Here is a 57671-nt window from a genome sequence, read left to right on the forward strand (position 1 = left end):
GGATGGCCGCACCTGCATCAACTTTGCCAGCTACAACTACTTGGGTTACTCCGGCGACCCCCGTGTGGTGCAAGCCGCTAGCGAGGCAGCCGCTCATTACGGGACATCCGTCTCGGCGAGCCGCGTCGTCTCTGGGGAACGCCCTATCCACGGCGAGCTCGAACGCGCCATTGCCAGCGCTTACGCCGTTGAAGACGCCGTCGCGTTCGTCAGCGGCCACGCGACCAACGTCTCCACGTTGGGCTATCTGCTCGGCCCAAAAGACCTCATCCTACACGACGAGTACATCCACAATAGCTCGTTGGTGGGCGCGCAGCTCTCGGGGGCCAAACGCATGTCGTTTAGCCACAACGACCCCGACGCTTTGGAGGCATTGCTTGTCCAGCACCGCCATCAGTTCGAGCGCGTCCTGGTCGTGATCGAAGGGCTTTACAGCATGGACGGCGACATCCCCGACCTGCCGCGCTTCATTGCCCTCAAACAGCGCCATCAAGCCTGGCTCATGGTGGATGAAGCCCACTCCTTCGGCGTGATGGGCAAAACCGGCTTGGGCCTGCGGGAACACTTTGCCATCGACCCCACCGATGTCGATATCTGGATGGGCACCATGAGCAAAACGCTCTCCGGCTGCGGTGGCTACATTGCGGGTAGCATCGCGTTAGTCGAGACGCTGCGCTACTTCGCACCGGGCTTTTTGTACAGCGTCGGTATGCCCGCCCAAGTGGCCGCCCCTTCGCTCAAAGTGCTGGAGCTGATGCCCCAAGAACCCGAGCGCGTCGCCAAACTGCAGGCCATCTCTCGCTACTTCCTCGAGCAAGCCCAAGCCCGAGGCATGGATACCGGCCACAGCATCGGCTCCGCCGTGGTTCCCGTCATCGTTGGCAGCTCGCCACTGGCAGCGCACCTCTCCAACGCACTGCTCGCGCGAGACATCAACGTACAGCCCATCCTGTACCCCGCCGTGCCGGAAAAAAGCGCCCGCCTGCGCTTCTTCCTCTCCTGCGAACACACCCAAGCGCACATCGACGAGACGCTAGAGGTACTGGAGAAGCTGTTAGCCGAAGGAATGTGAGTGGTGGTGAATGTGAATGTGAGTGGTGAGTGGTGAGTGGTGAGTGGTGAGTGGTGAGAGGTGAATGGTGAATGGTGAGCCAGCACCGTAGCGCGGCGTAACGAAAGAGCGAGAGCAACGAGCGATAGAGGCACCCGCAGGGGCGGCGATAGCCGCCTGGAAGGTGGCACGTTAACCTGAAGAACCACCTGGGCAATAGGAAGGTAGTAACATGGCAGTAGAAGTAACAGAGACCAGCACTGCCCACTGGTACGTCATTCAATGCAAAGGCAGCGAATCCTTCCGCGCCGCCGAACACCTCGTCAATCAAGGCTATGAGGTGTTCCACCCGGTCCTCGATGTCAAACGCAAACGGCAAGGCAAGCTCACTACCGTCACCGAGCCGCTATTTCCCTACTATTTGTTCATCCGTTTAGACCAGGTCGTCAGCAACTGGCGGCCCATCCGCTCTACGCGTGGCGTCTTGCGCCTGCTCACCTTTGGCAACACGCCCATCGCCGTACCCGACGCCCTCGTCGACACCCTGCGTGCCCAACCCCATCGCCAAGAAGGCAGCCACAGTTACTTCACTGCGGGCGAAAAAGTCACCATCACCGACGGCCCCTTCAAAGATCTAGAAGCCATCTTCACCCGCTGCAAAGGCGAAGAACGCGCCATCGTATTGCTCAACGTTCTCCAACGCCCACAACACGTAGAACTACCGGTTGAAAGCTTGGAAAAGCGGTGACAAGCGACGCGAAATGAATACTGATTTCCGGAATAACGTCTATGCAAGGCTAGCGGGCGGTCGCAAAATAGCGCTGCACCATCTTTCGATACCAAAAAAGCCGTAAAATGTTGATCACACCCAGCACGAAAGGCACGGCATAAATAATGAAGATCCACTCCTGAGCTTGGGGCATTAAACGCACGATGCTAAACACGAGCAATACGAGTAAAAACACCACCATGTTGAACATCAATGACAACCGCTCGTAGCCGCAAAAATTAATCAACACCGACTCAATCACACCAAGTTGCCCGCTGGCCACGTTAAACGCAAACGCCGCCACGAAAAACAGCACCAGCCCCTCATTATTTACCGCGCCTGAAAAATAAAAATACGCGATGATCGTTAGCGATAACGCAGGCACCAAAACAGCCACCAAGGTATAGATTTTTTTACGAAGCGGCACCACCACCGAACGCGCATAATCCCGCACCATGACCATCTTGGAAAGCGCAGCGGCACTATTATTGATCAACCCCCTGGGCAGAGCCGACATTGCGCTAAAGACCGCCACGCAGAGCGAGGCCACGATAGCCACGTCACTACCACCGAGCGCGATAAATAGAGAGGGCAAAATAAAACCGACGCCGCTACTGGCCGCGTTGGAAAAACCCACGACCAAACTCGACACCAAGTCACTGGGCGACAGAAAAGCGACATGACGATAAAAATGAGGGTCGCTCTCGCTGGCAATCAATACACCTACGAATGTTACGAAAGCGAAGGCGTATGAGAGGGACAACACGTTCAACAACTGCCCCGCATCGAGCCGCCCCACCATGACGTATAACGCCAGCATCATGAGAATAAAAAGAAGCCCAATCACGCCATCATAAAAAAACAGCGTCCAAAACTGCCGTTTAAAAACGAGATAATTGCGAAAAACCTGATACAGAGACGTCATCAAAATCAGACAGAACACTTCCCACCCATGTGGAACGGGAACGGCCAACGACGCGACAAGCAGCGCGACTGCTGACACACCCCCACCGACCACCACACACGATGCCCCATAGCGCAGCAGTATCGCCAAGCGCTCATCCTCGGCCATACGCTTCATTAAGATCGTCGCAAAACCAACCCCTGACACCATGACGAAAAAGGCCGCCAGGGTGTACTGAGTAGAAAAAAACACCATGCTGTCTGGGGCAAGAAAGAATCCCGCAATCCCCAACACAAAAATACGAAAGCCACCAGGAACGGCAGCCGTAATAAAAGGCAACAGCCTTTCCAATGAACGACGAAGGGTCATGAACCGTCGTCCTTTCTAGACTGAAGCTGACGAACACATCCTCTTATCACTCGCGCAATCGAAAAGAGTTTTCGCCTCGCTGGTGTTTGGCGCTCACCTTCTAGTGAGCTGTCAAGTTTGATGAAATCCTCCCACACCAATAACGGTCTTACTTCTTGGACCTTAACGCCCTTCGTTTCAAAATAAGGCCAGTCATCCAGCACACACCGGATCGCTGTCGTAGCCGCTAACAATTTAGCCGCGCCCGCTGGAGTCACGACATACCCTACTGCTCCGGAGGGCCATGTTTTAAAACCTCTGCCAAGTTTAAAGGGCCCCATGGGCGTCCAACGCTTTAACGGCTCAAGAAAGTGGTATAGCGTTTTCCGGCGGTGATCTTTTTTAGAGTGACCTAGCAACACCACGTCGAACCGAGCGGAGACACCGTTCAGGCGGTCTAAGAATTGACAAAGCTCCTCTTCAATGAGCGCATCGTCTTCAAAAATGACACCTGGCTTTCCAGCCTCCACCACCTGCTGCCAGATTCTTCGATGGCTTAAAAAACAGCTCACTTCGCCTTGAGTAAGCATCCGGCCATACCGCGCTTGAATAGCCTCACGTTCGATGGGCAGATCGGCATGCTCGATCCTTTCCAGGACCGTGGCATCGATGTACTCAAACGAGATATCAAGCCGAGACAGTTGACGCTCAATAGAGGCCATCCTTGTCTCATCTCTCATGGTCAGTACAAAAACGCCAAACGGCTCAATGCTCACACGTCTGCTCCTTGAATCAATAGGGCTCGTTAAGGTGGGGGAAAAGTGGCTCATATTGTCCCCTAACCTACGCCAGCCTGGCTACTCAGCATTGGCATTGCGGCTTTAAAGATGCATCGTCTTCTCGACGACGGTAGGCTATGGGTATTCATTACTGCAAGGAAGCAGCCATGGCGACCTACCGACGAGCTCACCTACCCGGCGGCACCTACTTTTTCACCGTAGTAACGTATGGCCGCCAGCCGCTGTTATCGGATCGCTTGAACATAGACGCCCTCGGTCGAGCTTTTCGTCGAGTGCGCGACGAACGTCCCTTTCTCATGGATGCGTTCGTTCTTCTACCGGACCACCTGCACTGTCTCTGGACCCTCCCCGAAGGCGATGCGGATTACTCCTACCGATGGAGAGACGTCAAAAAATATGCCTCTCAAGAATTCTTGCTTCCCCCCGGTAGCCAACATGCTTGGCAGCGTGGATTTTGGGAGCACGTCATCCGCGATGAGAACGATTGGCAGCGCCACATTGATTACATCCATTACAACCCAGTGAAGCACGGCTGGGCCCACGCCCCTCGCAAATGGCAGTGGTCCAGCTTCCACCGATGCGTCAAGAAGGGATGGTACGAGCCAGACTGGGGCACGCAAGACATCCCGGACGTCGCCGATATGGACTGGGAGTAGAATACCTGACCCTCCTACCGGAGTGCTTCGCGGGTGCGCTCCGCTTGCGCCGCTCTACGAATAACCCCACACAACAAAGGAGGGGTTCAAGGTCTGGTCAGGGTTGGCGTAGCTAAGCGGCTGCCCTTCCAGGGTCTCTATTCGACCACCTGCATAACGCACGACGGCATGGGCGGCAGCGGTATCCCAGAGACTAGTGGGGCCTAACCGTGGGTACACATCGGCTTTACCTTCTGCAATCAGACAACTTTTCAGCGAGCTTCCCATGGGCTGAATCTCATAAGCGCCCAGCGTCTCCAACCAAGCGGACAAGGCAGGGCTTGCATGGGAGCGGCTGCCCAGTACCCGCCATGCGCTTCCTGGTGAAGGTTTGCCGGTCACTTGAATCACATGGCGCTGTCCATCAGCGTCGATTCTAAAAGCCCCCATACCGTCTGCGGCGATATAAGCCACCCCCAGCGCAGGCGCCGTGACGACCCCCAAAATAGGCGCACCGTGTTCAATCAGCGCAATATTCACCGTAAACTCATCATTTCGCTTGATGAACTCTTTGGTGCCATCCAGCGGGTCGACCAGCCAATAGCAGCCCTCTTTCCCCACGCCTGAAAAGCCCTCTATATCTTCTTCCGACAAGATCGGCAGCGTCGTCGACAGCGCCTCCAAGCCGCGCCGTATCACTTGATGCGCCGCTCGATCCGCCTCTGTGAGCGGGCTGTTATCTTCTTTAATCGTGACATCAAACTCACGAGCATACACGGCCATAATGGCGCGATCAGCGTCCTTGGCAATGGCCAACACCTGTTCGAGTAATTCCCGCATACTCCCCCCAGATAGTAAAAAACCGCCCATAGGACGGTTTTCAAACATTCATCATTCAACAGCTCGTCAAACGTCGTAGCCCGCTTCCCGGGCGAGCGTGGTGTTGGCTTGCAGCCAGCCTTCGATGTGTCCGCAATCGAAGGTGCGGCCATGCATACGGAACGCCTGCACGGTTTGACCTTCCTGCATCAAGCGGTCGATGGCATCGGTTAGCTGGATTTCATTACCCGCACCCGGTGGCTGATCGCGCAGCAGCTCCATGATGCGGTACGGCAGCACATAGCGGCCAATGACAGAAAGTCGCGACGGCGCGTCTTCCGGTTTGGGCTTTTCCACCACCCCACGCATGGTGGCGCTCTCCCCCGCGGCTGGCTCATCGCAGTCGACAATGCCGTAACGATAAACGTCTTCTTGCGGCACCGCTTCTACCATGATCTGCGACGCATCGGAGGCTTCCCAGCGCTCGACCATGCTGCCCAAGTCACACACGCTGCTGCCTACCTGGGGTTTGACCAGTACGTCCGGCAGAATCACCGCAAAGGGCTCGTCTTTGTCTAACAAGTGAGAAGCGCAGAAAATAGCATGACCCAGCCCTTTTGCGTTGGGCTGACGCACGCTGGTCACTTTCAGCTTTTTAGGCGAAATGGCCGAAAGGGTTTCCAGCAGCGCATCTTTACCCTTGCTAGCTAGCGAATGCTCGAGTTCAAAATGCGCATCGAAGTGGTCTTCAATGGCCGATTTTCCGGCACGCGTGACCAAAATGATTTCGTTGATACCCGCCGCCAGCGCTTCTTCCACTACGTGCTGGATAAGGGGGCGATCCACCACCGGCACCATCTCTTTAGGAATCGCCTTGCTGATCGGCAGCAGGCGGGTACCGAATCCAGCCACCGGAATAATCGCTTTGCGTACTTGAGTCATCATTAACGTCCTTTTATTGAGCGTGCCTTCCACGAGAAGTCATAAACATCGAACCACGCCAAACGATATGCAATAGACATGCCGAACAATATAGCAGGAACGCCTCTACCGGAGCGAGCCTGGTACCACCTTCGGCACTCCTACTGGAGTGCTTCGCGGGTGCGCTATCGCTTACCACGCGCTACGAGTGTCTGCACCGCCCCGTAGCGCGGCGTAACGACTGAGCGAGAGCAACGAGCGAAGGAGGCACCCGCGAAGGCGGCGATAGCCGCCTGGATAAGGCCACCGTGAAGGATCACACCTCAGTACCAAAATCCGGCACTCCTGACGGAGTGCGTCGCGGGTGCGCTCCGTTTACCACACGCTACTTGAATGACTTACCCTTTCAACACGCCAGATAACAGCGAGGTGGCACTTTCAATCAGCTCGTCGAGATGCTGCGGCCCTTTGAAGCTTTCCGCGTACACTTTGTAGAGCGATTCCGTGCCGCTGGGGCGGGCGGCGAACCAACCGTTTTCGGTGGTGACTTTCAAACCACCGATGGCGGCTTGGTTACCCGGGGCTTTGACCAAAACGGCGGTGATGGGGTCGCCTGCCAAGGTGGTGTCGGTGATGCTATCGGCGGTGAGGTTTTTAAACGCGGCTTTCTCTTCTGCGCTGCAGGCGGTATCGACCCGTTTATAGAACGGCTCGCCAAAGAGTTCGGTGAGGGTTTGGTAATACTCACTGGGCGTTTTGCCAGTAACGGCCATAATCTCAGCAGCCAGCAAACACAGCACGATGCCGTCTTTATCGGTGGACCACGCCTCGCCTGCTTGGGTGAGCAGGCTTGCGCCAGCGCTCTCTTCACCCCCAAAGGCTAACCAGCCTTCGTGCAAGCCATCCACGAACCACTTGAAACCGACCGGCACTTCAAACAGCTCACGGTTGTGAGAAGTCACGACACGATCAATCATCGAAGAAGAGACCAGCGTTTTACCGATTTTCAGCGAATCGCGCCATTGGGGGCGATGGCTGATCAGGTAATCCACACACACCGCCAGGAAGTGGTTCGGGTTCATCAACCCGTTGGCATCGACAATGCCGTGACGGTCGGCGTCCGGGTCGTTGCCAAAGGCGATATCGAAGCGGTCTTTGATCTTGATCAGGTTCGCCATGGCATCCGCACTAGAGCAATCCATACGGATCTTGCCGTCGTGATCGGGCGGCATGAACCCGAAGCTGGCATCAATGGTGGTGTTCACGACGTCCAGGTGCAGGCCGAAATGCTCACCAACCGCCTGCCACACGGGCAGCGCCGTGCCGCCCATCGGGTCTGCGCCCAGCCTTAGGTTGGCGTTCTGGATGGCGGCCATGTCCACCACGCTGCCTAAATGGGCCACGTAATGTGCGGTGTAGTCATACTCCTGGGCGTGGGCTAGCGCCTCTTCCAACGATACCAACGTAATGTCACTTAACTGACGCAGCAGGTACGCATTGGCACGCAGCTCGATCCACTGCGTCGCTTCGGTATCGGCAGGGCCACCGTGATAAGGGTTGTACTTGATACCGCCATCTTCCGGCGGGTTATGGCTAGGGGTGATGATCAAACCATCGGCTTTTGCCGCAGGCATGGCATGGCGCTGCTGCGCGTTGTGCTGCAAAATCGCATGGCTGACCAACGGGGTTGCCGTGTAACCGTGGCCTTTTTCCACCATCACCGGCACTTTATTGGCTGCCAGCACCCGCAGTGCACACTCCCAGGCGGGGCGTGAAAGCGCATGGGTGTCCACACCTAAAAACAGCGGCCCTTGGTAATCTTCCGCTTGGCGGTAATCCACCACTGCTTGGGTAATGGCGATAATGTGCGCCTCGTTGAACGTGCGCTGGGTAGCTCGGCCTCGGTGTCCCGAGGTGCCAAAGGCCACCCGCTCGCTCGCAATGCTGGCATCCGGTGTCTGATCAAAAAATGCCGCTACGATGGCTTCCATGTGCATCTCCTTGCTAAATTCGCCACACGCACTGCGATTCCCGCCGCGCACACTATAAATATGACGATGATAGTAATAAGCAAAACGCCAAGGCTAGCATACCCTTAGCGTAAAGTTGCCCAATAAAAACTCAACGCTGCCAGTGTAAAACTATCTTCTAACTTGCCCTGCGCTAACTCACGTGGCAAAGCCTTTATGGGTATTTTTACAATGCGCTCTGCTTCTCGATCCCGCCTATGTGGTGGGTGATTAGAAGGCAATTTCGCCAAATAAATATCGATACAGGAAGTCAGTATGGCCGTATTAGGGCGTACTTTTCCCAGCCTGGTAAGCTGCGCTGGCGCTGCGAGTAGCCCCGTTTCCTCACGCAGTTCTCGCAGCGCGCACTGCTGCGATGTTTCGTGAGCTTCACCGTAGCCACGCGGAATTTCCCACGTGACTGCCCCCTGTTGGGCGGGTCTGCGCATCTCCAGCAGCCACACCATGTCACCCACTAGCGGCAGCACCGCCGCTCCGGCCTGCGCCCCCGGCTCATCGACATAGTGATAGGCACCCTCTCGCACCACGCGAAACCAAGGGTTCTGATACTCGATATGCTTATCTGAGGAGTGTGTAGGCACTATTTCAACTCCACGCCCATAAAGCGCGTTAGTTTAGGGTAAAGGCCAAACCAGTTGCGCCGCTCACACCAGGAAACCCCATGCGCCTTGGCTTTCTCTTCTGCGTACTCCAAGGCTTTATCGGCCAAAATGCTCGCCAGCTCTTCGCTGCCCAAGGTAGAGATAAAGTTAAACAGATCATAGCCTGCTTTCAGCGTGGCCAACTCTTCCCGTCGGCTACCAATTGAAATACCCGTATCCAACAGCCACAGCGGCAAACGAGAAAGCACCTGGATGCGATCCATCACGAACGCCTCCCCTTCCCCCACGAACAGGCCGTTGTAGCTCGCATCTACGACTTCCAAGCGGAACTGATCACGCTGAAGAGCGGGTATCTCCAACGCGCCAAGCGCCGAATACCAATCAGAACGCGACCCTAGCGGCTTGCCGCTTTGTTCGACCAGCGCCAGCGTTCGTTGGTGAACGCTGCGCTGCTGTTCCGCCTCTACAGCAACCTCCGTGGTGGAAGTAGCAGCCCCAGCTAACCGCAAGCGTATCTGCTCGCTCAATGCCCCGGGTTTCTTCTCGAGCGACACGATAGAGGGCTGATAGCAGGTTAAAACATCGCTGGCTGTTTCTAACTGCTTTTTGAGCTGGCTAGCCTGCACAGCCGTCAGCTCGGCCTTACGCACGCCGCCCAACTGAGACACCACATAGTTGGCGTCCAAGTGCTCAAAATAGTCGACCAGGGAAAAGCCATTCTCCAGGCCGAAGCCGCGAATCATCAGCTTGCTCTCGTTGTGCTCATCGCGCTTGAACCAACGCTGAACATGCTTGGATGCCAGTAACGAAATAATCGCCGGGTTATCGATCAGTAAATTTGGCGAAAGCACCACGCCATCCGCAAATAGCACGCCTGCCATAAAACGAGCGCGCACGTCATCTGGGCTTAACTGGCGCACGGAGTCGCAATTAGCCAGAAACAGCTTCTCTTTTAGAATCATCGACCTGTTACCTAGCCACAACAAAGTGCCACAAAAAAGCCAGCCGAAAGGCTGGCTGGCTTGAACTACTCACGGCCGGATTACGCCAGCGCTGCGGCGATTTTCTCCGCGCAAGACGTCGCCTGCTCGGCATCCACTGCTTCAACCATCACACGAATCAGCGGCTCGGTGCCTGATTTACGCAACAGCACACGGCCACTATCGCCAAGCTCCGTTTCTACGTTGGCGACTGCCGCTTTCACCTGCTCGCTTTCTAGAGGGTCGATGCCTTCTACGGCGATGTAGCGAACGTTAATCAACGTTTGCGGCAGCTTGTGCATGCCCTGCTTTGCCACAAACAGCGTTGCCTCTTGCTGCAATAAGCAGGTGAGTACGCGCAGTGAGGCAATGATGGCATCGCCTGTGGAGGCGTGGTCTAGGCTCAGTAAGTGGCCAGACCCCTCGCCGCCCAAGCGCCAGCCGGTGGCCTTGAGTTGCTCCATCACGTAGCGGTCGCCTACTTTGGCACGCTTAAAGGGCACCTCCATGGCTGCCAGTGCTTGCTCCAGGCCCAGATTGCTCATTTGAGTACCGACGACACCGCCGGTATAACCCGATGCCTTGGCATCTTTCGCCAGCAGGAACAGCAGCTCATCGCCATCGACCACCGACCCGGTATGATCCACCATCATCAGGCGGTCGGCATCGCCATCCAGCGCAATCCCCAGGTCGGCTTCATGCTGCAGCACGGCCGCCCGTAGGCTTTCCATCGCCGTGGCACCGCAGCCCGCGTTGATGTTCACGCCGTTGGGCTGGTCGTGAATACTCACCACGGTGGCCCCCAGCTCGCGGTACACGGCCGGGGCCACTTTATAGGCAGCGCCGTTGGCGCTATCCACCACTACTTTCAGGCCGCTCAAGCTCAAGTGGCCGGGCAGGTTGGCTTTACAGTATTCGATATAACGCCCAGCGGCATCGTCCACTCGGCGGGCTTTACCCAACAGCTCCGAACTCACACACGTCATGCCGCCTTCGATGGCGGTGTGCAGCAAACGTTCGATCTCTTGCTCTTGTACATCAGTCAGTTTAAAACCACCCTGACCAAAAATCTTGATGCCGTTATCGTGAAACGGGTTATGCGAGGCACTGATCACCACCCCGGCATCCGCACGGAAGGTGGAGGTTAAATACGACACCGCCGGAGTAGGCAACGGCCCAACCAACGCCACGTTCACGCCTGCCGCTGAAAAGCCCGCCTCTAACGCCGACTCCAGCATATAGCCACTGGCACGGGTATCTTTACCGATGATGACCTCTTTAATGCCTTCTGCGCCCAGCACCTGCCCAGCGGCCCAGCCCAGCTTCATGGCAAAATCAGGGGTCATGGGGAATTCACCCACTAACCCGCGAACCCCATCGGTACCAAAATACTTTCGCATTCTCCAAACCCACCAAACGTATTATGTTAATGGCTGGCGAGCGCCTTAACGCGCTTCACCTAGCAATGTGTTGATATCCGCCTCAGGCACCGCAATTGCATCGGGTGCCGGAAACGCCCGCTGACCGCTTATCGGTGCCAAGCAGAGTGGCTCACCGTTGCGTAACCGTTGAAGGTGCCACTCGCTCCAGCTTTCCCAGTAGGCCAGCCGTGCTGGGGAGACCGCATTTTCTTGATGCCCGGTATCTTTAGCGGTCATCAATGAATCGTCTCGGTGCGCGCCAAACGCAAGCGGTTCAATCAAGCGTTTTACGGCACTCTTACCAAAATACAACTTCATGCGTGCCAAGAACTCACTGTCTGCCCCGGTACGCACCAAGTCCCAACTGCCCATGCGCTCAATCACCGCACGACGAAACAGTGGCGAAGACGGGTTCAAGCGCGTAAACGGTGCTGCCTGGCGTACAAAAAACGTCCCTTCATCACTTAAGCGAACCCACTGAGACGTGGTCGCCATGATGGATGGATGTTTCAGCATGGGAGCCAGTTGGCGGCTAATTTTTTCAGGGTGCGACCAGTCATCCGAATCATGGCAGGTAATGAACTCGCCATGCGCCTGCTGGTAGCCGTAGGTTTTAGCAACGTACGTGCCCGCGTTTTTCGGCAACTGATAACACCGAACCCGCGCATCTTTTTTAGCGCACTCCAAGAGCTGCTCAAAGGTGTTATCAGGGCTAGCGTCATCCACCACGATGATTTCGAGGTGACGGTGCTGCTGAGCCAATAGCGAATCAATCGCACGAACGGCACGCTCTCCCGAGCAGTATGTCGTCATCAGCACACTGACCAGCGGCCCTTGGCTGGCAGGCGCGCTCTCATTATCTGCGTGGGCGGGCTTATCCAACGCTGCAAGATTCATGACGCCCAACGGGGCGTGCTCATCAACGGGCCTAACAGCGGCGAGCCCGTGGCGGGCCAAAAATTGATTGATGAAGTCGCACTGTTGAAGCGCCGTGGTGGCAGTAAGGTTACTTTCCACCAGCAATGCTTCAGGATTGGGGGTGTTAGCCGCCTGCTGGTAAGCCTGTAGCCTCTGCTTAGCTAAGGGATAATCCCCCAACCGCATGGCTAAGCCTACGGGTAGAAAAGACGAAGCAGGTAGCACCGCTTCATGGCAGAGCCGTTCCGCCAAGGGGGGCGAAAAGGCAGCGATGGCTTGAATGAACGCAGGCACACGGGCGCCTAGTTGGCCACTTTTCAACAGTGAACGCGCCACTGCCTCGGCTTCCTGAGCTTCCCCCAGAGCCGTTAACGAGGCCGCTCTAGCGAACTGAGCATTCACGTTATCTGGGAAGGCAGGCTGGTTCACCACTGTTTGGTACATTCCCAAGCGATAGTAAGACCACACCCCCGCCGCTGATTGTGCGAATGATGAACCACCCGACGCCAAGGCCAGCGCGTGCTGCCCCACCCACTGGCGCAGCCGTGCTTTTCCTGCCTTAAACACCTGCATCCTTACTCCTGCATTACCACCTACCTGACTAGCTTACGGGCTGATCAGGTAATGAAAAATCAAAGGTGAGCGCATGGCTGTTAGACTCCTGCGACTGCCCCAACGGTACACCCGCAGAGTGTTCCAACTGCTTCACCTGACGCTTTAAGCGGTCATTCTCTTCCAGCAACTGGCTCAGCTGCTCGGCCATTTCGCCACGCTCTACCGCATAGTGTTCCACCAGCGCTCGCAAACGTGCTTCCAGGCTCGCGATTGTTTCCTGTGCATCCGACATGGTGCCCCCACTCAGGTGTTATTTGTTATATCGCTCCCTGCACAACGATGCGGCAAAATCACTGCCCCAGGCGGTTCACTCCTGAACATTCGCCTACAAAAAAGGGCCTTAAGGCCCCTGCGTGGTCATCTTATCAGAAGTTAACTCCCGCGCCCCAATGGCACCGCCAACGCATTGATTCCCAGGCGCGCTCCGCTTACCACACGCTACAGGTGCATGCACTGACCCCGTAGCGCGGCGTAACGAAAGAGCTAGAGTAACGAGCGAAGGAGGCACCCGCGAGGGCGGCGAACAGCCGCCTGGATGAAGCCACCGTGCGCCATTTCACCTTCGCGCTACCATCGGCACTCCTACCGGAGTGCTTCGCGGGTGCGCTCCGCTTACCACGCGCTACAAGTGCATGCACTGAACCCCGTAGCGCGGCGTAACGAATCTTGCGAGGCACGAGCAAATGAGGCACCCGCGTGGGCGGCGCTTAGCCGCCCCGACGCAGCCACCCAAACCGCCTCACTCCACCGTCACACTCTTCGCCAAATTACGCGGCTTATCAACATCGGTGCCTTTCACCAACGCCACATGGTAAGAGAGCAACTGAAGCGCTACCACGTGTAACACCGGTGAAAGCAACCCGTAATGCTCAGGCATCAACAGTACGTTCACACCGTCAGACGACTTCACCGCACTGCCACCATCGGCAAATACATAAAGCTGCCCGCCACGGGCACTCACTTCCTGCATGTTGGCTTTCAGCTTTTCCAACATTTCATCATTGGGCGCTACCACCACCACAGGCATTTCGGAATCGACCAGAGCCAGCGGGCCATGTTTCAGCTCACCTGCTGGGTAGGCTTCCGCATGAATGTAAGAGATCTCTTTGAGCTTCAGCGCGCCTTCCAAAGCAATGGGGTAATGCCGACCACGGCCCAAAAACAGCGCATGGTGCTTATTGGCAAAATGCTGTGACCACGCCTCGATGCTGGGCTCTAATGCCAGCACTTTATCCACGGCAATGGGCAAGTGACGAAGCTCGTCTAAATACGCTTTTTCAGCGTCATCACTCAAGCGCTGGTTCGCCTTGGCAAGCAGCAGCGTGAGTAAGAACAGCGCACTAAGCTGAGTGGTAAACGCTTTGGTAGAGGCCACACCAATTTCCGGGCCAGCGCGGGTAATAAAGCGCAGCGCGGTTTCACGCACAATGGCTGATTCCGGAACGTTACAGATCGCCAGGGTGAAGGTATGCCCCTGTGCCTTAGCATGGTGCAGCGCCGCCAGGGTATCCGCGGTTTCACCGGACTGAGAAATCACCACGACCAACTGCGTTGGGTTAGGCACGCTATGGCGATAGCGGTACTCGCTGGCAATTTCTACGTTGCAAGGAATGCCCGCCACTTGCTCAATCCAGTACTTCGCCGTCATGCCTGCGTAGCTAGAGGTACCACACGCTAGAATCAGTACCGAATCTACCTGCTGAAAAATCTCAGCGGCTTCCGCACCAAAAATGCCGGGCTGCAACTGCCCTGCCCCGCTAATCATTTCCAGCGTGTTACTCAGCGCCTGGGGCTGCTCGAAGATTTCCTTCTGCATGTAGTGGCTATAATCGCCAAGCTCAACCGCGTTGGCGTTCAAGCTAGACGTGACTATGGCACGCTCGACCATCTGGCCAACACCATCGACCACTACCACCGCATCGCGGCTCAAACGGGCTACATCGCCATTTTCCAGATACATCATGCGCTTGGTAACGGAGAGCAGCGCAGAGGCATCAGATGCCGCATAGTAGCCATCTTCCGCCACGCCCAGCATTAACGGGGAGCCTTCACGGGCAACCACCAGGCAGTCCGGCTCTTCCTCACTAATGACGGCTAACGCAAACGCCCCCTTCAGGTGGGCAACAGCACACTGCACGGCAGAAAACAGGTTTTCGGCAGGTTCGCCTATTTGGCCCTTAAAACAGGCTTGAATCAGGTGAGCAATGGTTTCGGTATCGGTGTCCGAGGTGAACACATACCCCAGGCCTTGAAGCCGCTCACGGAGAGACTCGTAGTTTTCGATAATGCCGTTATGCACTACCGCTAAACCAGAGGAGATGTGCGGGTGAGCATTACGCTCGGCAGGAACGCCATGAGTAGCCCAGCGCGTGTGGGCGATACCCACATGCCCGTTAATACCCGCTTCCGCCACTTTGCTGGCTAGCTCCGCCACACGCCCTTTGGCACGGGCGCGCTGCAACCCATTATTGAGTACCGCCAAGCCTGCCGAATCGTAGCCGCGATACTCCAGGGTAGACAGCCCTGCGAGTAGAAATTCGGTGCTTTCCTTTGCGCTAATCGCGCCAACAATGCCGCACATAGTATTTCCGTTAATTCAGAATGAATTTTTTAAAGAACAGCTCTTAGTAAACAACTATATGCATTTGCATAGATGCACCAAGTGCTAATTAAGCTCGTGACAGAATACCGAGGCCCTTTTCAAGAGGGTAGTATTCCAAATTAAACCCATAATCATCAGCCCAACGCTGGCAGATATCTTTTTCTTCTTGACGGACGGTGTCATCCATCCACACCTGCGCTCCAGGATTTAACCTTTCAAAAAGCGCAGGCAATGCAGGGTAGCGAGCGAACTCACAAGTGCCGCCTGGAGGGCCATCGACAAGCAATAAGTCGATACCCTCTATAGCTTTCAATAAGCGTTCGGGATACCAGAAAGGTGGCTTTTCCGCATCAGATGGGCAAAGGTGATGCTTATTCCAAGCTTCCAGTTCTCCAACACGTAAATCTACCCAAGGTTGCAAATTTTCTGCAATTAACGTGTCAAGCGTTTGCTTGCCGTAATGACTGCTATGCTCAATAGAAAACAGTTGACCAAAACCATTCTGACGAAGAGCATCAGCCGTCACTAAAGTGGAGGAACCACTACCAAACTCAACCACTACTTTGGGCTGGCTTGCCATAACATGAGTGTGAAGCTTTAGAAGGAAATCGGGAGAGGTAGCCCAGCCGCGTAGCGGTGGCAGTTGGCCTTGAATTGACAACCGCCGCTGTAACCAGGAGAGACTTTCTAATTGAGCATAGAGACGGTTCTGCACAATTAATAAATCTTTGGTGTTTTTTGCTGAACTATCCTTTGTTGCCTGCAGAAGTGTTTTTTCCATCTTTTCAAGCTTATTTTCAAGCATCGTCTAGCCTTCTTAAGTGCCTATTCAAAATTAATCGCGCACTCAGTTCCATAGCCATCAAGCAGCCGGTGTACCTCAGTACACAGGTGCTCAAACGGTAAGCGCTCCACCAACCCCACCTGTTGCGGCCTGAGTTAGACCGGTAGCGTGTCTTTCCAGCGCCAGGGCAGCAGCGTGCCGTGGTCGTCATCTTCGCCGAGAGTTGGCAGGGTCTCGAACACGAACTGCAGGTACTCGTAGGGCGAGAGGCCGTTGGCCTTGGCCGTCTCCCCTGTGTGTCAACCTGAATCCATACACCGGCTCTGTGAGTTAAGCTCAATATCAGAGCCCGAGGTTCAGGAGCCCGTATCATGCCAAAACCACCAACCGAGCTGCCCGATCATCAGGTCACGCCGAACCCCAAGCTGGAGAAGCGCACGCGTCGTCAGTTCTCGACCGAGTATAAGCTGCGCATCCTCGCGGAAGCCCCTGAGTGTTTCAGACGCTCAGAGGCGAATTGATCAGCGGTTCCCTAACCAAACCGGCCACCTTCATAAACAGCCTCTATGTGAATCAATTATTTTAAGGAAATGAATTTGCTTAAAACATCACCAAAAATATCTTTTAAAAAAACCTTAACTGCATTGACTCCCTGCCCCCCTCCACCTTTAACCTTAAATTTAAATTCATCTTGATACCAACACACATGCATCCGCTCATTATTTCTATAAAGATAAATCGCACATTTAAAATTTTCGTTGGCCATGAAATTATCAGGCAATACAACATTTATAGTTAAGTCCTCTCGACCCTCATTGAAGTATAAACTAGGGTTAAAATCTTTAAACTCACTATCAACAGAAATTAAAGGAATGAAATCATCATGAGAATCAAAGGATAAATTATATGCAATCTCTCGAACTGACTTAGTACTATCTGCAACTTGCATAATTATATCTTTGATAACCTCTTTAGGAGGGGGTGTATGTCCTTTTCCCCAATCACCTATATGCAAAGCAGCATTATCATCCAAATAGAATGAGGTTCGAGATATTCTTTCAATCTCCCTGTTTTTAAGAAAAGGTTTAAGATGACTCTGAACATGCCAATCATCTTTATTCTGCAAATAAAGCAACTCGATATTATAAGAAATATTTAAACCTAAAATAGAATGTAGAATTTTTCTTTCCCTTAAAATCTCTACAGCCTTATGTTTTATGAGATCTTCTTTTGGTTTGGTGTCAATAAAAGAAACCCAGTCATTATCGAAAGCAACTTTCATATAGTTTGAGACAAATCTACTGGAATAATTCTCAATGGATGTTTGAGGGTTCCAAACTATTGCTGTTGCTTTAGAAGTCAAAATACATGATTGCACTAGTACAGAAAAGCCACCACCAGAGCCTCCAATTAGAACTAATTTAAATCCAAGAAGATTTGCCACATAATCTAACAACCTAGCAATTTTATAAGGGACGAGACTATCGTCTTTATTGCCCGCATACCAAGAAAGTGTAAGCGAATCATCCAAAGAAATAGTTGGATCTGCAATTGATATAAAAGGATGGCCAAGTTTTTCAGCAATACCCATCCCTGTAAAATAAGGAGGCAATGTATTATTTCTGTTTGTTATAGCACCTTGAAAGAAAACCAAGCAGACATCACTTTTAATTTTATCAAATCCATTTAATAGAAAGTCTATAGTTACTTTTCCACTCGAAATCCTATAAATACCATTTTTAAAATCACTTAAACAACAAAAGTCATCAATAGAAATCTCATCATAAACATCGGTATTCCATTGGCTATAGCTATTCAAATTGACTAATCCTGAATGCATGCATGATACCTCAGTCAAATAATTGAAATATCTTTTTTAACAGAATTTACAAAACTTTCTAGAGAGTATTTCTTTAATAAACCAATACCTGAGCTTGATAGAGCTTTGAATTTCTCTTCATTGTTCGAAACCTCATGAATAAAATCAGTTATCTCAGAGAGCTGGTCAAACATAATCGAATTATGATATATATATTCACAACCTGCCCACTTTTTTATTAAACCAACTCCACCTGAAGCAAAGCCGTCAGCCACAGCAAGATGAAAGCTTTCAAATCCAGGCAATTCTTGCATAGACTCACTTAGGGAAAGTACAAATCCAACACGATCATCTGCTAAGGACTTCTTTAAATCACAATGCCCTTTAAATTCAATAAAATCACTTAGTTTATTAGATTCAATGTAATCTTCACACTTATCAAAATAAGCCATTTCATCTCGATTACGCACGAGCCACGCAAGCTCTTTTGGCCGCCTACTATAAACAAGAAACTTATACCTTTTGTCTTTCTTTCTAAGTTCTTTCAGGAGCTCCAGTCCAATATGAAAGTTCTTGCGCGATGGAAGAATTCCAATCATAGCCAAATTAAATAGACGATCCGGGTGCCACTCTTTTTTATAAGCATCAACATCAATATAGTTAGATATCAGTCTTACTTTTTTTCTAGGTATATTAGGAAATCTCTCCAATAGCCTTTCAAAAAACAAAGCCGAAACGGTAATCACCATATCAACTTTTGAAAAATCAATATCATCAGCATAACTGGTTGCAAGCTCTTGGCGGTGAACCCTGAATATCAATTTTTGGTGATTATATTTATGCTTAGAATACCAAAGACTATTTCCTAACATCCATTCACACCAAATTATTTCTGCCCACTCTAACAGCTCTTTACTTCTTTTTTCATTATGGGCAGTATGGCTTTCCCATTTGTCGTAACGAATATTAAAGTGCTCAGAAAGAGCAGTCTCAGCCGGTATGATGAACTTTAGATCATGCCCAGCGATTAACAGCCTTGGCCTACAAAGATTTTTAAACTCTTTGAAGTCCTCTTTTAAAGCGCTGACAACAATCTCTTTAAACCTTTCGCTCAGATTGTAACTATTTATAACGGCTTCGTGCTCTTTCAAAAAGGATGAAAGCCTAGAAAAAGTTTCATTTTTTATGTCATTTTTATTTTTATGTATCAGCGACTTTAATGACGTTGATAAACCAACGAACAAACGACTTTTCGAATAATCAACACCAACCTCTTTGAGCTTTGCTTGTGCATATGACCATACATTTATGTGATCATTAAGATCTTTGTCACCGTAAGCCTGGGTAGAAGACAATACAAAAGAAGGCATTTTGTTGTATATAAAAGTATCATGAGGTAGATATTCTATATTTTCAGCCTTTGACAGCACATCTACTAAGAATATTGTATCCTCACCCATTTTGATGCTTTCATTCCATTGAATCTCATGTTTTTGGAGAAGATTTCTTTTTATTAGCTGTGTTACTGTAGTGCTTTGCTTAGATATTATTTTTTCAACGCGCTGTTTTTTAGTAAGCTTGGGGGCCCACCCCCCTATTTCATTCATTACTTTCTTATTAGCACCATCATTAACAACCAGGTTACCGCGCACAATGCATGCGTCACAGTCTTCTGCATGCTGATAATGAACTTTGATGGTGTCAGCAAGTATTTCGTCATCGCAATCAAGATAAAAAACATACTTACCCTTAGCTAACTTAACCCCTTCGTTTCTCGGCTTCGATGGCGATCCGCTGTTGTTTTGCAGCTGCGTCACCGACCAGTTCTTTACTGTCTCGCACTCAGCCTTAAGCATTTCATAGGTGCCATCGGTGGATTTATCATCCACAAATATCACTTCGTAGTCATCGCTAGGGAAGTCTATCGAGCGCAAAGATGCTAAACAGCGCCCTATTTTCGAGTAGGCATTAAAGCATGGAACAATTATCGATACGGCAATCATCATCAAACCTCAAACTTGGAACGCTTTGGCTGAACCACTATTGATTTCTTTCATAATGGCAAGGAAGTCAGTTGCGTGGCCTAGAAAAACATCGCTGTTACTCACACTGCCCAGTGAGTAAGCACTCCCTTGCTGAGGTGTAAGCGGTATGTTGATTGCATATGCCAAATGAGAACTTGCCTTCTTGATCCATGCGCTAGATGGAAGCTGCTCAGCAGTCCCATAGACAAAGTACTTTGTCTCGATGGGCTGGTACCTTCCCGACAATGCATAGTGCTTAATATGGTGCATGCAGGTAACAGTGATGCCAACTCTATTGTATTTTTTGTAGAACTCCCTCACCTGCAGTGGATCGACACTCTCTGCAACCAACAATAGAAGCTGATTGTCATCATTACTGGCATAGTGATTCTGGTAATGATCAATGGCCCTGCTTGCATCTTCATCACTGGCTACTCTACATACAAACGTGAGGCCCTTATTGTCTTGTCGCCATGGTGCGCCTATCTTCGTCAGGATTTCTTGCCAACGATTTGTATAGGTATGCTTCTCAAGCACCAGCTGGAGACTTCGCTCCTTGAGCTCTTCTATCTCTTGGCTCGAAAGTGACTTCAGCCTGCCGGCGTCTCTATCTGCAAAAACAACCAGATCCCCGAACATCTTGTCTACCCCCTTAGAATAGTTGCTAATCACTAAGGTGTTAGAAGACATTAGCTCAAAGACTCTTCTAGCAAACATTGTTGCTGAGTTTGTTACCGTATTGAAATTCAGCCCAAGTTGGCTTGACCGGTAAACATCCGGCATCTGTTGATGTGGCAGACCTGGACGGATAAATTTCTTGTATTTTTCAGGCCACTCGTGGAGTGGGTCACCTGAGCCGTGATACCGGTCGTACACCTCTAATTCATATCCGCTCTCAAGTAACGCATCCATGATGCGCTTCATCACGGCAGAACGCTCTTCATGATTCGCATACCAACTACCTGCAAACACTACTTTGTTGGTGCGGGGCTTTGCAGCTATGGGATTAAAGAGCCTCGGGTTTGTTGCAAATGGCAGTGCGAAGACATTCTTGACGCCGTACTCTTGCCTGTAAAGCTCGCAGCACTCCTCAGCCGTTGTAAACACATAGTCAAACTCTTTCGCGGTTGCGATAAAGTCATGCACACGGTCCGTGAAGTGCGTCGGGTCTTCTTTATTCCAAAAAACGGTTGGAATTCCTTCCTGGCGACAATGATCGAGGATACTGAGAAGGACTGTGCGGTTTTCATTCTTCCAGTTAATACTCGTATACACCTTGCCTTGCCAAGGCCTTCTTTTGGAGTCTACCCCTGACCAAGCCGACTCACAGAAAAAGATATCGGGTTTATGCTCTGCAAACAGCTGTTTCCAATTTGACGGTTCAATGACAATCGCTTGGAACTCATCTTTAAAGCTGTTGTAGCTAAACTCATCAGCAATGAAGGCCACTTTATACTGAGATGCAAGCTTGCTTGGCAGCTGCTTTTTGGGCGGTATCGTTACCACGGGAGGATTTTCTTCAAAATAGTGAGCCTTTTCACGAACTCTTTCGGCACAGATTTTCCAGGTTCTGTTGCCAATCACCCATTGGCGGGCATGTTTGCCCATCTGCTGACGGATAGACGCATCAGTCAACAGGCTCGCTAGCTTGCCTGCTAGACTGTCAATATTTCCCTTCTCGTAGACAAGACCAGTTTTGCCATCCTGTACCATCTCTGCAAGCGCACCGACAGATGATACTACCAGCGCTTTTTCCATCGCCATCGCTTCCAATGGCTTCAAGGGGGAGACCAACTCCGTAACAGGCAGCGGCTTCCTTGTGAAAGGGGCAATATCGATTAAGGAGTAATAGTCACTCACTTGATCATGGGGGATTCGTCCCGGCATGATCAGCCAGTCTTTGAACCCGTAACTCGCTGCTATAGACTCTATCTCAGAAGCGCAAGGCCCTTTTCCGACACGATTTGAAGGCTCAGAGCCTACCAGCAAGGTTCTGAATACCACCCCTTCACGGTAAAGCTTACCGCAGGCATGCATTAAGTCGTCTAGGCCTTCATAAGCGTTGAACGTACCTATGTAGCCAATCACTGGAACATCGTCGGGGATATTGAGCTGGCGTAGCAGTGGCTTGTTCTTTGGGTTATTTTTCGGATCAAATGTTGCTGGATCACATGAATTAGGCAGTAAGGATATTTGCTCACTTGGTAAGCCTCTATCCACTAGCGCTTGTTGCATCGCCTTTGTCAATGTGAATACGTGATCTGAATGCCGTGCTAGCAGTGTCTCCAGATGCCGTGTTAAATGATAGTTGGAGGTTTGTACGGCTGAAGGATCACGCGACTCGTGCGTCACTTCCCAGAAACCGCGAATTTCGTATATGAAAGGAATGCCTAAACGTCGAGCAGCCAAATAGGCCGGCATCGCGTTTTTAAAATCAGAGGCTGCCATGACACAGGAGGGTTTGATTTCTATGAGCTTTTTTTCAAGCTCATGAGCGGCTTTGGCGATGTAGTTGTGCGTTCCCTTCCACCCTTTTGGCTCACGCAGGCGCTGGTATTCAACACCCTCAATCGTTTCTTTTCCTGGTAAGGTTTGGTCCTTATATTCCTTAATAAAGCTCCATGGGAAGCCTGGCCGACTGATACACACTACTTCCGCACCCGTAGCACCTATTGCTTTCGCAAGGCCATGTGCTCGTGTTGCGTACCCCTCCGACTGATAGGGCAAGCTATGGTTTAATATATAGCAAAGCTTACCCTTGCTCTTTTTAACAGCGCTTTTAATAACGGGCTTCTCTATCTCGCCAATTATTTTGGAAAAGTCGCTTCGCAGAAAGTGCTGGATGGAGGGACGCTTTGTTATCGTGATTGAGTTTTTTAAGCCAACGTCAGCAACGTGCCACTTGCTGAACGTAACCTCTATTTTAGACACACCCTTTGGCTTGATAAACGAAAATGCAGACCTGGATTCAGCATTGGCTTTTTCGGGCTTGAAGTAAAAATACCAGCAGCCTAGATATTCTGACCAGCTTAAATTATTGAGGCCTGGCTTTTCTATAGCTTTTCCTTTTTCATCTAGGAAGCTAACTTTTACAATGCCTGCATTTTTCTCTATTAGCGCCTCGTCGTTAACTCGACAGAACAACTCAACATCTAGATCTTCTGCATCATCAATCCAAGAGTCGATAGTCACTGTGAAGGATTTTTCTTTTAGCGACAACAAGCCGTTTTTGTCTTCAGAGCTATCAACTAAAAGCGTTGCCTTTATGCTGCTTTCAGCTGGAACATAAGCATCGCTACGCTTCGTTATGCTGGCACTTTCCTTGACTAAAGGTGAATGATTTTTTAGCACACTTGGTTGAGACGCATTCTGGCCCGCAGCACTCCCCTCCCCCCGCAGCACCTTCACCATCGGCTCGGTATGCTTGGCGAACAATAGTTCGGCCGTGGGCTTCGGTGCAGGCAACTTCAGTGACCTCTGAAGGGCTGCAGCCAGGCTTGCAGCACTGCCAGCTTCGAAGCTCAGCACGCCTTCAAAATGGTCGGCATACTCGGCCAGCGGTGCCACATCCGAGACCACCAGCCGCTTGCCGTAAGCCAAAGCCTCGGCGGCCTTCATGGGCGGCACCAGCTGACACACCGCCAGGGGTTTGCGGGGGATCACCACGGCATCCAGCAGCGCGTAGTAGTCCGCGACCTGCTCATGCGGCACCCGCCCGACCTGAATCAGCCAGGGTGGGATTTTGTTGAAGCCGGTATCGGCTATGTGGGCAGCTGAAGCCCCGCTCTTGTTTCTCAGGGTCAGGGGCTGGCTGTCACCGACCAGTAGCAGCTTGAGTTTTTCGCCCTTTTGTACCAGTTCGGTGCAGGCTTCGAACAGCACATCCAGACCTTCATAGGGGCTGAAACTACCTACGTAGCCCACGACATGTTCACCCTCTTTGATGCCTAACTGCTTTTTCAGCGCGGGGTTGGCAGGTACCACCTTGGGCAACTGGCTGACGCCATTGGGTACCAGCTTGATGCTTTCACGCTTTACGCCCCGTTTGATCAGTTCATCTTGCATGGGTGCATTGAGTGTAAAGGTCGCACGCCCCTGCTTTGCCACGAAGGTATCGCGTTCTGCATCTATTTGACTGGTTTTGCTGCCTTCGTACGCTGGGTCGTGGGCTGCCTTCGACAACTCCCAGAAACCACGTACTTCATTGTAGAACGGTAAGCCCAGGCGTTTGGCCGCTACCCAGGCAGGCAAGCCAACGATCCAGTTGGACGCTGCCAGCACTACCTCGGGTCGGTAGACGCTAAACAACGTCATGAAATGCTGCACGCTGGCTTCGAGATGTACGCGCTCATGGGTAGGGGCGACATCGTCAGGCCAACGGCTATGAATATAGCGTACGCCTTGAATCGTCACTTCAGGGAGTACAGGTTGGGTATTCTGCTTCAATTCCCACGGTCTTCCCGGCCGCACAAAACAGAGTGTTTCCAGCCCATGCTGATTGAGGGCCTTGGCGACACCTTGTGTGCGAATCGCATAGCCATTACTGGCATAACTTTGACCATGACTGACCACGTACGCTACTCGCCCTTTGATAGGCAAGCTGAGGGCGTGGCTGGTTTGATCCGCTAGATGTGTGGCGTATTTGAGAAGCTCGTCCATGGGTTTCCGTGAGAGGTGAATGGTGAATGGTGAGTGGTGGTTTGGGCTGCGGAACGCTTTGCTGTTACCACTCACTTGGTTTAGCGACAGTTATGGGTGAATATTTAACCTAGCAGACCCACAGCGTCGATGACGGTTTCCTTACCGCTGACCGCCTTCTTCTGTGCAATGAACGGTTTGTGCTTCACTAACACACAGACCACATCGGCTTGGGCCATGGTTTCATCGAAGGTCGCCAGTGTTACGTTATCGCCTTCTAGGCCTTTGGGCAGTGTTTCAATATTGGGTTCCACCACTTGTAGTTTGCAGCCCAGCTTGCCAATTTCTTTGGCAATACCCAGGGCGGGGCTTTCACGCAGGTCATCAATATCCGGTTTAAAGGCAACCCCCAAGCAAGCCACGGTCAAATCGCTACGCTTGGCATCCGGGTGCTGCTGGTGGTAGTACTCCAGCGCTTCTTTCACACGGCCTAACACCCACTGCGGTTTGGCATCGTTCACTTCGCGCGCTGCGCGAATGATTTTGGCCTGTTCTGGGCAGGCATCGACGATGAACCAAGGGTCTACAGCAATACAGTGACCACCTACGCCCGCACCGGGGGTCAGGATATTCACTCGTGGGTGACGGTTTGCTAAAGCAATCAGTTCCCACACATTGATATCTAGCTCGTGGCAGATGGTGGAAAGCTCATTTGCGAAAGCAATATTGACATCGCGGAAGCTATTTTCGGTTAGCTTGGCCATCTCGGCAGTGCGAGCAGTGGTAGCAACACACTCACCTTCCACCACGATTTGATAGAGCGCGCAGGCAGCTTCAGCACATTTCGGGGTCATACCACCAATCACGCGGTCGTTCTCAACCAGCTCGCGAATCACATGGCCCGGTAAAACACGCTCGGGGCAGTGGGCAATACGAATATCGGATGCTTCACCGTGGGTTTGCGGGAACGTGAGATCTGGCCGTGCTTCTGCCAGCCACTCTGCCATCTGCTCGGTGGCACCTACGGGGCTAGTGGACTCTAGAACCACCAAGTTACCCGGCTGTAACACTGCCGCCACGGATTTAGCTGCTGCTTCGATGTAGCTTAAATCTGCCTTGTGGTTCTGGCCGTTTTCATCCGTATGGAACGGTGTGGGTACGGCTACCAAAAAGGCATCAGCGGGTTCAGGGGTGGTGGTTGCTCGTAGGTAGCCCTGCTTCACTGCAGCGTTCACTACAATATCCAACTCAGGTTCGACAATATGAATGTCGCCTTTGTTAATGGTATCTACGGCATGCTGGTTGACATCGACACCAATCACCTTCTTCTTCCGTGAAGCAAATACCGCAGCAGTCGGCAGACCAATGTAGCCCAGGCCAATCATAGAGATGGTTTCAAATTTCATGTGTTTATCCGTGAGTAGTCGATGGTGAATGGTAAATGGTGAGTCGTGAATAGTTTGTGACGAGTATTGGATGCTCGCCTATGACTGTTTCCACTCACTTAACACGTTGCGAATACGTTCGCAGGCGGTGCCATCGCCGTAGGGGTTATGGGCATAACTCATGGCGTTGTAGGCTGCTTCATCTGTTAGCAGGCGGGTCAGTTCTTCAGTGATGGTAGAAGCATTGGTGCCCACCAGCTTTACGGTTCCAGCAGAAACCGCTTCTGGGCGCTCGGTGGTATCGCGCATTACCAGCACGGGCTTACCTAAAGATGGTGCCTCTTCTTGAATACCACCGGAATCCGTCAGAATGATGTGGGCACGATTCATCAAGTAGACAAACGGTAGGTAGTCTTGAGGTTCGATAAGGTGGACGTTATCAATACCTGCCAATAACCGATTCACTGGCTCGCGTACATTCGGGTTTAAGTGAACCGGGTATAGAATCTGCGTATCGGGGTGTGCTTTGGCGGTATCTACCAGTGCTTGGCAAATACGCTCAAAACCGCCGCCAAAGCTTTCGCGGCGGTGGCCAGTGACCAGTATCAAACGCTTGCCTGCCTGCAACATGGGAAAGCGTGCAGCCTGCTCTTGCGCCAATGCCTGGTTCGTATCCAGCTTGTGGGCAACATCCAACAGTGCGTCGATCACTGTATTGCCTGTTACGTGAATATCCGCTGGTGCGATGCCTTCGTTCAACAGGTTTTGTTGAGAGGTTTCGGTAGGTGCAAAGTGCAGTTTTGCCAATGCCCCAGTGAGTTTACGGTTCCCCTCTTCCGGCCAAGGCGAGTATAGGTTACCGGTACGCAGGCCTGCTTCTACGTGACCAACAGGGATTTGCTGATAGTACGCCGCCAGGGTGGTGGCAAAGGTGGTCGCGGTGTCGCCATGCACCAGCACGATATCGGGTTTGAATTCTTCAAAAACACCCTTGAGACCTTGCAGAATTCCGCATGTAACATCGTTTAGGTCTTGGCCCGGTTTCATAATATTCAGGTCAAAATCGGGTGCTAGCTCAAATAAAGACAACACCTGATCCAGCATTTCTCGGTGCTGTGCCGTTACGCATACTTTAGCGTCAAAACGCTCATCGGCGGCTAATTGGAGCGCTAGCGGTGCCATTTTAATCGCTTCGGGGCGGGTGCCAAATACGGTCAATACTTTCATTCTGTTACCTTAGCTGTTAATCAACGCTCTAATCGTTGGTACTCAAGTTCTTGGCAGCGCTGGTAGTAGTGCTCAAGAAGTTGCTGAGTTTCCTGTAGTTGGCGCTGTGCCTGATCCGCTTGACCTGTCATGCTTTCAGGCATCGCGGAGAGCTGCTTTAAACCGCTGCCAGCGTATTTATCACACAGGTAGAGATTGGCTTTAAATAAGTGTGCGCCGTACTGCTTAGCGGCTTTTTGGTAAAACATTTTAGCGGTTGCGTAATCACCTTTGCGAAACGCTTGCATAGCCCGCTTAATCACAAGTGGCTCTACGCTCATAGGTTGTCCTTTTCCTTAGATGATTCTTGGGCATTAGACTCTTTAAACATTTTTGTTACATGCTGCCCTAATGCATTAGCAGCTTGCCGACGTTGCTCGCTCTGCACCATAAAGCCTTCAGACACCTGAATTGCCAACTGATTAAGTGAACTCTTTATTTCCTCAAATTGGCTAGACTGCTCTCGAATACGGGCTATTTCTTTATTAGCGCTTTCTAACGAAGCCTCTAAAGACACTATTTTTTTCTCGTATTCTATGGCTTGATGCTTACGATTTTTAAACCAAGTTTGTGTATTTTCGAGTTTCTCTTTGACGTCTTCTAATTCAATTTTAGTTTCAGATAATGCAGCTTTGGCTGCAACAGCTTCACATTCAAACCGCTTCACACATAACCATTGTTCAATGTGGGGGTGCCGTTCACATTCACGGCTGAGTATTTGAAATCCAGCTTGCTTCAAAGCAAGCTCCCACGCGGCTGCGGTAATAGATTTAGGTAGCGCTTCATGTGTGCTTATACGTACCCCAAGTACATCTACATTTTGAAACTCGGCAGCATAGGTAGTTAACAGGCTCGCATCACAAAAATAGTCGATAAAGAGCCATTGCCCTGAGCTTTGCCAGTGCATTTTTGCCCACTCAGCCATCGTGACTGGCTCACAGGGCTGGCTCTCCTTTTCAGTGATATTCGGCCACAAGTGCGTAAGTGTTTTAGGTGCCAGAAAGCCGCTTTCAGAAGAGTTACTTGCTATATAAAACGCATCAGCTTTGTTAAACCCGGCATCCATGACCACATTGTGTAACTGCCACTCCGGCTGCACAGCCTGCCATTTAGCGCTTAAATGTTGAAACTGTTGCTGGCTAGCTTCAACCAAGCTTACCTTCTCAATAGCAAGCCCGTGTGCCCATATGAGCACTCCATCCTGGCCACCGCCCGCTCCTAACAGGGTTAATTGTGACAGTGGCTGGATACCGTGAAGAGCGCTTAGCCATTGCACAGGCGTAAGCGAATTTTGGCCATGCGCTGGCTGTGAAGGAGGAGTTTGAATGGAGTTAGACGCAACCGACATAGAGTGCTCGCTATGGTGTTGATGTTATTTGCAAGATTGCGGGGGATGATTAGCGTTGGCGTTCTTTGCGGAAAGCCTTAGTTTCTCGGTTTAATGCTATCGGTAGCTTCAGCCATCCCACAGGGGAGCCTGCGTTATCCATAATCGCTTGTCCCAAGCGATAAGAAAGGTGCCGCTTCACCTGCTCTGCTTTATGAGCATCTGCATACTGAGAGATAGGCGGTAGCTTTTCCCCTTTGCGGGCCTTCACATCTTTCTGATAAGCAGCATATTCGCGCTTTAGGGCCAGGGGTAGACAGACAAAGTCTTTTACACTGTGACTATTCACCACCACTGCGCCTAACCGGTAGGTGAGTTGGCGCTTGATACGCTGTTCAGCACCGTAATAAGGCCCGCTTTCTGAAACTACTGTGGTTTTTTTTCTAGCTTGGCTATAAAACTTTTCTAACTCTTCCTGAACTACGTGCAACTGCTCTAGCAGCATGCTGTTTTCTTGCTGTAGCTCAGTAGTATCCACAGCCGCAACGGTTGGAGTAGGCGGTGTTTTTTTCAACTCCTCGTTTTCACGCTTTAAAGTAGCGTTCTTAGCGCTTTCTTTTTCCAGTGCCTGCTGCAATTTGGTTAGCGTATTCAGTAGTGCAACGCGCTGCTGCCTAAAGTGTTTCCAAGCATCTTCACTTGCAATGCCACCGTTAACTTCACCTGGCTGAGTGGCACTCGCCTGTAACTCTTCAAAGAGGGAGAGTGCTGGGTGCTTTTCAACCACTTGCTCGCTTAGAAAGCGTTCTAATGGCTCTGGTTCTAAGTATGCGGTCTCTGTCTGCTCACCGCCTTCCAGAGAGTTCAGGACAGCCGTTAATGGGCTGGCCTTAGTGGTTGTCACTAAACCTTCTGTTGGCTTAGCTGAAAGCCCAGGTAGCGCTTTGAGTACCTCTTGAGGCTGGCTAAGGAGCTGCTGAGTGTGAACCAGAAAGCTTCTTTCAGGGTGACGAAGGTAAAAGGCTAACAATGCACCATGATAGGCCGCCCAGTTATTGAGCACCTCAGTTGGGGATATGCTTTCTTTGCGATCTAGTGCATTTTGCAACGCAATGGCAGGATGCTGGTACACCAACAGAAAAGCTGTTTGATCATCTACCTCATGCCACATATTCAGTAAGGGAAGTGTGTTAGATGAGGCCCAGCCCCATACGCCCTTCTGTTGCATATTACCTAGCAGAAAATCCAGAGCTAGGCCTTGCCATACACTACTGGGCGTTAACTGGCTTAACTCGGCCTCGGCTTGCACCTGTTCGATGTTAACGGCGTTATGGGCTTTAAAAAGTGAGGCTTCAATATCGTGAACGCTCATGCCTTCCCTTCTGGAAGGGACTGCCTCTCCCATACCATAGTGTTTCAACAGTGCTTCTACGTCCGTGTACCCCGAAGATGGATGGCCGACAATAGCAATTCTATTCACTGACACATTCCTCTATACCTTGGTATTTATGCAATTTAGATAGCAACGATGAATTTATTTTTTATCCACATCATTGTGGTAAGACTCTATCGCTTCATTAATGTTATCAAACCAAAGCGCTTGCCCGTCCTTGATATAAACGCCTACTTGACATAGCTCTTTGAGAATCCCCTCAGAGTGAGAAACAATAATCAGCGACGATTGCCCAACTTTCGATTTAAATAGGTTTTGCGCTTTTGCTTTAAACGCTCGATCCCCTACCGCCGTAGCTTCATCTGAGATATAAACATCGAAATCAAACGCTAGTGAGAGGCCAAACGAGAGCCTTGAACGCATACCTGATGAATACGTACGTACTGGTTCATTGAACGCTTCACCGATCTCTGCAAAATCTTGCACAAACGCTATTACCCGTTTTACTTCTTCGGGGCCACAGCCTTGTGTTCGCGCTACAAATTTGACGTTTTGGCGGCCTGTCATATTGTTTTGCATGCCGCCTGCTAGCCCTACTGGCCAAGAGACCCGGCTGTGACGTATTACCTCGCCACGCTCTGGTGTATCCATTCCTGCAATAAGGCGCAGTAGTGTTGATTTACCGGCACCGTTGCGGCCAATCAGGCCTACGCTCACCCCGGTGGGTATGGTGAGGTTGATGTCTTTGAGCACCCAGTCGCTGCCGTGGTGGTTGTGGTAGCGCTTGTAGAGGTTCTTTATTTCGATCATTTGGTATTAGTGAATGGTAAGGGGTGAATAGTGAGTGGTAAGGGGTGCATAGTGAGAGGTGAGGAGTGAATTGTGAATGGGGAGTTCATGGGGAGCATAGATTTCACCGATTCTTTAAATGTTTGATTAAGCCGCCTAGCTGGGAAGAAGCTTGGTTAATAGATGCTAGTGCTAACGAAATATCTGGTAAGTAGTTAAGGCGCTGTGCGATGAGCAACTGCGTCTCTAATTCGCTGAGTGAGCCTTGGGAGATGTAGAGAAAACGGATGAACTCTTGTGTGCTGCCCCGAGCGGCACCTTCAGCGATGTTACTGGGAACGGAGACTGCACTGCGCCGCATTTGGCTTGTTAAGCCGAACTTTTCATCATCTGGGAAGGCTTGGGTGAGGGAGTAAACTTGTTCGACAAGATCCATGCTCTGCTGCCAAACCCTCAACTCCTGATGCTTCCTCATCCCACCTCCCCACATCACTCACTACTCGCCATTCACCACTCACTATTCCCTACTCACCACTCACCAAAAACTACTCACCATTCACTACTTTCACCACCTTTCCTTTACGGGTGTACATCGCTTCCAGCTCACGTTTGAGCGCGCTGCGCGCGGTTTGTTCGCCGTGAACTAAATGGATGGTATGGGGCCAGCGGCGCATGCGTTTGACGAAGTTGAGCAGGTCTTTTTGGTCGGCGTGGGCGGAATAGCCACTGATGGAGGTGACGCCTGCTTTGATATCGTATCGCTGGTTGTCGATCTCGACCCAGCCGCCACGCGGGCCGTATTGCTGTATGGCGCGGCCTGGGGTGCCTGCGCCCTGGTAGCCGACGAACAGTACCTGGTGGCGTTCATCGCCCAGCATGGCTTTGAGATAGTTCATGATGCGCCCGCCTGCGCACATGCCGCTGGCGGCGATGACCACCGCTGGGCGGCCTGTGCTGGCCAGGTAGCTGACCGTTCGCTCGTGGGCTTCGTGGCTGTCTACGGTGTAGAGGTTGGCGAAGTTGAGCGGGTGGCGGCCACTGCGCAGGCGGCGCTGGGCTTCATTATCCCAATAGGGTTTCAGCTCTCGATAAACGCTGGTGAAGCGGGCGGCCAGCGGTGAATCGACGATGATTTCCAGCGTTTGCCATAGGCTTCTGGGCAGCCCGCGTTTGGCGTTGCGTTCGGCTTCGTGAATGATGCCTTCCAGTTCGTAGAGCAGCTCCTGAGTACGGCCAATGCTGAAGGCGGGCACCATCACGGTACCGCCGTTGGTGAGCGCTTGCTCGATGGCCTGTTTCAGCGTGGCGCGGCGCTGGCGGCGGTCGGGATGTTGGCGGTCGCCGTAGGTACTTTCGAGTACCAATTGTTCACAGCCATAGGGCGATTGCGGCGCGGGCAGTAGCGGTGCGTAGGGAGCGCCCAGGTCGCCGCTGAATATCACCCGTTCCTTTTCGCCGTTGGGGTGCTGGTGGGCTACTTCCACGTAGCTGGAGCCCAGTATGTGCCCTGCCCGCTTGAGCTTCACGCGGGTGGTGATGCCGCCTGCTTCGGTTTTTTCAAACACGGTGTGCCATTTTCCATAGGGCACACTGATGAGCTGGGAAGCCAACTGCTGCTGGAAGCGCTCGATCAACTGGGTGTTACGGGTGAAACCGATTTTCAGGGCGTCTTCGATCACCAGCGGCAGCAGTTTGGCCGAGGGGATAGAGCAGATGATGGGCCCTTTGAACCCGGCCGCCAGTAGGTAGGGCAAGCGTCCTACGTGGTCGATGTGTACGTGGGTGATGACCAGCGCTTTGACGGTGCTGATATCGAATTCGATCTGGAGCTGCTCAAAGGCGTCTTCTGTTGCGTCTTCGCCTTGGAATAGTCCGCAGTCGATCAGCAGTGAGTGTTCGCTATCGAGGGTGAGCTGGTGGCAACTTCCGGTGACGCCTTTGGCTCCGCCGTGGTGGGTGATGTTGAGCATTGAATTCCTTTTCGTGCTTTCTCTTAGCGGTATGGCATTTTGGCGTTTGGTGGCGTGATCGGGGCGGCTAGCGCCGCCCTTCGCGGGTGCCTCTTTCGCTCGTTGCTCTCGCTCTTTCGTTACGCCGCGCTACGCGGTGGCGGCATCATTCGCCATTCGCCATTCGCCATTCGCCATTCGCCATTCGCCAGCCATCTTAATCGCGGTGGTCTTTAACGATCATGATGAGCATGCTGAGGATGAACGCTAGGAAGATGGTGATAATGGCGAAGACGCTGCTGTTGTAGAGGCGGTTGGGCTCTGTGGGGTATTCCGGCATGAGCGGGCTTTGTAGCACGCTGACCTGTTTGAGCTGTCGGGCGGCTTCTAAGCGGGTGTTTTCAAGTGCGGCCAGGGCGCTGGAGTAGGTCTCTTGGGCGAACTGGGCTTGCAGCTCTAGGGTTTCATATTCTGCCGACACCCGGTTGAGCGAGTTACCGGTGGCCTGCGCTAGGCGGTCGCGCTGCTCGGTGATTTGGTCGCGTAGTGCTGCAATGCTGCGCTCTACTTGGCGCAATTCGGCAGACTGAGAGCTTTGGAAGCTGGCCAGGGCGTTACGCTGGGCTTGTAAGCGGGCTAAATCGCCTTCTAACGTGGCCACGACTTGGTTGATGCTCTCTACCGTGGCGGTGGGCGATACCAGGCCGTATTCGTTCTGGAATTCGAGCAGTTGGGCGCGGGTTTCTTCAAAGCGCTCTTCTAGCCGCACCATTTGCCGTTCCAAGAAATGCACTTGCTCATCGGCTAGTCGATGGCCCATTTCGTTCATGTGGTTTTCGCCGGCCTCTAACAGCAGCGATGCCATGTCGTGGGCGAATTCCGGGGTGTAGCCCTGCACACGAATGTTCAACACCCCTGCGTACTCGTCTAGCTCTACTTCTACCCGGCGCAGGTAGTACTCGTGCAAGTCTTCGATAGGAACGTTGGGGTCGCGCAGCTTCGCAAAGAAATCACCGTGTTCGCTGTAGTGCTGGCGAATACCGAGCTGCTCGTCTAGTAGGCGCAGCATATCCACCGAGAGTAAGTGCTCACGCAATAGCAATAGGTCAGCGGTGTTACCTGACCCGCCCCCCATTAAGGACGACAGGCTAAATTCTGGCGTGGCGACCTGAGGACTTTCGAGCACTACGGTGGCGCGGGAGACGTAGCGATCTTCAGCCCACACAAACCAGTAAAAACTAACGAGCAAGATAGCGATAAAAGCAAATGCCCACTGTGGCGACTGCTTGATAAAACGAGTAAATGATACGTGCATGGGTTATTTAGCCTTTAACCGATCAACGAAACGGAGATGCATCAGCAGTCCCAAAGCGTTTAAAATAAGAGTTATCATCCAAAAGTAAGTCATGCTTGTACCATGGATAACTTGATAATTTTCGAAAAAACCTAACCTCAAAGTTTCTAAGCCATGCGGCATAGGGTTTAACATTAAATACTCAAGCAGCCAATGTGGTAACTGGTTTAATGGAAATATAGCTCCTGAAACAAGCATTAAAGGCAGGGATAGCATACGAATGACCTTACCGACCTCAGGCACCATCGTTGCAGATACTGACGTAACCAGCCCTAGACCCAGGCCAAAAAACCCGAGCGACAGCCAGGCAGCCATTGCTCTAATAGCATTATCAGGATACATATCCAATCCCAGTAGCAGCCCCCCACCAATAAATATGAGGAAAATAAAACTGCGTAATGCGCCTTCTAGAAAATTGCGCACTAATACTGGGTCTATAGGCTGTACTTGGCGATAAGCAAACAATGCACTGTTGGCCTCAATGGCCCCCATACCGCGGATCATTCCTTCTCGCATTAAAAAAAAGCCCATCATTCCTACGATCATCCATGGGATGAACGGCGCGTTTGCAATTAGATTATCGCCACTTACAAAACTGCGAATCCCCACCATGATGGCCACAAGCGCAAAGGGTTCGAAAATCATCCAGAACCAACCCATGCGGTCACCCATCGTGCGGGAAAGCGCTTCCCGCATGAACATGGCGTACCACACGCTGCGGGTGACTTGCCAAGAGGAGCGCGCCCCTTTCGGGGCGCTGTGTGTGTTATTCATGATGCCGTTTCTTTTGAAAAGAGCGTGATGAAATCAGTTGGATGGCGTTATCGCACTGGTCAGTGATATCGCGTTTAGCGGCGGCGTTAGGGCGGCTGGCGCCGCCCTCCGCGGGTGCCTCTTTCGCTCGTTGCTCTCGCTCAGTCGTTACGCCGCGCTACGAGGATATTCACCCCTCACAAATCCACAGCAACGCGGGTGGCGACGGCCACTTGGTAGAGGATTTGCGTGAGCGTGGCGGCTAGCTGCAGGTTGTGGGTGGGGGCTTCGGGCATCACGAGGATTTCATCCCCCGGGCGCAGCGGCGTGTTGCGGGCGTTTTCCACCGCGCCGTTTTGGCGAACCAGCAGGATGTGGTCGTCGTCGGCGCGCTGGGTGAAGCCGCCAGCGCTTTCGATGTAGTCGATCACGCTCATGCCGGGGCGGTATACCGCCGCTTGCGGCACCAGTACTTCACCACTGATGAGGATGGAGTCGCTGATTTCCGGAATGGTGATCACATCGCCATCTTGCAGGCGAATATCCGCAATGCGGTCGTTGTAGGCCACTACCAAGCGGCCACTGGGCTCTAGCTCGCGGGCGCGCTGCACGAAGTTTTGAATCAGCTCGGCTTCTTGGGCACGAATCTGTGCTTCTTCGTTGGTGCTAGATTGGGCGCTGAGATAGGTGGTTTCCAGGCGGCGCAGGCTGTCTTCCATGGATTGCTGTTGCTGCTGCTTCACGCTTTCACGCTGTAGTGAAATGCTTTCCACGGCGGTCATGTTTTCCGGCACGGGGATGGCGTCCAGCAGTTCGCTCAAGCGGGCATCGCGGGGTAGCGCAAAGCGCGAAGGACCATAGTAGCTGCCTTCGATTTCAACCACGATGGTTTCGCTGCGCTGGTCGGCGCTGAACGCCACTTCATCGCCGCTGCGAATGGTCTGGCTATAAAACTCGTTCAGCGGGAAGTATTGCGCCATGGGGCCGTCGGCACGGTCGCCGCGCAGTAACACGTGAGACACGCCGCTTCTTAAACGGGCAAGCTCTACCAGCTCGGCACCGCTTAGCTGGTTACCCACTAGCTCATAGCGGTGCTCCCGGTGAACATCACCCACCACGGCAATGGCCGGGCCGCGCTCTTCCACTACGATGGTGTCGCCATCCTGAAACTGCGGGCGCGCGATGCTGCCGTTGATCAGGAAGTCGTAAAGATCCACCGTGGCCACGGTTTGGTTATTACGCATCACGCGGATTTGGCGATAGCTACCGAGGTCTTGGTCGATACCACCCGCTTGATCGAGGAAGTAGAGTACGGAGTCGTTGGGCGTGCCCGCGTAGCGGCCTGGGTTTTCCACGTAGCCAGTGACGAACACCGCTACCGGCTGCACGCCCTGCACGTTGGTGTACACCTGCACGTTATCGGGGTAGACCGATGTAATGGCACCGCGCACGCGGCTATCCACCTGCTGGCTGTTTTGGCCTTCTACATTCAGCGGGCCGGAGCCTGGGATGAAAATGTTGCCCTGGGCATCCACCGGTAGCACGCGGTCGAACTCGAACGCCCCCCAGGCACGCACGGTGATTTGGTCGCCGGGTTTGACTTGGTAATCGGCATTTAGGCCGTCTCCCATCGCTCCACGAAAGCCACCGGTAAAGAGGTTGGCCCCAAAGGGGGGCAGCGCATCGGGGTTTTGCTGGGGCTGGTTCGCCACCGGGCCATAGGTACCACTACGCCAGTCGGCGCGGGGAGTGTCGTTCACCGGCGGCTCTACCCGCTGCTGGCTGGCCTGATCTTCCGGCAGGATGGTATTGGGTAGGCTTATGCTCTGCGCCCAGCTAACGCTGCTAGCGGCAGTGCCCAACAGGGCCAGTGATAACACCGCTACCGGGCGCGTGAGAGAAAGCCGTTTCATTACGCGTTGCAAGCTCATTAATAGCGCCCTTGTGTGGTTCCTGTGGAATGCATCGTTGGCGAAAGCGACATCGCGCCCTGCTGGCTTTCTGGCAGCAGCATGCGCTGATTTACCCAACCGTTGGGGGTCGCGCAGGTCAGCGCGGTACGGGCAGCACCGCTGCCCTGTTCGATGACCCGCAGTTTGCGGCACTCGCGACCACTGGCGGCCAAATAGGGCGCATCGGCCACGATCTCGACGTTATCGCCCCAGGGGCTTTGTACTAGGTTGAGCACGGCACCGGCAGGCGCTTGTGCGAGAAAGCCGTTGAGGTTTTCATCTTGCAGCGGCTTGGCGGTGTCGTTACCAAGCACGTACTGCACCTGCTGCTGGTTGCCGCTCGGGTAGGTAGCGCAGCCGCTAACGACGGCAACGCTCAAGGCGGCCAACAGCATGCGAGCTGGCCGCGCTATGAAAATGAGGGAGTTTGACATGATGATTTCCAATAAAAAGGCACGCTACCGCCCAGGGATTATAACGGGCGCATTCCCTTGCCCTACGCTGTGCGGATGAAATGTGGTGAACCGGCGCTATCAAAAAAGCACCCAGCATTGTAAGGGATTAACCGCTGGGGCTCTACGTTGACAAGGCTTGTACAGAAAATTAACTCTATTTAGCATGCCGTGCATTAGGCGGCGTACAATAAAAAAATCGGCTCGAAGGCCGATTTTTTTATATCGTTAAAACAATTCGTTAGTCTTCTTTAATACGCTGAGAGTAGATACCCCATAGCACCGCAAGCATAAAGGCGTACATCATGACGCCACTGTTGTGCTCCATGAAGACCTGCGTTAGTCCAAAATCCATGAACGTGACGGGGAGCAGCACCCCGGCGGTAGCCACGGCCCGCGTGGTTAGGTGGCTGGCTTGTAAGTGCCGAGCAAACAGGCGCATGGGCACAAGATAGAGCGCCAGCAGCGCGACTAAGCCCAGCAATCCTCGCTTGGCAAACGCGTCGATAAACTCGTTATGGGCGTGCCCGTATCGGGCGGCTTCGGCGCTGATCACGCCTGCCTCACCAAAGTCGGCCATCGCATCGGCATAGCCGTTGCTGCCCCAACCCATGAGAGGTTTTTCTTGAATGAGCAAGGTAGCACCGCGCCACATCTCGAACCGCGAGCCTACCGAGGTGGAGCGGTTTTCACCGGAAACGTACAGCGCCACATCGTTAAAGGCTTGGTGTACACGCGCTTGCACCCCCATCTGCGGTACGGCATACACCGTTAACCCGCCTACCAAGACGGCAGACATGGCCGCTACCTTCCATGACGTAGAGAGCTGTGTTCCGTAGGCCCGGTAGAGCACTAACAGTACGATAGGAAAGCCTACCCACCCGCCACGGCTGCCCGAGAACAGTGAACCCAGTACACCGCCTGCCGCGCCTGCTAGCAGCAGGGCTACCCACACGCCACGATGGCGCTGCACCACGGCCCACCCAAACCCGGCCATGCATAAAACGCCTAGCAACATGCTGAGATTGCCAAACTGAATCACGTGCGTGTGGCCCTGGGCACGCCCCACACCTTCGACTAATTTTTGCCAGCCGCCCCAAGTGCCTGCGCTGATGGCGCCCAGCGCTATGCCGCCCCATACATAGACGAGCTTGGGCGGATAGCGCAGTACCCACAACAAGGCAGGAATGGCCAAAATGAAGCGGCTTGGCTTATCGAACCCTCGGCTGCCTTGGCCATCCCACCAGGCTTCCAGCATGCACACCAACGCGTACGCCACCAGCGCCGCAATGACCCAGCCGTCTTGCTTGCTCAATACGGGAACGCGACGAGTGAGGATCAGCCCCATACCAGCGAAGAGTAGTATGACGGCACCGATGGAGTAACCACTGGGGATGGCCAGGCTCACCGCCGTGAGCAAGAAAACCGCCACACCCGTCAACTGATGAGGAAGCTCGCTGGTGCTACGGGTAGTAGCGTGGGGAGGGAACGTCATTGAAATACCGGTCCTGGCAACGAAGAAGCACGTTAGTCAGGCAAGTGCCTGAAAAGTGCCATGTTACCACACCCCACTAATGCTCTGTTGGGCGACTAATAGGCGTTTTTGTTGATGAACCCTTTGAAAACGGTGAGCACGATGATCTTCAAATCCAGCCAAAGCGACCAGTTGTCGATATACCACAGGTCGAACTCGACCCGCCGCTGCATTTTTTGCACGGTATCGGTCTCGCCTCGCAAACCATTGACCTGCGCCCAGCCGGTAATGCCCGGCTTCACTTTGTGGCGGCGCATGTAAGACTCCACCAGCTCTTTGTACTGCTCGTTATGGGCCAGTGCGTGCGGGCGTGGCCCCACGATGGACATTCTTCCTTGTAGCACGTTGTAAAATTGCGGCAGTTCATCCAGCGACGTGCGCCTTAAAAAGGCACCAATGGGCGTGATGCGGCTATCGTTCTTTTTGGCTTGGGTCACTTTACCGGCCTCTTCTTGGTGAACGTGCATCGAGCGAAACTTATAGACTTTGAAGCGACGCCCGTTTGAGCCCTCCCGGTGCTGCTTGAACAGAACCGGCCCTGGTGAGGTGAGCTTGATGGCCAGCGCTATGCCCAAGCATACCGGCAGGATCATGATCGAGATGAGCGAACCGATAATGATGTCTTCACTGCGTTTCACGAAGCGCGACATGCCGCTCATGGGCGATACGCTCAAATCGATCGCGTAATGCCCTGCCACTTCACTCATGCGATGATTGAGCAGGTGCATATCTTCGAACGCCGGAATGAAGCGCACTTCTGCCGTGTGGTTGCGCAGGGCAAAAAACAGCGACCGCACGATTTGGCCCATCTCGAACGGCACGCAAATCCATACCTCGCGGGCATTCGAGCGGCTAATACGCCGCACGATGCGCTTGATACACTCGTCGTTGACCTGCCCTTTGATTCGCTCTACCCCGGCAATGGTGTGCCCTTCCCAAGCGGCACTACGAATGCCTTCCGCCACACTCAATACGTTACTGGCCGGCCCGATCAAAAACACCGGACGCCGCGCGCCACCTCTTAGCCGAACGTGCTGCAAGGCAAGCTGCACTAGCAAACGCGCCCCACCCGCCACCGAAAACGAGATGACCAGCGTGAAGCCAATCCAGAGCCGGGAGTAGCGGCTGGCGGAGTGAGAAAAGTAAATGAGCGACGCGGCGGTAATGCCTACCGCTATCCACACCAGCAGCAATTTGCCTAGCATCTGCCCGACGGGCGTTATCCGCCAGCGACGGTAGCTGCCGGACATACTGTTGATTACCAACACCAGAAGGCCAATACAGATCAAGGCCAGCACGTACCGTTCGTGCAGGTGGAGCGACCCAAATCTCAGCCAGTGCGCTAACCATCCGCCTGCAAAAATGGCGAGCACGTCAAAAAAGGGAAAAACCACCTGGGGCGGAAAACGCTCTGAAAAAGTCATGGTTTTTGGCTTACCCATTGCAGCCACCCGTTTCGAGTCCATTCATCGACATGTTCATTCGCTTTTCTGCTGATTCAAAATATCGTTCACGCCCTGGGTGAAGACCCGCTGATCGCTAAACCGATGACGCACGCTTTGGGCATGCTCACTCAATGCTGCCCGCACCGCTTCGGGCTGGGCATGAAAGGTCTCGATGGCCGCGACCAGCTCGTCCACGCCTCCTTCATAAAAATAGCCGTTCTTGCCCTCTTGCAGGTACTCCTTGGCGGCGTGTAGCTGGGCGTTGGCAATGACGGGAACACCACAGGCGAGCGCCTCGACAGCCACCAAACCAAAGCTCTCTCTCGTCGAGGGAAATACGAAAACGGAAAAGTCGGCCAACACCTTTGGCAACTGCTCCCTGGGCATGGCACCTTTGAAAGTGGTGATGTCCGCCACGCCGAGCTGCTGCGCCATTTTTTCCAGGGCGGCTCGCTGGGTGCCATCGCCCACCAGCACCAACCGTTTGTTAGGCATCGATAGCTTGGCAAACGCTTCTAGTAACGTTCGACAGTTCTTACCCGACTCCAGGCGGGATACACAACCCACGATGAAGGCATCATTAGGCGTTGTACCGTGGGCTCGCGCTGGTGCTGCAAAGTGTTCTCCCACGCTATCGGGGTAGACTTTGATGATACGCGACAGTGGCACGTTCAAACGGGTGTTGATTTCGTGGCGAAAGTGCTCAGAGGGTGCGACGCAGAGGTCTACGCTATCTTTCAAACGATCAAACAGGCGGCGAAACAGCCTAGAGCTGGCAATTTGCGTAAGATCCGTTCCGTGAAAACGCAATACGAGATAAAAGTGCTTGGGTTTAATCAACGCCACCAAGTAAAGCAGCGGTAGAAAGTAGACGGGATAATGCACCTCGAGCAGCGTACCGATTGGCTTGTTGCGTAGCGACAGCGCGCAGCGCGTTAGCAAATCGGCGTATAGCGTGATTTTACTGAGCTTGCTGGTGGGCTTTTCTCGAATGGCCACCAACGCTACGTTATCGCTGCCCAATGTTTGCCGCCAAGCCTGCTCGGTCGCTTTGACGAAGGTGCCATAGTGCGGGGCCGCTTTGGTGGGGTAGAGATTCGTCCATAGCAACAGGCGGGTCATGAGGCGCGCCCTTTCACACCAAGGTGTTCGGCGATACGCCGTCCTAGCGTGTTGTTTTGTGGAGTTTGTTCGAGCGGCTCGGCATCCGTTGGTGCGCTGAGCAACGCATCGAGGGCGTTGAAGAGCGCTGGGGCGTCGTCGCAGAAGGCCAGCGATGGGTATTGGCCCGTAAACGCTCGCGCGGTATCCCGCTGGTGGTCGTTGCGGTGTTCGCCCAGCGCGTATTGACGGGGCATGAACACACCGCGCTTACCGTGTTCCAGACAGGACAAAATGCTGCCCATCCCGGCGTGAGAAACGATACCCTGCGCTTGGCAAAACCAGTGGTAATACTCGTCACTCGATAGCGTTTTGACGATCTGCATATCGGGGTGAGCAAAGTGACTCTCTTCGCCAACTTGCGCAACGATGTCGCCTGAGTAGCCGCTTCGTTCACGCCAATCGGCCACGTTGTTCAGCAAGCGATCGAAAGGGAGCTGAGTGCCAACGGTGATGAAGATCATAAAACTTTCCCCCAGTAGCTCACCCGTTTGTCGCTGGCTGCCAGATGTTCCCACTGGGTCAAGCATACGTCACAGAAGTAGCGCGCCAGCTTGCCGGAAAATGAGAGCTGCTGGTAATTGGCCATGCTATCCACCCAGATGGCTTTCTTGCCACTCATTTTGGCGAGAAAACAGAGCAGTAAGCCTGGCAGTGCGCCGGTGGATACCACGACATCGGGCTTGGCCGCTTTCAACACGCCATAGGACTGGCGCAGCGCCGAGAGTAGCGCTTTGATACCGCTCCCTCTGTGAATGTTCGGGCAACAATGGGCGCGTCTGCCATCGACCGTTAGGCCTGGTTCCGTACTGGCAAAGCTGAACTCGACGCTATTGGGTTCGATCTCTTGGACAAGCTGTCCGTATAGGCGCTTGAGTTGTATGAAATGGCCACCAAACGAGCCTACCAATAAAATGTTCACGCTTCCTCCTTGAAGGTCGGCAACCTTGTTTTGAGTCGATAGAGGTAGCCGATCAATAGCGCTGTCGCGCTAGAGGCAATACCTGAGTTCACCACGTGGCCCGCTGTGAGGCTGACGCCGATGATGGTGATGATGAGTAGCCCAAAGCTAATGCCATATCTTGGCTGCTGTTTGAGTAGCTGTACGGACCATACCGCTCCTAACAGCCATGGCAAGTAGAACAGCACCCCGCCCATCACGCCAAAGGTAATGAATACATCGACCACATCTATCTCTACGAGCGAGCCACGAACGGCCAAGAGATGGTCGACGCCCACGCCGAACAGCACATCCCAGAATCCAAATGGCACGACGATCAATTCGATGGCCTCACCCAAGAACGAGAGCCGCCCACTCAATAACGCCCCCCAAAAGCCGCCGTGTAGCGTGTAGAGGAAAAGCATTCGATCCCAAAGCCCTGTCGACTGTATGAAGGGGTACCCGAACACCACGACGGCTGCTCCGCCCACTAACGCGATTAGGTACACCGTGGGGAGACGACTTACTTTAAAGTAACCGTTGTGTATCAATGCAAATACGAACACCAGACAGATGCCCAGCATGGCGACCTTGGTGGCTTTCATTAGAAAAAACAGCAGGAATACGCTAAACACGAACGCAAGACACGCAGCACCCCGCGTTTCGGCCAAGCGAAAGAGCACGATACTGGCCGATGCGAGCATCAAATAGCTCATTTCATTGCCTGCGATGATGAAGCCTTTACCGCCAATACCCCCCGCGTATTGAGACTCTCCGACCCCCAGTACGCCCAGCGTGACGTTCACCGACATGACGAAGAAGTACAGGAACATCAAGCCTGCCAGTTTTTTCAGGCTCCAAAAACTGGTGGCTTGTTTTGCCTCGCCCATCAAATAAAACAGGAGCACTAACGTCAGCAGTCCCCTGACGGCCCAGGTAATGCTTTCGACGGCCTGCCCGTAGCTTACCGACTGATAGAACACACATAGGGCCATCAGCGCGGCACAAATCAGCGCGTATAAAAACTGCTTTACGTGGTAGATCATTAGCACGCCCAATAGCGCCACGAACCCTAGCGTTTTATAGGGGGCAGAAATACTCGGCCATGCCATGTCCTGATAGTAGAGATAGCCGTTTAGCGTATCGACGACGGGCCATACCATGAGAAAACACAGCAGCAGCAAGTCGACACACCGTTTTAGTTTCATATCCATCACTGGCTCCGGCGGGCAATGAGTGCGTTAACGCCCTCTCATTACTGGGCACGCCGATAAGCAGCCGCCACTTGTTTGACGAATACGCTAAATACGGCGGCTAAAGGAGCCAATAGCAGTGCCACCAATACACCGAACGCTAAAATAAAGGAGCTACCTATACCCACCGGTTCGAGGCTTTGTACGGCAAGCTGGGTGGCGTCGCCAGGGTTGATACTCTCGATACGACGTTCGAGCTGCAGCATTTTCTCGAAAAACGAGGCTTCCAATTCGCGGGCGTTGTCGCTGTTGGACGCTTGCGCTGCCTCAAGCGCCTGGGAGTACGCCTCCTGCTGTGCATTCAGCCCTGCCGTCAATCGCTCCACTAGCTGCTCTTGGTCTTGCTGGATAGACGTGACTATCCCCTCGTGGAACCGCTCGATCATTGGCTGATGCACCGCCTGGGATTCGCTCATGATACGCAGCAGCAGCGTATTTCTCGGATTCGTCACGTCGATGTCGAACGGTATTCCTTCCACACTTTCGTCTTCCAATAGCTGCCTGCGCTGCTGTTCGATGAAGACGTTTTCAAGTTTTGCGATGACCTCTTCTGGCGTTTCGAGACCTTCCCTTTCGCCCTCCAGGGTTTCATAGGAGGCCACCGCGTACATGGTGGCAAAGCCATATTTGACGGGTTTCAGCCAAAGCGCCGCCAGCGTCAGCAGCATGACACACGTGACGCAGGCCAGCATGACCTTCCACTGTTTTAGTAGAAGCGTAACAAAGCTAACCAGCGTCATATCCTCTGGTATTTGCTTCTGGCTTTTTCTAGTTTCCATTCCATAGTTTTCTTTCATTATAGCCCTCCATTTACCGCCATGCGGTTATGTCCCTGGCTGCATTCAACCCCTCTCCCTAATTAAATGTATTTATTTTGCTATTATTATTTATCGCCCAACGCCGTAGTACGTAATTCCTTTTTTCACCATGCGCTTCGGGTCGAACAAGTTACGACCGTCAACAATCACCGGTTGAGACAGCGTTGCTTTGATTAAATTAAAATCTGGCGCTTTAAAAGATTGCCAGTCTGTGACGATCACTAAGGCGTCGGCGCCTTTCAGTGCACCTTCTTTCGTGCCACATAAGGTCAGGTCATCACGGTGGCCATAAATTCGCTGGGCTTCTTCCATTGCCTCCGGGTCGTACGCTTGGACTTTGGCACCCGCTTGCCATAGAGACTCCATCACGACACGGCTGGGCGCTTCACGCATGTCATCGGTATTTGGCTTGAAGGCAAGCCCCCATAGCGCAATGACTTTTCCCTCTAGCGCGCCGCCGAAGTGACGATATATTTTTTCGAATAGGGTGTTTTTTTGAAGCTGGTTACGCTCTTCGACCGCTTTGAGCACTTTGGCATCGAAATCAATGCCCTCGGCTGTCCGTATTAGCGCTTGCACGTCTTTTGGAAAGCAGGAGCCGCCATAGCCTGCGCCCGGATAAATAAAATGGTAACCAATGCGAGGATCGCTCCCGATACCTTGACGAACCATTTCAATGTCGGCATTCAAACGCTCGGCGAGATTCGCCATTTCGTTCATGAAGCTGATTTTCGTCGCCAACATGCAGTTCGCTGCGTACTTCGTCAGCTCGGCACTGCGCACGTCCATGGTGATGATTTTGTCATGATTACGGTTAAACGGCGCGTAGAGCTCACGCATGATATCGATGGTGGCAGCGTTAGTGGTGCCGATAATGATGCGGTCAGGCTTTTTGCAATCGGCTACCGCGCTACCCTCTTTCAGGAATTCGGGGTTGGAGACCACATCGAACGATAGGTTCGCTGATCGGTTGGCCAATACCTGCTCCACCACGGCAGTGACTTTATCGGCTGTGCCGACGGGTACCGTGGATTTATTGACGATGACCACTGGTGTTTCGATATGCGTCGCGATGGTTTCGGCCACCTTCAACACGTATTGCAAATCGGCACTGCCATCCTCGTCTGGGGGGGTGCCAACGGCGATGAACTGCACCTCTCCGTGCTTGACGCCTTTCTCCGCCTGGGTCGTGAAGGTCAGCCTGCCCGCTGTATAGTTCTCTTTGACGAGCGCTTCGAGCCCTGGCTCATAGATAGGAATGATGCCCTGTTCAAGACGCGCTACTTTCTCGGCATCGACATCCACGCAAACGACGTTGTGACCCACGTCCGCAAGAACGGCTCCTTGCACCAGCCCTACATAGCCTGTTCCAAACACGGTTACGTTCATACTTTCCCTATCAGCTCACCTAGTTCGTTAATGAACACAGCCGGACACGGTCTTTTCAACATCGGCTGGCAGCGATAAACGCTGGCTATCATACCGTTTATCGGCAGCGCTGTAATGCTATGCCGAACTCAGCAGCGGTGCCGTTTGATTCTGGTTCAACAGCGCAAGGCTAGCCAGATGAAAAACCTCATATCGATGTATAAAAAACGCCTCCATGTTATGCATGGAGGCGCTTGGTTCGTTCTTATCGACATCATTACCGACATCGAGAACGCATGTTTGCATTAAAAATGGTAACGGGCCCCGGTAAGCCAATACGCGTCTTTCAAGCCACCACGCTGAGCAAGCCCTGGTGTGTCGCTATCTGCCAGCTCGACAAAGACGTCGAAGGCACTGGATAGCTTGTAATAGCTACCCGCTGCCCAGGCGTTGCTGTTGCCCTGGTCGTCTCGGTTGATACGGTAGTAATCGGCCGTGAATGCCCACGGCCCCGTCACATACGTCGTGCCTAGCCCCACCGTTTCATAGCCGCCGCCATATTGGGTGTTCTGCCCCTGCCATTCGGCACCTAACCTTGCGCTTATGCTATCCGTGGCTTGGTAGCTCCCCATCACACCGTAAAGCATCTCACCGTTACCACCACCACGAACCACATCTTCAACGGCGCCCACCCCTACCCTCAGCGGGCCATGCTGATAGTGAACTCCGCCTTGGGCGGCTAGCACACACTCCCTTCACGGCGCTGCTCGGCATCGGTCAAACCCCGCTCACTGTAATGCTTGACCTGCAAAAAGGTGGTGAAGCCATTGAGTGTTGGCGTGTAATAACCGATGGCGTCGCCACGCGACTGTAAGCCTGTAGAACTGAACTCCAACCCTCGGTCCAGGTAAACATCGAACGGCGCAGAGACAAACTGGTAGTAAAGGCTATCAAAGTTACCGGCCTGCACTGTTCCATAGCGCTCGCTTTTTAGCCCAAGATAGCTTTGACGAATCTCATTAAAGCCTTGCTCGGTATTGCGCTCGTCACCCGTGAAGCGCCACTCCAAACGCCCAAAGGCGCTGACATCGTTGCTTATTCGTTGGCTCAATCGAAAACCGAGCCGGGAGTACACGTCGACGAACTCTGCGCTGTCACTGACTTTTTGGCCTGCCGAATCGACGCCTGGTCCTCCGCCAGCCACGCCCATGGCGAGACGCCCGTAGATATCGAACTGCGTGCCCTCCTCATCATAGAGCGTCGCTGCATTGACGCTTGTGCCCACTCCCCCTAGCGCCATTGCGACTGCCGTTACCACTACTGCTTTAACAGACCGTTTCATCGGTTTCCCTTGCGGTTAATTGTGACGTTTGGTGCTTTGTATTGCTCACACAAACTAAAGCAACGTTATATTGTAACAATTAAGCCCAGTAATGAGAAGTTATCTCAATATGAATCCCGAGTGAAGGAGATACCTGACCTTTCTATCGCTACAAAAAAACCGGCCCTCAAAGGGGCCGGTTCATTAACTACTACAGGGGTTACAACATCAAGCTTGGTTTGACCCAGGCTTAGAAGTGGTAACGAGCGCCTGTCAGGTAGTAAATGTCGTCGCCGTCAGCGCGCTCAACGTTAACAGGACCTTCGCTGCCACCGATGGTGACGTCGATGGACTGCTGGTCACGCTGGTTCAGCTCCAGGAACACGTCGAAGTTGCTGGAGACTTTGTAGTAAGTACCCAGGGCCCATGCAGTACGGTCGTCTGCATCAGCACCGTCTTCGCTTACGTCGTATACGTCAGCAGTGAATGCCCAAGGGCCAGTGGCGTAAGTACCACCCAGACCAACGATGTCGTAGCCGTTACCGAAACCTTCATCGCTGTGCTCACGACCTTCGTAGCCCAGACGAACAGAGAACTGATCGTTTACAGCGTAAGAACCTACTACACCACCCAGCATCTCGCCGTTACCGCCGCCACGTACGACGTCTTCAACGAAGCCCAGACCTACAGTGATCGGACCTTGCTGGTAACGAACACCACCTTGCGGTGCCACTACGTTGCCTTCTTCACGAACCGGCTCAAGCTCGCCACGCTCGCTGTAGTGTTTCAGCTGCAGGAACGCAGTGAAGCCTTGCAGGTCAGGCGTGTAGTAACCGATAGAGTCGCCGCGGGACTGTTTCGGGTGACCAACGAACTCTAGGCCACGATCGATGTAGACGTCGAACGGCAGAGATACGAACTGGTTGTAGAAGCTGTCGAAGTTACCGGCCTGGATAGTACCATACTGGTTGCTTTGCAGACCGATGTAGCTCTGACGAACTTCGTTGAAGCCAGAGTTGCCGTTACCGCTCGGGCCAGTGCGCTCGTCACCGGTGAAGCGCCACTCGACACGACCGAAAGCGGTCAGGTCGGAAGTCACTTCCTGGCTCATGCGCAGACCCAGACGAGAGTAAACGTCTACGAACTCTTCGCTGTTGTCGATTTTCTGGCCGTCAGAGTTGTACTCTGCGCCGCCACCGGCGATACCCATGGCGATACGGCCATAGACGTCCAGTTTGGTGCCGTCTTGGTCATAAACGGTAGCTGCTTGTGCTGCAGCGGAGGCGCCCAGGGCACCAACAATAGCAGTCGCTAAAAGTGTCTTTTTCATGATGTAGGTTCCTTAACTAGCTTACTGTTTCGATCGTTATTACTGGCCTTCGAAGAAGCCAGTAAGTGGCTTGCGGGCCATGCTCTTTTTCTCATCCGCCGGTTTTTCCCGGAGGTATGCGACATGTCCTCAACAAAGCCTTGTTATAGTCCAATGCTCGCAGGTCAAACTCTATACCGGGATTCCAGGGAACGCAATAGAAAAAAACAGTGTTTTTTTACGATTTGTGTTTTTTTATGGAACCCCGCCCAAGGACTCAGGTCTCAGCGCCCTTCGAATTTTTGCTGCAGGCCTTTGAGCTTCTCTTCCATGGTAAGCGGTTTTTTCTGTTCAGTTTTTTCTGGAACGGGCGTTCTCGCGGGGAGCTTTTCATCGTTTGACGATGAGTTACTCGCGGCTGGCTGCGTTTTATTCGTGCGACTTTTCGTGGGTGGTGCCGGACGTTCCGCTCGGTTTTTCGTGGGCGTTTCTTGTCGCCGCTCATTGGCATGTTTCGCGGCTTCTTTGTCTACCTTGCCTGCAGGCTGGCCATCTAAATCGACACGCTCTGCTCCTTCACGCATGGATTTGATATAACGCGGCAAATTGACGTAGTTGGCCAGCGCCCGACGGATCAATTTACTCGGCCAAGGCTCGCGCTCGGCCAAATCCTGGTGAATCCCCACTTTCAAGGGTTTGGTGTGCCCTTTGAAGAAGGCATGTGGGTAACGCTGATACCACTGCTTCAATAACGCTTGCGGCGAGGGTTGCGTGACGGCTTCTGGCGCATCTGGCGCATCTGGCGTTGCTGGCTCCCTGACCGCCGCTGGCACGTGCTCGGGTACTTCGTTCGGCACTTCTTCTCCCGCCGCGACATCGGTCTCGTGTTCAGCGGGCGATGCCGTAGGCTCCCCTGAGGCGCGAGTCGATAGCGCGGCTAGCTGCTGTTTCAACTGCTGATTCTCTTCGCGCAGCGCAATGAGTTCGGCCTTGTTTTGTTCGAGCCGTGTTTCTAACGTTTCTAGTAGATGCAGTACGCTGGCGGCCATAACCCCCTCCTTTGACCCAAATCAGTCGCTGACACGCTCGTACACGACGAAGTCATAATTTGGCTGCCCTTCTGCGGGCTGCCCGGCGACTCGCTGAACTTCTTGCCACTCTTCCGTCGAGAACGCGGGGAAGTGCGCATCGCCTTCCACCTCTATATCGACTTCCGTGATGTAGAGACGTTGGGCAAACGGTAAGGCTTGACGGTAAATCTCGCCGCCGCCCATGACCATGATTTCTTCTGCCGCTTCGATCGTCGCCTGCTGATCGGCCAGCGCTAACGCCGCCGGTAGCTCATGGCATACGCGTGTGCCTTCTGCACTAAACTGGGCATCCCGAGTCACGACGATATTGAGACGATTGGGCAGCGGCTTGCCAATGGAGGCGAAGGTTTTACGCCCCATGACCAGCGGCTTGGCCTGGGTCATGCGTTTGAAGAATTTCAAATCTTCAGGCAAGTACCAGGGTAGCTTGCCATCGACGCCAATGACGCGATTCTTGGCCATGGCGACGATCATCGCAACGGGCACCAGCGGTTCATAGGCGGTGGCTTGCTGACTCATACGGCTACCTTTGCTTTGATATGCGGATGGGACGCGTAATCTTCGATCTGAATATCATCGAAGGTGAAGTCGAATAGGTTCGTGACCTCTGGATTGAGCACGAGCCTGGGCGGTGGCATGGGTGTGCGCTCAAGCTGCTCGTTCGCCTGTTCCAAATGATTGCTGTACAGGTGCGCGTCTCCTAGCGTGTGAACGAATTCCCCCGGCTGTAAGCCCGTGACCTGGGCCACCATGCTAAGCAGCAACGCGTAACTGGCGATATTGAACGGCACGCCCAGAAAAATATCGGCACTGCGCTGGTAAAGCTGGCAGGAGAGTCGCCCGTTGGCGACGTAGAACTGAAACAGACAGTGACAAGGCGGCAGCTTCATCTCATCGACTTGACCAGGGTTCCATGCCGATACGATCAAACGACGCGACTGGGGGTTCGTGCGGATCTGTTCGAGGACATTGGCGATTTGATCTACACTGCCGCCCTTGGGGTTTGGCCAGCTACGCCACTGGTAGCCATACACAGGCCCCAGGTTGCCGTGCTCATCGGCCCATTCGTCCCAAATACGCACGCCGTTCTCTTTGAGATACCCAATGTTGGTATCCCCTTTCAGAAACCATAAAAGCTCGTGGATGATGGAGCGCAAATGTAGCTTTTTGGTCGTCAGCAGTGGAAAGCCGCGGGACAAATCAAAGCGCATTTGATGCCCAAACACCGAGCGCGTCCCCGTACCGGTGCGGTCGCCGCGATCAACGCCCTGCTCCAGCACGGTGCGCATCAGGTCTAGGTAAGGCTGTTCCAACGCGGGCAACGTTGATGTCATGGTAGGCGTGGGCGTTGTGACAGTCACAGAAGTTCCAAATTAACAGCGGATGTGGGGTTGTATTCTAGGCCGTCGAGTTATGCAGCGTCTATGGTATCGCTGCTTCACCCCCCACCAAAGCGCTCAATCGCCTTGTCTACCTCGCTTTGATCCACCAGCGGCGCCACCTTCGGCACCCCTAACGGGGTGCTTCGCGGGTGCGCTCCGCTTACCACGAGCTACGAGTGCATTGGCATTCGTAGCGTGCATGGGGTATTTCAAGCTTTGGCATCGATGGGCTGGCGGCGTGACCAAGCGATCAATATGAGGCCGAGAGCAATCATGGGTAAGGTTAACAGCATGCCCATGGTGACCCAGTCGAAGGCGATGAAGCCGATGTGGGCATCGGGCATGCGTACGAACTCGACCATGAAGCGGAAGACGCCATAACCCAACAGGAAAAGACCTGAGACAAACCCACGTGCGCGGGGTTGGGCAGACACCCACCAGAGGATCGCAAATAGCACGACGCCTTCTAATAGCGCCTCGTAGAGCGCCGATGGGTGGCGGGGTTCAGGCCCCATTCCGGGAAAGGGCATGCCCCAAGGGAGCGAGGTCACGCGGCCGGGCAACTCATGGTTGATAAAGTTACCAATGCGCCCTGCGCCAAGGCCAATGGGTACGAGCGGTGCAATGAAGTCGGTCAACGTGAAGAAAGCGAGCTGCTTGCGGCGGGCAAATAGCCAAGCGGCCAGCAGCACGCCTATCAAGCCGCCGTGGAAGCTCATGCCGCCATCCCAAACGCGGAAGATCCATAGCGGGTCAGCCAGCCACTGCTCTAGTCCGTAGAACAGCGCGTACCCGAAGCGGCCACCGGCGACCACCCCAATGGCGCAGTAGAAGAGCAAATCGCCGATGTCGTCTTTGTTCATTCCTAGACGCGGGGCACGTTTGCAGCCTAGCCACCACGCCGCCACGAAGCCGACCACGTACATGAGGCCGTACCAATGTACCTGCAACGGGCCGAGGGAAATCGCGACAGGATCTATCGTTGGGTAGTTGATCATTCACTTTCTCTATTCGAATAAAAGAAATGCCGCCACTTTCCACAGCGGGTTACGCCAGTATGAAACGTAGCCCCACCACGGCGAGCAGCGCAGCGAAACAGTAACGTAGGACATGGGCGGGTAACACGTGAGCCAAGCGCACACCAAGACGGGCAAACAGCACGCTGGTCGCAACGATGCCTATGAACGCAGGCCACATGACGAAGCCTGTCGCCCAAGGGGGTAGCAGCGAATTGCCCCAGCCGACCACGATGAACGTGATCGCCCCTACTGCCGCTATTGGTAAGCCGCAGGCGGCAGAGGTTCCCACCGCCTGCGTCATGGTGGCACCGCAGCGCGATAACCAAGGCACGGTCATCGCCCCGCCCCCGATACCAAATAGCGCGGAAATGGCCCCGACCACGCCTCCAGCGAGGGTCATGGCAAATTTGCTGGGGGCCAGCGTGCCCGGTTTGGGGGTCAGCCCCATGATCATTTTAGTGGCCAGCAAGAGCACGAAGACGCCAAACAAGGTGCCTAATACGGTGCCGGATAAATTACCGGCAATGAAGACCCCACCAATGGCGCCCAGCATCAAGCCCGGTAATAACGCCATGAACCAGGCACGATGCACACTCCCCTTGCGAAAGTGGCCCAACGCTGAAGAGGCGCCCGTCACGACGATCGTGGCGAGCGAGGTGCCCACCGCAAGGTGCATGGTGATCTCGGGGGAAATGCCCTGCAGCCCGAAGGCAAAGACCAGAACGGGGACGATGATGATGCCACCGCCCACACCAAACAAACCGGCCATGGTGCCTGCAGCGGCACCGAGCAATAGATAACTGGCCAAAATGGCTGCGAAGGTCATTCGTTGGGCTTCTCCAAGGCGTTAGGCAACCATTTTTTGATCATGCCGTGTAGGGTATCGGGCTGGTAGGGTTTCGCGAGGATATCGTCCAGCCCGGCGGCGCTGCAGGCGTCTTGTCCGGCGTTATCGGCATTGGCGGTCAGGGCGATCATGACACTTCGTTTGGTCGCGTGCTGATGCTCATACCGGCGCCAGCGGCGGGTGGTTTCCAGCCCGTCGAGTGTCGGCATGAAAATATCCATGAATACCAGGTCGTAGAACGCAGACTGCTGACGCTCGAGCGCCTGTTCGCCGCTACTCACGCCTTCAACGTGTAGCCCTTGCAATTCGAGCATTTGCCGCGCGAGCATGAGGTTCACAGGGCCATCATCGACGACCAGCACACGCGGGCTTTGCTCGCTGGATAGAGGAAGATCGTAGGTATCGGCTTCGTTCACACTCTGCTGAACGAAGTTGGCCAACAGCGAACGAATATCGGCCAAGCGCTCGCGCACGTGGGTGACGTTTTGCCGACAGGCTTCTGAGGATTCTTCGGTCAGCATGGTGCCAAGATGATCGAACAGGGTGTCGGCTTCCCGCTGCATGAGCGTTAGGTAACCCGATTTCAAACGCGACTCTTCTCTGGCACGCTCTCTTCCTGCCATGAGGTGCTTGAGCTGCTTTTGCTGGTGGTGTAGGTCATCCAGCAGCGCTTGGTCGGACTTGGACTGTTCGGTCTCTGCGGTAGCGACATGGCCACTTTTCTGTAACGCGCTCACCAAGCTTGCCAGCTGATCGTTGGCGCGGGTGAGCCGCTTGAGCGGGCGCTCTTGACTCTCTTCGTCCAGCAGCAACGTCGCATGGGGCATGATGCCTTGCTGCAGCGTATCGATGCGCCGTTCCAGCTCATTGAGGCCTTGGATGAACAAGGCATCTTTGAACTTGGCCCGTGCTTTGATCAACATCAAAAACGCGCCAACGTTCAGGCAGCTTCCCAGCAGCAGGGTCAGCGTGAGCCAGAGCGTGGTGGACCACGAAGCCTGGCCAGGTGACATTAACCAAATCACGGCACCTACCAACACACAGAGCAGCACTAAGGCGGCCTGTACGAGGAGCAGTGGCCATAACACCGGCCAGATAACGGCATTCCAGAAGTGCTCTCGCTGATAGCGTTGCATCATTCTCGACTTCCTGGTTGGCAAAGGGCAGCATGCCTTGTAAAGAGCGATGGCGTGAATCCTTACGTTTTATGCCGCACGTTTCTGTGCTAAGTGTACGTCGACACCGCACACCTGTCATGCCACGCCGGTACACCACTCACACAAAGCGGCACGCCTGCTGCCGTTCCAGGGATTCGTATGTGTTTAATCACGTTTCATTGGGCGCCCGATAGCGCTACGCCGTTTCGCCTGGCAGGCAATCGCGATGAGTTCCATGCGCGCCCTACTGCGCCTCTAGGTACTTGGCAAGATGTTCCTTTATATGGTGGCCGCGATTTAGAAGCCGAGGGCACTTGGCTGGCGGCCAATCGGCATGGCGTTGTCGCCGCGCTCACCAATGTGCGCGACACGCGCTTGATCACTCCTGCAAACGCCCCCAGCCGAGGCGAATTGGTCGCAGGTGCGCTGACCGCCAGCGACCCTGCCGAGTGGCTCGACGCCCTGGCAAGTCGACATGCCGAGCGCTACGCGGGCTTCAACTTACTGGTGGCGACGACCCACCACTGCTGGCACTTGCACCGAGGATACGACGGCGTCGCGCTGAGGGAGGTCGTCCCTGGGTGTCATGGGCTTTCGAATGCCGACTTGAATACGCCATGGCCCAAACTGCAGGCCGCGCGACAGGCGCTGGCAGACAGCGATGAGCACCGCTGGCGGCGTGACACCGGCGGTGCGCTGCATGATTCCGCGTTTGCGGAGATATCGCTTTTACCGGATACCGGCGTTGGGCTCGAGCTCGAGCGCCAGCTTTCGGCGGCTTTCATCGTTGGCGAGCAGTACGGCACCCGCGCGACCACATGGTTGACGCTCGACGCCCGAGGCAACGCCACCCTGACCGAACAGCGTTTTGGCCCCTTCGGTCGCTATCTGGGTGACACGACGCTAAACGTTCTCTGCGAGACGCAGTAGCCGCTGTTAATCGCGAGGGGGTAGTAAGTGCGATAGCTGCCACTCGTCCAATCGCTTATTGAGATGCTCATGAACCCGTACGGGCGTATCGAGCTGCATGATCTCATCGAGCAGCGCTTGGGCGTCGGCCAGCGTGACGCGGCGGATCGCTGCGCGCACTTTTGGCAAGCTGGGGGCGTTCATGGAGAGACTGGTAAAGCCCATCGCCATCAGCAGCAGCGCGCCCGCCGGGTCCCCTGCCAACTCACCACATAGCGAGATGGGTTTGTCGAGCCGCTTGGCGTCTTGGGCAAGCTCTTGCAACGCGCCGAGCAAGGCAGGGTGCAGCGCATCGTACAAGCTCGAGACGCGGGGGTTGTTGCGATCTACCGCCAACAGGTATTGAGTGAGGTCGTTACTGCCCACCGAGAAGAAATCGACCCGCTTGGCCAGTGCGTCCATCTGATAGATCGTGGCGGGCACTTCGATCATTACCCCCACCTTGGGCCGCTCGACGCTCATGCCCTCTTCGCCCAGTTCCAAGATGGCGCGATCGAGCAGACGAATGGCTTCATCCACCTCTTCGACGTTGGTGATCATGGGGAACAGAACGTAGAGGTTGCCCAGGCCGTGGGACGCTTTGAGCATGGCGCGTAGCTGAACCATCAACACCTCGGGATGATCCAGAGTCACCCGCATGCCCCGCCAGCCCAGAAACGGGTTGGCTTCCTCGATGGGGAAGTAAGGCAAGTCTTTGTCGCCGCCGATATCCAGCGTGCGCATGACGACCGGCAGGGGCGCAAACCCTTCCAACTGTTCGCGGTACATGCGCATCTGCTCTTTTTCACCAGGGAAGCGCTCGGTGATCATGAACGGCACTTCGGTGCGGTAGAGCCCCACCCCGCCAATGCGGCTTTTCAGTAGCGCAGAGGCATCCACCGCCAACCCGGTATTCACCATCAGCGGCATCTCATAGCCGTCGGGGGTTTCACTGGGCAGGTCCTGCTCGTGCTCGAGTACTTCGCTCAGCACTTTCTCTTCGGCAATCAGGCTGGCATAGCGAGTTTGCAGCTCGGCCGCCGGGCGAACGAACAAGCGCCCCCGGTGACCATCCAGCACCACGGGCGCGCCATTGAGACGCGGCAACGGGAGATCGACCATACCCAAAACGGTGGGAATCCCCATCGCGCGTGCGACGATGGCGACGTGAGACGTGCTGGAGCCCCGCACCGATACCAACCCTTTGAGCTTGTCGCGGGGCACTTCGCCCAGCATGGCTACGCTGATTTCATCGCCTACCAGAATGGCGTTATCCGGATAGGTTTCTGGGGTGGAAGGCGTATCTTCTTGAAGATGCGCCAGCACACGGCGGCCAAGATCACGGATGTCCGCCGCTCGTTCACGCAGGTAGTCGTCATCTACCCGCTCCAGGTACTGAACGTGGCGGCGAACGACATCGGCCAGCGCCCCAGGCGCCCACTGCCCTTCCCGAATTCGTTTTTCGACTTCTTCGGAGAGTGCCGCTTCGCCCAACATCTGTTGGTAGACGTCGAACAGCGCCAGCTCTTGAGAGGAGATACGATTGACCAAGCGCTCTGCCGCCGCACGAATCTCATCGCGGGTTTTGCCAATGGCCTCTTTCAAGCGAGCGATTTCGTACTCTTGGTCGCTGGGAATCAGGTCAGGAACGCTGTTGAGATCGGCGGGCGGGGTAATCACCACGGCTTCGCCCATGGCCATGCCGGGCGACGCCGCCACGCCTTTGAACATGGCTTGGCCACCCGGCAGTGCCGGTCGCGAGAGGTTGCCTGTGGCCAATGCATGCGCCAGAACACCGGCTAGCTGGGCGGCCATGGTGACCAAAAAGGCTTCGTCTTCGTCGTCGTAGCGGCGTTTTTCCGCTTGCTGCACCACCAACACCCCGAGCATGTGCCGCTGGTGGATGATGGGCACCCCTAAAAAGCTGGAGTAACGCTCTTCGCCCGTGGCTTCGAAGTAGCGAAAATGGGAGTGCGACCGCGCATCTTCCAAGTTGAGCGGCTCGCTGCGTTTGGCCACCAGCCCCACTAGGCCTTCCCCCAGCGGCAACACGACACGACCCACGGCTTGGGTACGCAGGCCAATGGTTTCCATCAGCACCAACGACTCCAGCTCTTTATCGTAGAGATAAAAGGAGCACACGTCGGTCTGCATGGCTTTGCGTATCCGGCGCACCATGGTCGACAGCGCGGCGTCGAGGTTTCTTGCGCCATTCACTTCTTGAATAACGCGTCGCAGCACCTCAAGCATGGACGTTTTACTATTCACTATTATTTGCCTCGCTGAGGGATTCTCCCGCCGGTGACCGCTGCGTTTACCCCGCAACGGTGCGCGCGTTATCCTTCATCATCTTGTGCCAAGCGCTGCACACGCGGGGAAAGCTCCCGGAGTGCGCGCCGATAGACCTCTCGTTTGAACGGTACTACCTGCCCAAGTGGGTACCAGTAGCTAACCCATCGCCAACCGTCGAATTCCGGCTTGGGCGTGGCCGTCATACAGATGCGGTTTTCTTGGCAACGAATTTTGAGTAAAAACCACTTCTGCTTCTGGCCGATACACACCGGCCGTGAGTGGGTACGAATCATGCGTCGTGGCAGACGGTAGCGCAGCCAGCCCCGGGTGCAGGCGACAATATCAACATCGTCGGCGGTTAGGCCGATCTCTTCGTGGAGTTCACGAAAAAGCGCTTGTTGTGGAGTCTCGCTTGCTTTGATGCCTCCCTGGGGAAACTGCCACGCATTTTGCCCTACACGACGCGCCCAAAGCAGCTGCCCCTGG

51 protein-coding genes and 1 pseudogene (2 of these 52 running past the window's edge) are annotated in these 57671 nt (G+C 53.8%); 5 read left to right on the forward strand and 47 right to left on the reverse strand.

The genetic code is table 11. The features are described 5' to 3' along the window. Both GYM47_RS11345 and rfaH read left to right on the forward strand, forming a co-directional pair. A protein-coding gene (locus GYM47_RS11345) for an aminotransferase class I/II-fold pyridoxal phosphate-dependent enzyme (protein ID WP_153842789.1) crosses the window boundary here: on the forward strand, positions 1–1072 show its 3' portion. It extends 260 nt beyond the left edge of the window; the window shows 1072 of its 1332 coding nt (coding positions 261–1332); the start codon falls outside the window, past its left edge; the stop codon is at positions 1070–1072. Between the two features lie 211 nt (positions 1073–1283). After that, positions 1284–1799 carry a transcription/translation regulatory transformer protein RfaH gene (rfaH, locus tag GYM47_RS11350; protein WP_153842788.1) on the forward strand — a complete coding sequence of 172 codons (516 nt, stop codon included), beginning with the start codon at positions 1284–1286 and terminating at the stop codon, positions 1797–1799. 49 nt (positions 1800–1848) lie between these two features. Here the strand turns inward: rfaH and GYM47_RS11355 are convergent, their stop codons facing one another. Together GYM47_RS11355 and GYM47_RS11360 are read right to left on the reverse strand one after the other, a co-directional pair. Then, positions 1849–3093 carry a hypothetical protein gene (locus tag GYM47_RS11355; RefSeq protein WP_153842787.1) on the reverse strand — a complete coding sequence of 415 codons (1245 nt, stop codon included), beginning with the start codon at positions 3091–3093 and terminating at the stop codon, positions 1849–1851. Then, the gene (locus tag GYM47_RS11360; RefSeq protein ID WP_168444455.1) at positions 3090–3848 is read right to left on the reverse strand and encodes a glycosyltransferase family 25 protein; all 759 of its coding nucleotides are present in this window, start codon (positions 3846–3848) and stop codon (positions 3090–3092) included. Before GYM47_RS11360 ends, GYM47_RS11355 begins: the two co-directional genes overlap by 4 nt. Positions 3849–4018: 170 nt before the next feature. Between GYM47_RS11360 and GYM47_RS11365 the strand changes: the two genes are divergently transcribed. Beyond that, entirely contained in the window at positions 4019–4528 is a 510-nt protein-coding gene (locus GYM47_RS11365; RefSeq protein WP_153842785.1) for an REP-associated tyrosine transposase, read from the forward strand. 54 nt (positions 4529–4582) lie between these two features. Here the strand turns inward: GYM47_RS11365 and cysQ are convergent, their stop codons facing one another. From cysQ to GYM47_RS18370, 11 genes and pseudogenes are all read right to left on the reverse strand, one after another. Further along, the gene (gene cysQ, locus GYM47_RS11370) at positions 4583–5347 is read right to left on the reverse strand and encodes a 3'(2'),5'-bisphosphate nucleotidase CysQ (protein ID WP_153842784.1); all 765 of its coding nucleotides are present in this window, start codon (positions 5345–5347) and stop codon (positions 4583–4585) included. A 66-nt stretch (positions 5348–5413) separates the two neighbouring features. Further along, positions 5414–6268 carry a UTP--glucose-1-phosphate uridylyltransferase gene (locus GYM47_RS11375; protein ID WP_153842916.1) on the reverse strand — a complete coding sequence of 285 codons (855 nt, stop codon included), beginning with the start codon at positions 6266–6268 and terminating at the stop codon, positions 5414–5416. Between the two features lie 377 nt (positions 6269–6645). Next, positions 6646–8238: a phosphoglucomutase (alpha-D-glucose-1,6-bisphosphate-dependent) gene (gene pgm, locus GYM47_RS11380; protein ID WP_153842783.1), complete on the reverse strand. Its 1593-nt coding sequence runs from the start codon at positions 8236–8238 to the stop codon at positions 6646–6648. A 104-nt stretch (positions 8239–8342) separates the two neighbouring features. Beyond that, positions 8343–8858: an NUDIX hydrolase gene (locus GYM47_RS11385; RefSeq protein WP_196781551.1), complete on the reverse strand. Its 516-nt coding sequence runs from the start codon at positions 8856–8858 to the stop codon at positions 8343–8345. Then, a complete protein-coding gene (locus tag GYM47_RS11390) occupies positions 8858–9841 on the reverse strand; it encodes a hypothetical protein (RefSeq protein WP_153842782.1) in 984 nt (327 codons plus the stop codon). The genes GYM47_RS11385 and GYM47_RS11390 overlap by 1 nt, the downstream gene beginning before the upstream one ends. 80 nt (positions 9842–9921) lie before the next feature. Then, entirely contained in the window at positions 9922–11259 is a 1338-nt protein-coding gene (glmM, locus tag GYM47_RS11395) for a phosphoglucosamine mutase (RefSeq protein WP_153842781.1), read from the reverse strand. A 45-nt stretch (positions 11260–11304) separates the two neighbouring features. Beyond that, a complete protein-coding gene (locus GYM47_RS11400) occupies positions 11305–12771 on the reverse strand; it encodes a glycosyltransferase family 2 protein (RefSeq protein WP_153842780.1) in 1467 nt (488 codons plus the stop codon). A gap of 28 nt (positions 12772–12799) precedes the next feature. Further along, positions 12800–13045: a hypothetical protein gene (locus GYM47_RS11405; RefSeq protein WP_153842779.1), complete on the reverse strand. Its 246-nt coding sequence runs from the start codon at positions 13043–13045 to the stop codon at positions 12800–12802. A gap of 507 nt (positions 13046–13552) precedes the next feature. Then, positions 13553–15394 carry a glutamine--fructose-6-phosphate transaminase (isomerizing) gene (gene glmS, locus GYM47_RS11410; protein ID WP_153842778.1) on the reverse strand — a complete coding sequence of 614 codons (1842 nt, stop codon included), beginning with the start codon at positions 15392–15394 and terminating at the stop codon, positions 13553–13555. Between the two features lie 88 nt (positions 15395–15482). Beyond that, positions 15483–16220, reverse strand: coding sequence for a class I SAM-dependent methyltransferase (locus GYM47_RS11415; protein WP_153842777.1), 738 nt, complete (start codon positions 16218–16220; stop codon positions 15483–15485). 134 nt (positions 16221–16354) lie between these two features. Continuing rightward, positions 16355–16477 (reverse strand): annotated as a pseudogene (locus tag GYM47_RS18370) (transposase domain-containing protein); the annotation flags it as partial. Between the two features lie 93 nt (positions 16478–16570). Between GYM47_RS18370 and GYM47_RS11425 the strand changes: the two are divergent. Further along, entirely contained in the window at positions 16571–16720 is a 150-nt protein-coding gene (locus GYM47_RS11425) for a hypothetical protein (protein WP_153842776.1), read from the forward strand. A gap of 56 nt (positions 16721–16776) precedes the next feature. Here the strand turns inward: GYM47_RS11425 and GYM47_RS11430 are convergent, their stop codons facing one another. The 32 genes from GYM47_RS11430 to GYM47_RS11580 form a co-directional block, all read right to left on the reverse strand. Further along, entirely contained in the window at positions 16777–18039 is a 1263-nt protein-coding gene (locus tag GYM47_RS11430; protein WP_153842775.1) for a hypothetical protein, read from the reverse strand. A gap of 14 nt (positions 18040–18053) precedes the next feature. After that, the gene (locus tag GYM47_RS11435; protein ID WP_196781552.1) at positions 18054–20024 is read right to left on the reverse strand and encodes a glycosyltransferase; all 1971 of its coding nucleotides are present in this window, start codon (positions 20022–20024) and stop codon (positions 18054–18056) included. Positions 20025–20030: 6 nt separating this feature from the next. Beyond that, on the reverse strand, positions 20031–24701 hold the full coding sequence (locus tag GYM47_RS11440) for a glycosyltransferase (protein ID WP_153842774.1): 4671 nt from the start codon (positions 24699–24701) through the stop codon (positions 20031–20033). A 104-nt stretch (positions 24702–24805) separates the two neighbouring features. Continuing rightward, positions 24806–26086 (reverse strand): UDP-N-acetyl-D-mannosamine dehydrogenase, encoded by a 1281-nt coding sequence (wecC, locus tag GYM47_RS11445; protein ID WP_153842773.1) that lies wholly within the window; start codon positions 26084–26086, stop codon positions 24806–24808. Positions 26087–26164: 78 nt separating this feature from the next. Then, positions 26165–27292: a non-hydrolyzing UDP-N-acetylglucosamine 2-epimerase gene (wecB, locus tag GYM47_RS11450; protein WP_153842772.1), complete on the reverse strand. Its 1128-nt coding sequence runs from the start codon at positions 27290–27292 to the stop codon at positions 26165–26167. 20 nt (positions 27293–27312) lie between these two features. Beyond that, positions 27313–27612, reverse strand: coding sequence for a hypothetical protein (locus GYM47_RS11455; RefSeq protein WP_153842771.1), 300 nt, complete (start codon positions 27610–27612; stop codon positions 27313–27315). Further along, positions 27609–28679 (reverse strand): hypothetical protein, encoded by a 1071-nt coding sequence (locus GYM47_RS11460; protein ID WP_153842770.1) that lies wholly within the window; start codon positions 28677–28679, stop codon positions 27609–27611. The genes GYM47_RS11455 and GYM47_RS11460 overlap by 4 nt, the downstream gene beginning before the upstream one ends. A 49-nt stretch (positions 28680–28728) precedes the next feature. Then, complete coding sequence (locus GYM47_RS11465) at positions 28729–30138, reverse strand: hypothetical protein (RefSeq protein WP_153842769.1); 1410 nt, start codon at positions 30136–30138, stop codon at positions 28729–28731. A 54-nt stretch (positions 30139–30192) separates the two neighbouring features. Further along, on the reverse strand, positions 30193–30861 hold the full coding sequence (locus GYM47_RS11470) for an ABC transporter ATP-binding protein (protein WP_074210387.1): 669 nt from the start codon (positions 30859–30861) through the stop codon (positions 30193–30195). Between the two features lie 103 nt (positions 30862–30964). After that, positions 30965–31315, reverse strand: coding sequence for a four helix bundle protein (locus GYM47_RS11475; RefSeq protein WP_153842768.1), 351 nt, complete (start codon positions 31313–31315; stop codon positions 30965–30967). Positions 31316–31385: 70 nt separating this feature from the next. Beyond that, entirely contained in the window at positions 31386–32810 is a 1425-nt protein-coding gene (locus GYM47_RS11480; protein ID WP_153842767.1) for an MBL fold metallo-hydrolase RNA specificity domain-containing protein, read from the reverse strand. A 196-nt stretch (positions 32811–33006) separates the two neighbouring features. Further along, positions 33007–34104, reverse strand: a complete 1098-nt coding sequence (locus tag GYM47_RS11485) for a KpsE/RkpR family capsule polysaccharide export protein (RefSeq protein ID WP_153842766.1) — start codon at positions 34102–34104, stop codon at positions 33007–33009. 3 nt (positions 34105–34107) lie between these two features. Then, positions 34108–34917, reverse strand: a complete 810-nt coding sequence (locus GYM47_RS11490) for an ABC transporter permease (protein WP_139527018.1) — start codon at positions 34915–34917, stop codon at positions 34108–34110. A 176-nt stretch (positions 34918–35093) separates the two neighbouring features. Then, the gene (locus GYM47_RS11495; RefSeq protein ID WP_153842765.1) at positions 35094–36827 is read right to left on the reverse strand and encodes a polysaccharide biosynthesis/export family protein; all 1734 of its coding nucleotides are present in this window, start codon (positions 36825–36827) and stop codon (positions 35094–35096) included. Further along, entirely contained in the window at positions 36827–37282 is a 456-nt protein-coding gene (locus GYM47_RS11500; RefSeq protein ID WP_153842764.1) for a DVU3141 family protein, read from the reverse strand. The genes GYM47_RS11495 and GYM47_RS11500 overlap by 1 nt, the downstream gene beginning before the upstream one ends. Before the next feature lie 259 nt (positions 37283–37541). Next, entirely contained in the window at positions 37542–38795 is a 1254-nt protein-coding gene (locus tag GYM47_RS11505) for an O-antigen ligase family protein (RefSeq protein WP_153842763.1), read from the reverse strand. Between the two features lie 95 nt (positions 38796–38890). Continuing rightward, a complete protein-coding gene (locus tag GYM47_RS11510) occupies positions 38891–40258 on the reverse strand; it encodes an undecaprenyl-phosphate glucose phosphotransferase (RefSeq protein ID WP_168444456.1) in 1368 nt (455 codons plus the stop codon). Positions 40259–40312: 54 nt separating this feature from the next. Continuing rightward, positions 40313–41401: a glycosyltransferase family 4 protein gene (locus GYM47_RS11515; RefSeq protein ID WP_153842761.1), complete on the reverse strand. Its 1089-nt coding sequence runs from the start codon at positions 41399–41401 to the stop codon at positions 40313–40315. After that, positions 41398–41904 carry a glycosyltransferase gene (locus GYM47_RS11520; RefSeq protein WP_153842760.1) on the reverse strand — a complete coding sequence of 169 codons (507 nt, stop codon included), beginning with the start codon at positions 41902–41904 and terminating at the stop codon, positions 41398–41400. Before GYM47_RS11520 ends, GYM47_RS11515 begins: the two co-directional genes overlap by 4 nt. Continuing rightward, positions 41901–42362: a glycosyltransferase family protein gene (locus tag GYM47_RS11525; RefSeq protein ID WP_139527011.1), complete on the reverse strand. Its 462-nt coding sequence runs from the start codon at positions 42360–42362 to the stop codon at positions 41901–41903. Before GYM47_RS11525 ends, GYM47_RS11520 begins: the two co-directional genes overlap by 4 nt. After that, entirely contained in the window at positions 42359–43594 is a 1236-nt protein-coding gene (locus tag GYM47_RS11530) for an O-antigen ligase family protein (protein WP_153842759.1), read from the reverse strand. The genes GYM47_RS11525 and GYM47_RS11530 overlap by 4 nt, the downstream gene beginning before the upstream one ends. Before the next feature lie 41 nt (positions 43595–43635). Continuing rightward, positions 43636–44412, reverse strand: coding sequence for a lipopolysaccharide biosynthesis protein (locus tag GYM47_RS11535; RefSeq protein ID WP_231125572.1), 777 nt, complete (start codon positions 44410–44412; stop codon positions 43636–43638). Between the two features lie 108 nt (positions 44413–44520). Beyond that, positions 44521–45840, reverse strand: coding sequence for a UDP-glucose dehydrogenase family protein (locus GYM47_RS11540; protein WP_153842758.1), 1320 nt, complete (start codon positions 45838–45840; stop codon positions 44521–44523). 284 nt (positions 45841–46124) lie between these two features. Further along, a complete protein-coding gene (locus GYM47_RS18515) occupies positions 46125–46565 on the reverse strand; it encodes a porin (protein ID WP_331250794.1) in 441 nt (146 codons plus the stop codon). After that, positions 46559–47161: a porin gene (locus GYM47_RS18520; protein WP_331250793.1), complete on the reverse strand. Its 603-nt coding sequence runs from the start codon at positions 47159–47161 to the stop codon at positions 46559–46561. Before GYM47_RS18520 ends, GYM47_RS18515 begins: the two co-directional genes overlap by 7 nt. Positions 47162–47390: 229 nt before the next feature. Next, positions 47391–48470 (reverse strand): porin, encoded by a 1080-nt coding sequence (locus GYM47_RS11550; protein WP_153842757.1) that lies wholly within the window; start codon positions 48468–48470, stop codon positions 47391–47393. A 263-nt stretch (positions 48471–48733) separates the two neighbouring features. Further along, on the reverse strand, positions 48734–49498 hold the full coding sequence (locus tag GYM47_RS11555; RefSeq protein WP_153842756.1) for a ProQ/FINO family protein: 765 nt from the start codon (positions 49496–49498) through the stop codon (positions 48734–48736). Positions 49499–49519: 21 nt separating this feature from the next. Continuing rightward, positions 49520–50059, reverse strand: a complete 540-nt coding sequence (locus GYM47_RS11560; protein WP_054641804.1) for a dihydrofolate reductase — start codon at positions 50057–50059, stop codon at positions 49520–49522. Beyond that, a complete protein-coding gene (locus GYM47_RS11565) occupies positions 50056–50874 on the reverse strand; it encodes a thymidylate synthase (RefSeq protein WP_139527006.1) in 819 nt (272 codons plus the stop codon). The genes GYM47_RS11560 and GYM47_RS11565 overlap by 4 nt, the downstream gene beginning before the upstream one ends. 257 nt (positions 50875–51131) lie before the next feature. After that, the gene (lgt, locus tag GYM47_RS11570) at positions 51132–51920 is read right to left on the reverse strand and encodes a prolipoprotein diacylglyceryl transferase (RefSeq protein WP_153842755.1); all 789 of its coding nucleotides are present in this window, start codon (positions 51918–51920) and stop codon (positions 51132–51134) included. 49 nt (positions 51921–51969) lie between these two features. After that, entirely contained in the window at positions 51970–52767 is a 798-nt protein-coding gene (locus GYM47_RS11575; RefSeq protein ID WP_153842754.1) for a sulfite exporter TauE/SafE family protein, read from the reverse strand. Beyond that, a complete protein-coding gene (locus GYM47_RS11580) occupies positions 52764–53927 on the reverse strand; it encodes a response regulator (RefSeq protein WP_331250792.1) in 1164 nt (387 codons plus the stop codon). Before GYM47_RS11580 ends, GYM47_RS11575 begins: the two co-directional genes overlap by 4 nt. A gap of 177 nt (positions 53928–54104) precedes the next feature. Here GYM47_RS11580 and GYM47_RS11585 point away from each other — a divergent pair, with 177 nt between their 5' ends. Further along, the gene (locus tag GYM47_RS11585) at positions 54105–54875 is read left to right on the forward strand and encodes an NRDE family protein (RefSeq protein ID WP_153842753.1); all 771 of its coding nucleotides are present in this window, start codon (positions 54105–54107) and stop codon (positions 54873–54875) included. Between the two features lie 6 nt (positions 54876–54881). Here the strand turns inward: GYM47_RS11585 and ptsP are convergent, their stop codons facing one another. Next, positions 54882–57143, reverse strand: a complete 2262-nt coding sequence (ptsP, locus tag GYM47_RS11590; RefSeq protein ID WP_153842911.1) for a phosphoenolpyruvate--protein phosphotransferase — start codon at positions 57141–57143, stop codon at positions 54882–54884. Between the two features lie 86 nt (positions 57144–57229). Next, a protein-coding gene (locus tag GYM47_RS11595; protein WP_139527002.1) for an RNA pyrophosphohydrolase crosses the window boundary here: on the reverse strand, positions 57230–57671 show its 3' portion. 53 nt of this gene lie beyond the right edge of the window; only the last 442 of its 495 coding nucleotides appear in the window; its start codon lies beyond the right edge, outside the window; the stop codon is at positions 57230–57232.

The sequence above is a fragment of the Vreelandella piezotolerans genome (genome assembly GCF_012427705.1).
Taxonomy (GTDB): Bacteria; Pseudomonadota; Gammaproteobacteria; order Pseudomonadales; family Halomonadaceae; genus Vreelandella; species Vreelandella piezotolerans.

What these genes read in the sequence shown, in the direction of transcription:
- rfaH (WP_153842788.1), top strand. Translation starts at nt 1,284, where the DNA reads ATGGCAGTAGAAGTAACAGAGACCAGCACTGCCCACTGGTACGTCATT.
- GYM47_RS11355 (WP_153842787.1), bottom strand. Translation starts at nt 3,093, where the DNA reads ATGACCCTTCGTCGTTCATTGGAAAGGCTGTTGCCTTTTATTACGGCT.
- GYM47_RS11365 (WP_153842785.1), top strand. Translation starts at nt 4,019, where the DNA reads ATGGCGACCTACCGACGAGCTCACCTACCCGGCGGCACCTACTTTTTC.
- cysQ (WP_153842784.1), bottom strand. Translation starts at nt 5,347, where the DNA reads ATGCGGGAATTACTCGAACAGGTGTTGGCCATTGCCAAGGACGCTGAT.
- GYM47_RS11375 (WP_153842916.1), bottom strand. Translation starts at nt 6,268, where the DNA reads ATGACTCAAGTACGCAAAGCGATTATTCCGGTGGCTGGATTCGGTACC.
- pgm (WP_153842783.1), bottom strand. Translation starts at nt 8,238, where the DNA reads ATGGAAGCCATCGTAGCGGCATTTTTTGATCAGACACCGGATGCCAGC.
- GYM47_RS11390 (WP_153842782.1), bottom strand. Translation starts at nt 9,841, where the DNA reads ATGATTCTAAAAGAGAAGCTGTTTCTGGCTAATTGCGACTCCGTGCGC.
- glmM (WP_153842781.1), bottom strand. Translation starts at nt 11,259, where the DNA reads ATGCGAAAGTATTTTGGTACCGATGGGGTTCGCGGGTTAGTGGGTGAA.
- GYM47_RS11400 (WP_153842780.1), bottom strand. Translation starts at nt 12,771, where the DNA reads ATGCAGGTGTTTAAGGCAGGAAAAGCACGGCTGCGCCAGTGGGTGGGG.
- GYM47_RS11405 (WP_153842779.1), bottom strand. Translation starts at nt 13,045, where the DNA reads ATGTCGGATGCACAGGAAACAATCGCGAGCCTGGAAGCACGTTTGCGA.
- glmS (WP_153842778.1), bottom strand. Translation starts at nt 15,394, where the DNA reads ATGTGCGGCATTGTTGGCGCGATTAGCGCAAAGGAAAGCACCGAATTT.
- GYM47_RS11415 (WP_153842777.1), bottom strand. Translation starts at nt 16,220, where the DNA reads ATGCTTGAAAATAAGCTTGAAAAGATGGAAAAAACACTTCTGCAGGCA.
- GYM47_RS11425 (WP_153842776.1), top strand. Translation starts at nt 16,571, where the DNA reads ATGCCAAAACCACCAACCGAGCTGCCCGATCATCAGGTCACGCCGAAC.
- GYM47_RS11430 (WP_153842775.1), bottom strand. Translation starts at nt 18,039, where the DNA reads ATGCATTCAGGATTAGTCAATTTGAATAGCTATAGCCAATGGAATACC.
- GYM47_RS11435 (WP_196781552.1), bottom strand. Translation starts at nt 20,024, where the DNA reads ATGATGATTGCCGTATCGATAATTGTTCCATGCTTTAATGCCTACTCG.
- GYM47_RS11440 (WP_153842774.1), bottom strand. Translation starts at nt 24,701, where the DNA reads ATGGACGAGCTTCTCAAATACGCCACACATCTAGCGGATCAAACCAGC.
- wecC (WP_153842773.1), bottom strand. Translation starts at nt 26,086, where the DNA reads ATGAAATTTGAAACCATCTCTATGATTGGCCTGGGCTACATTGGTCTG.
- wecB (WP_153842772.1), bottom strand. Translation starts at nt 27,292, where the DNA reads ATGAAAGTATTGACCGTATTTGGCACCCGCCCCGAAGCGATTAAAATG.
- GYM47_RS11455 (WP_153842771.1), bottom strand. Translation starts at nt 27,612, where the DNA reads ATGAGCGTAGAGCCACTTGTGATTAAGCGGGCTATGCAAGCGTTTCGC.
- GYM47_RS11460 (WP_153842770.1), bottom strand. Translation starts at nt 28,679, where the DNA reads ATGTCGGTTGCGTCTAACTCCATTCAAACTCCTCCTTCACAGCCAGCG.
- GYM47_RS11470 (WP_074210387.1), bottom strand. Translation starts at nt 30,861, where the DNA reads ATGATCGAAATAAAGAACCTCTACAAGCGCTACCACAACCACCACGGC.
- GYM47_RS11475 (WP_153842768.1), bottom strand. Translation starts at nt 31,315, where the DNA reads ATGAGGAAGCATCAGGAGTTGAGGGTTTGGCAGCAGAGCATGGATCTT.
- GYM47_RS11480 (WP_153842767.1), bottom strand. Translation starts at nt 32,810, where the DNA reads ATGCTCAACATCACCCACCACGGCGGAGCCAAAGGCGTCACCGGAAGT.
- GYM47_RS11485 (WP_153842766.1), bottom strand. Translation starts at nt 34,104, where the DNA reads ATGCACGTATCATTTACTCGTTTTATCAAGCAGTCGCCACAGTGGGCA.
- GYM47_RS11490 (WP_139527018.1), bottom strand. Translation starts at nt 34,917, where the DNA reads ATGAATAACACACACAGCGCCCCGAAAGGGGCGCGCTCCTCTTGGCAA.
- GYM47_RS11495 (WP_153842765.1), bottom strand. Translation starts at nt 36,827, where the DNA reads ATGAGCTTGCAACGCGTAATGAAACGGCTTTCTCTCACGCGCCCGGTA.
- GYM47_RS11500 (WP_153842764.1), bottom strand. Translation starts at nt 37,282, where the DNA reads ATGTCAAACTCCCTCATTTTCATAGCGCGGCCAGCTCGCATGCTGTTG.
- GYM47_RS11505 (WP_153842763.1), bottom strand. Translation starts at nt 38,795, where the DNA reads ATGACGTTCCCTCCCCACGCTACTACCCGTAGCACCAGCGAGCTTCCT.
- GYM47_RS11510 (WP_168444456.1), bottom strand. Translation starts at nt 40,258, where the DNA reads ATGACTTTTTCAGAGCGTTTTCCGCCCCAGGTGGTTTTTCCCTTTTTT.
- GYM47_RS11515 (WP_153842761.1), bottom strand. Translation starts at nt 41,401, where the DNA reads ATGACCCGCCTGTTGCTATGGACGAATCTCTACCCCACCAAAGCGGCC.
- GYM47_RS11520 (WP_153842760.1), bottom strand. Translation starts at nt 41,904, where the DNA reads ATGATCTTCATCACCGTTGGCACTCAGCTCCCTTTCGATCGCTTGCTG.
- GYM47_RS11530 (WP_153842759.1), bottom strand. Translation starts at nt 43,594, where the DNA reads ATGGATATGAAACTAAAACGGTGTGTCGACTTGCTGCTGCTGTGTTTT.
- GYM47_RS11535 (WP_231125572.1), bottom strand. Translation starts at nt 44,412, where the DNA reads ATGGAAACTAGAAAAAGCCAGAAGCAAATACCAGAGGATATGACGCTG.
- GYM47_RS11540 (WP_153842758.1), bottom strand. Translation starts at nt 45,840, where the DNA reads ATGAACGTAACCGTGTTTGGAACAGGCTATGTAGGGCTGGTGCAAGGA.
- GYM47_RS18520 (WP_331250793.1), bottom strand. Translation starts at nt 47,161, where the DNA reads ATGAAACGGTCTGTTAAAGCAGTAGTGGTAACGGCAGTCGCAATGGCG.
- GYM47_RS11550 (WP_153842757.1), bottom strand. Translation starts at nt 48,470, where the DNA reads ATGAAAAAGACACTTTTAGCGACTGCTATTGTTGGTGCCCTGGGCGCC.
- GYM47_RS11555 (WP_153842756.1), bottom strand. Translation starts at nt 49,498, where the DNA reads ATGGCCGCCAGCGTACTGCATCTACTAGAAACGTTAGAAACACGGCTC.
- GYM47_RS11560 (WP_054641804.1), bottom strand. Translation starts at nt 50,059, where the DNA reads ATGAGTCAGCAAGCCACCGCCTATGAACCGCTGGTGCCCGTTGCGATG.
- GYM47_RS11565 (WP_139527006.1), bottom strand. Translation starts at nt 50,874, where the DNA reads ATGACATCAACGTTGCCCGCGTTGGAACAGCCTTACCTAGACCTGATG.
- lgt (WP_153842755.1), bottom strand. Translation starts at nt 51,920, where the DNA reads ATGATCAACTACCCAACGATAGATCCTGTCGCGATTTCCCTCGGCCCG.
- GYM47_RS11575 (WP_153842754.1), bottom strand. Translation starts at nt 52,767, where the DNA reads ATGACCTTCGCAGCCATTTTGGCCAGTTATCTATTGCTCGGTGCCGCT.
- GYM47_RS11580 (WP_331250792.1), bottom strand. Translation starts at nt 53,927, where the DNA reads ATGATGCAACGCTATCAGCGAGAGCACTTCTGGAATGCCGTTATCTGG.
- GYM47_RS11585 (WP_153842753.1), top strand. Translation starts at nt 54,105, where the DNA reads ATGTGTTTAATCACGTTTCATTGGGCGCCCGATAGCGCTACGCCGTTT.
- ptsP (WP_153842911.1), bottom strand. Translation starts at nt 57,143, where the DNA reads ATGCTTGAGGTGCTGCGACGCGTTATTCAAGAAGTGAATGGCGCAAGA.